Origin of the sequence: Phytohabitans houttuyneae (assembly GCF_011764425.1) — a bacterium.
Classification (GTDB): Bacteria; Actinomycetota; Actinomycetes; order Mycobacteriales; family Micromonosporaceae; genus Phytohabitans; species Phytohabitans houttuyneae.
This window is the reverse complement of the sequence record NZ_BLPF01000002.1, coordinates 575,469-633,139: the sequence shown is the minus strand read 5'-3', so window position 1 is coordinate 633,139 and position 57,671 is coordinate 575,469. Positions and strand designations below refer to the sequence as shown.

The 57,671-nt window shown below is 71.6% G+C and carries 47 protein-coding genes and 2 pseudogenes (2 of these 49 cut by a window edge); 24 read left to right on the top strand and 25 right to left on the bottom strand.

Annotated features, from left to right (window positions below; all coding sequences use genetic code 11):
* A protein-coding gene (locus Phou_RS26225) for an IlvD/Edd family dehydratase (RefSeq protein ID WP_173064528.1) crosses the window boundary here: on the bottom strand, positions 1–880 show its 5' portion. 887 nt of this gene lie to the left of the window's left edge; the window shows 880 of its 1,767 coding nt (coding positions 1–880); the start codon lies at positions 878–880; its stop codon lies beyond the left edge, outside the window.
* 5 nt (positions 881–885) lie between these two features.
* A complete protein-coding gene (locus Phou_RS26220; protein WP_173060153.1) occupies positions 886–2,751 on the bottom strand; it encodes a glycoside hydrolase family 15 protein in 1,866 nt (621 codons plus the stop codon).
* A gap of 222 nt (positions 2,752–2,973) precedes the next feature.
* Between Phou_RS26220 and Phou_RS26215 the strand changes: the two genes are divergently transcribed.
* From Phou_RS26215 to Phou_RS26205, 3 genes are all read left to right on the top strand, one after another.
* The gene (locus tag Phou_RS26215; protein WP_173060150.1) at positions 2,974–6,000 is read left to right on the top strand and encodes an AfsR/SARP family transcriptional regulator; all 3,027 of its coding nucleotides are present in this window, start codon (positions 2,974–2,976) and stop codon (positions 5,998–6,000) included.
* Between the two features lie 100 nt (positions 6,001–6,100).
* Positions 6,101–6,955: a hypothetical protein gene (locus Phou_RS26210; RefSeq protein ID WP_173060147.1), complete on the top strand. Its 855-nt coding sequence runs from the start codon at positions 6,101–6,103 to the stop codon at positions 6,953–6,955.
* Positions 6,956–7,032: 77 nt separating this feature from the next.
* The gene (locus Phou_RS26205; protein ID WP_173060144.1) at positions 7,033–7,632 is read left to right on the top strand and encodes a cadmium resistance transporter; all 600 of its coding nucleotides are present in this window, start codon (positions 7,033–7,035) and stop codon (positions 7,630–7,632) included.
* 19 nt (positions 7,633–7,651) lie between these two features.
* On the opposite strand, the gene rph is transcribed toward Phou_RS26205, so the two are convergent.
* The 9 genes and pseudogenes from rph to Phou_RS26160 form a co-directional block, all read right to left on the bottom strand.
* Positions 7,652–10,249, bottom strand: a complete 2,598-nt coding sequence (rph, locus tag Phou_RS26200; RefSeq protein ID WP_173060141.1) for a rifamycin-inactivating phosphotransferase — start codon at positions 10,247–10,249, stop codon at positions 7,652–7,654.
* Between the two features lie 159 nt (positions 10,250–10,408).
* The gene (locus Phou_RS26195) at positions 10,409–10,957 is read right to left on the bottom strand and encodes a hypothetical protein (protein ID WP_173060138.1); all 549 of its coding nucleotides are present in this window, start codon (positions 10,955–10,957) and stop codon (positions 10,409–10,411) included.
* 69 nt (positions 10,958–11,026) lie between these two features.
* Positions 11,027–12,280 (bottom strand): iron-containing alcohol dehydrogenase, encoded by a 1,254-nt coding sequence (locus Phou_RS26190; RefSeq protein ID WP_173060134.1) that lies wholly within the window; start codon positions 12,278–12,280, stop codon positions 11,027–11,029.
* 96 nt (positions 12,281–12,376) lie between these two features.
* A pseudogene (locus Phou_RS26185) lies at positions 12,377–13,836 on the bottom strand (NAD-dependent succinate-semialdehyde dehydrogenase).
* Positions 13,837–13,963: 127 nt separating this feature from the next.
* On the bottom strand, positions 13,964–15,040 hold the full coding sequence (locus Phou_RS26180; protein WP_173060132.1) for an ABC transporter ATP-binding protein: 1,077 nt from the start codon (positions 15,038–15,040) through the stop codon (positions 13,964–13,966).
* Positions 15,040–16,110 carry an ABC transporter ATP-binding protein gene (locus Phou_RS26175; protein ID WP_173060129.1) on the bottom strand — a complete coding sequence of 357 codons (1,071 nt, stop codon included), beginning with the start codon at positions 16,108–16,110 and terminating at the stop codon, positions 15,040–15,042. Before Phou_RS26175 ends, Phou_RS26180 begins: the two co-directional genes overlap by 1 nt.
* The gene (locus tag Phou_RS26170; protein WP_173060126.1) at positions 16,110–17,021 is read right to left on the bottom strand and encodes a carbohydrate ABC transporter permease; all 912 of its coding nucleotides are present in this window, start codon (positions 17,019–17,021) and stop codon (positions 16,110–16,112) included. Before Phou_RS26170 ends, Phou_RS26175 begins: the two co-directional genes overlap by 1 nt.
* 19 nt (positions 17,022–17,040) lie before the next feature.
* Entirely contained in the window at positions 17,041–17,928 is an 888-nt protein-coding gene (locus tag Phou_RS26165) for a carbohydrate ABC transporter permease (protein WP_246273871.1), read from the bottom strand.
* A gap of 38 nt (positions 17,929–17,966) precedes the next feature.
* Positions 17,967–19,394, bottom strand: coding sequence for an extracellular solute-binding protein (locus Phou_RS26160; RefSeq protein ID WP_173060123.1), 1,428 nt, complete (start codon positions 19,392–19,394; stop codon positions 17,967–17,969).
* A gap of 390 nt (positions 19,395–19,784) precedes the next feature.
* Here Phou_RS26160 and Phou_RS26155 point away from each other — a divergent pair, with 390 nt between their 5' ends.
* The 8 genes from Phou_RS26155 to Phou_RS26120 all read left to right on the top strand — a co-directional run bounded on the left by Phou_RS26155 (position 19,785) and on the right by Phou_RS26120 (position 27,699).
* Positions 19,785–20,528, top strand: a complete 744-nt coding sequence (locus tag Phou_RS26155) for a GntR family transcriptional regulator (RefSeq protein WP_173060120.1) — start codon at positions 19,785–19,787, stop codon at positions 20,526–20,528.
* 84 nt (positions 20,529–20,612) lie between these two features.
* Positions 20,613–21,182, top strand: a complete 570-nt coding sequence (locus Phou_RS26150; RefSeq protein WP_155340583.1) for a DJ-1/PfpI family protein — start codon at positions 20,613–20,615, stop codon at positions 21,180–21,182.
* A gap of 19 nt (positions 21,183–21,201) precedes the next feature.
* Positions 21,202–22,011, top strand: a complete 810-nt coding sequence (locus tag Phou_RS26145; RefSeq protein WP_173060117.1) for an alpha/beta fold hydrolase — start codon at positions 21,202–21,204, stop codon at positions 22,009–22,011.
* A 308-nt stretch (positions 22,012–22,319) separates the two neighbouring features.
* Complete coding sequence (locus tag Phou_RS26140; RefSeq protein ID WP_173060114.1) at positions 22,320–23,156, top strand: DUF4097 family beta strand repeat-containing protein; 837 nt, start codon at positions 22,320–22,322, stop codon at positions 23,154–23,156.
* Positions 23,157–23,368: 212 nt separating this feature from the next.
* The gene (locus Phou_RS26135; protein WP_173060111.1) at positions 23,369–23,989 is read left to right on the top strand and encodes a dihydrofolate reductase family protein; all 621 of its coding nucleotides are present in this window, start codon (positions 23,369–23,371) and stop codon (positions 23,987–23,989) included.
* A 161-nt stretch (positions 23,990–24,150) separates the two neighbouring features.
* Positions 24,151–25,167, top strand: coding sequence for a DUF2330 domain-containing protein (locus Phou_RS26130; protein ID WP_173060108.1), 1,017 nt, complete (start codon positions 24,151–24,153; stop codon positions 25,165–25,167).
* A gap of 148 nt (positions 25,168–25,315) precedes the next feature.
* Positions 25,316–27,028 (top strand): glycoside hydrolase family 3 protein, encoded by a 1,713-nt coding sequence (locus Phou_RS26125; protein WP_218579202.1) that lies wholly within the window; start codon positions 25,316–25,318, stop codon positions 27,026–27,028.
* A 41-nt stretch (positions 27,029–27,069) separates the two neighbouring features.
* The gene (locus Phou_RS26120; protein WP_173060101.1) at positions 27,070–27,699 is read left to right on the top strand and encodes a hypothetical protein; all 630 of its coding nucleotides are present in this window, start codon (positions 27,070–27,072) and stop codon (positions 27,697–27,699) included.
* On the opposite strand, the gene Phou_RS26115 is transcribed toward Phou_RS26120, so the two are convergent.
* Both Phou_RS26115 and Phou_RS26110 read right to left on the bottom strand, forming a co-directional pair.
* Complete coding sequence (locus Phou_RS26115; protein WP_173060098.1) at positions 27,693–28,694, bottom strand: TrmH family RNA methyltransferase; 1,002 nt, start codon at positions 28,692–28,694, stop codon at positions 27,693–27,695. The genes Phou_RS26120 and Phou_RS26115 overlap by 7 nt on opposite strands.
* Complete coding sequence (locus Phou_RS26110) at positions 28,694–29,251, bottom strand: hypothetical protein (protein WP_173060095.1); 558 nt, start codon at positions 29,249–29,251, stop codon at positions 28,694–28,696. Before Phou_RS26110 ends, Phou_RS26115 begins: the two co-directional genes overlap by 1 nt.
* A gap of 136 nt (positions 29,252–29,387) precedes the next feature.
* Between Phou_RS26110 and Phou_RS26105 the strand changes: the two genes are divergently transcribed.
* Genes Phou_RS26105 through Phou_RS26095 form a run of 4 tightly spaced genes read left to right on the top strand, consistent with a single transcriptional unit; the run spans position 29,388 to position 31,901 of the window.
* On the top strand, positions 29,388–29,729 hold the full coding sequence (locus Phou_RS26105) for an avidin-fold protein (RefSeq protein WP_173060092.1): 342 nt from the start codon (positions 29,388–29,390) through the stop codon (positions 29,727–29,729).
* A gap of 18 nt (positions 29,730–29,747) precedes the next feature.
* The gene (locus tag Phou_RS55650; RefSeq protein WP_371872200.1) at positions 29,748–30,305 is read left to right on the top strand and encodes an MGH1-like glycoside hydrolase domain-containing protein; all 558 of its coding nucleotides are present in this window, start codon (positions 29,748–29,750) and stop codon (positions 30,303–30,305) included.
* Positions 30,230–31,231, top strand: coding sequence for an MGH1-like glycoside hydrolase domain-containing protein (locus tag Phou_RS26100; protein WP_371872231.1), 1,002 nt, complete (start codon positions 30,230–30,232; stop codon positions 31,229–31,231). Before Phou_RS55650 ends, Phou_RS26100 begins: the two co-directional genes overlap by 76 nt.
* Positions 31,232–31,274: 43 nt before the next feature.
* Positions 31,275–31,901: a GOLPH3/VPS74 family protein gene (locus Phou_RS26095; protein ID WP_173060086.1), complete on the top strand. Its 627-nt coding sequence runs from the start codon at positions 31,275–31,277 to the stop codon at positions 31,899–31,901.
* A 10-nt stretch (positions 31,902–31,911) separates the two neighbouring features.
* Here Phou_RS26095 and Phou_RS26090 read toward each other — a convergent pair whose 3' ends face one another.
* The 4 genes and pseudogenes from Phou_RS26090 to Phou_RS26075 all read right to left on the bottom strand — a co-directional run bounded on the left by Phou_RS26090 (position 31,912) and on the right by Phou_RS26075 (position 35,893).
* Positions 31,912–33,144, bottom strand: coding sequence for an RNA polymerase sigma factor (locus tag Phou_RS26090; RefSeq protein WP_173060083.1), 1,233 nt, complete (start codon positions 33,142–33,144; stop codon positions 31,912–31,914).
* Positions 33,141–33,464 carry a YciI family protein gene (locus tag Phou_RS26085; RefSeq protein ID WP_173060080.1) on the bottom strand — a complete coding sequence of 108 codons (324 nt, stop codon included), beginning with the start codon at positions 33,462–33,464 and terminating at the stop codon, positions 33,141–33,143. The genes Phou_RS26090 and Phou_RS26085 overlap by 4 nt, the downstream gene beginning before the upstream one ends.
* A 35-nt stretch (positions 33,465–33,499) precedes the next feature.
* Positions 33,500–35,034 (bottom strand): annotated as a pseudogene (locus tag Phou_RS26080) (MFS transporter).
* Positions 35,035–35,119: 85 nt separating this feature from the next.
* Positions 35,120–35,893 carry a phosphotransferase gene (locus Phou_RS26075; RefSeq protein WP_173060077.1) on the bottom strand — a complete coding sequence of 258 codons (774 nt, stop codon included), beginning with the start codon at positions 35,891–35,893 and terminating at the stop codon, positions 35,120–35,122.
* A gap of 178 nt (positions 35,894–36,071) precedes the next feature.
* Here Phou_RS26075 and Phou_RS26070 point away from each other — a divergent pair, with 178 nt between their 5' ends.
* The 5 genes from Phou_RS26070 to Phou_RS26050 are packed head-to-tail and all read left to right on the top strand — an operon-like array spanning position 36,072 to position 45,085.
* Positions 36,072–36,455 (top strand): hypothetical protein, encoded by a 384-nt coding sequence (locus tag Phou_RS26070; RefSeq protein WP_173060075.1) that lies wholly within the window; start codon positions 36,072–36,074, stop codon positions 36,453–36,455.
* Between the two features lie 48 nt (positions 36,456–36,503).
* A complete protein-coding gene (locus tag Phou_RS26065; protein WP_173060072.1) occupies positions 36,504–37,418 on the top strand; it encodes a hypothetical protein in 915 nt (304 codons plus the stop codon).
* Positions 37,415–39,406, top strand: a complete 1,992-nt coding sequence (locus tag Phou_RS26060; protein WP_173060069.1) for a tetratricopeptide repeat protein — start codon at positions 37,415–37,417, stop codon at positions 39,404–39,406. The genes Phou_RS26065 and Phou_RS26060 overlap by 4 nt, the downstream gene beginning before the upstream one ends.
* Positions 39,399–41,042 carry a HEAT repeat domain-containing protein gene (locus tag Phou_RS26055; RefSeq protein WP_173060066.1) on the top strand — a complete coding sequence of 548 codons (1,644 nt, stop codon included), beginning with the start codon at positions 39,399–39,401 and terminating at the stop codon, positions 41,040–41,042. The genes Phou_RS26060 and Phou_RS26055 overlap by 8 nt, the downstream gene beginning before the upstream one ends.
* Complete coding sequence (locus Phou_RS26050) at positions 41,018–45,085, top strand: CHAT domain-containing protein (protein WP_173060063.1); 4,068 nt, start codon at positions 41,018–41,020, stop codon at positions 45,083–45,085. The genes Phou_RS26055 and Phou_RS26050 overlap by 25 nt, the downstream gene beginning before the upstream one ends.
* A gap of 26 nt (positions 45,086–45,111) precedes the next feature.
* Here the strand turns inward: Phou_RS26050 and Phou_RS26045 are convergent, their stop codons facing one another.
* Positions 45,112–45,774: an MOSC domain-containing protein gene (locus Phou_RS26045; RefSeq protein WP_173060060.1), complete on the bottom strand. Its 663-nt coding sequence runs from the start codon at positions 45,772–45,774 to the stop codon at positions 45,112–45,114.
* A 113-nt stretch (positions 45,775–45,887) separates the two neighbouring features.
* Between Phou_RS26045 and Phou_RS26040 the strand changes: the two genes are divergently transcribed.
* Both Phou_RS26040 and Phou_RS26035 read left to right on the top strand, forming a co-directional pair.
* The gene (locus Phou_RS26040) at positions 45,888–46,463 is read left to right on the top strand and encodes a SigE family RNA polymerase sigma factor (RefSeq protein ID WP_173064525.1); all 576 of its coding nucleotides are present in this window, start codon (positions 45,888–45,890) and stop codon (positions 46,461–46,463) included.
* Positions 46,460–47,209, top strand: a complete 750-nt coding sequence (locus Phou_RS26035) for a hypothetical protein (RefSeq protein ID WP_173060059.1) — start codon at positions 46,460–46,462, stop codon at positions 47,207–47,209. The genes Phou_RS26040 and Phou_RS26035 overlap by 4 nt, the downstream gene beginning before the upstream one ends.
* Before the next feature lie 9 nt (positions 47,210–47,218).
* Here Phou_RS26035 and Phou_RS26030 read toward each other — a convergent pair whose 3' ends face one another.
* Positions 47,219–48,058 (bottom strand): patatin-like phospholipase family protein, encoded by an 840-nt coding sequence (locus tag Phou_RS26030; protein WP_173060056.1) that lies wholly within the window; start codon positions 48,056–48,058, stop codon positions 47,219–47,221.
* A 143-nt stretch (positions 48,059–48,201) separates the two neighbouring features.
* On the opposite strand from Phou_RS26030, the gene Phou_RS26025 reads away from it, so the two are divergent.
* A complete protein-coding gene (locus Phou_RS26025) occupies positions 48,202–48,765 on the top strand; it encodes a dihydrofolate reductase family protein (protein WP_173060053.1) in 564 nt (187 codons plus the stop codon).
* Between the two features lie 56 nt (positions 48,766–48,821).
* Here Phou_RS26025 and Phou_RS26020 read toward each other — a convergent pair whose 3' ends face one another.
* From Phou_RS26020 to Phou_RS26000, 5 genes are all read right to left on the bottom strand, one after another.
* On the bottom strand, positions 48,822–50,129 hold the full coding sequence (locus Phou_RS26020; RefSeq protein WP_173060050.1) for a glycoside hydrolase family 6 protein: 1,308 nt from the start codon (positions 50,127–50,129) through the stop codon (positions 48,822–48,824).
* Positions 50,130–50,194: 65 nt separating this feature from the next.
* Entirely contained in the window at positions 50,195–52,282 is a 2,088-nt protein-coding gene (locus Phou_RS26015) for a hypothetical protein (RefSeq protein WP_173060047.1), read from the bottom strand.
* A gap of 40 nt (positions 52,283–52,322) precedes the next feature.
* Positions 52,323–53,882 (bottom strand): LuxR family transcriptional regulator, encoded by a 1,560-nt coding sequence (locus Phou_RS26010; RefSeq protein WP_173060044.1) that lies wholly within the window; start codon positions 53,880–53,882, stop codon positions 52,323–52,325.
* Positions 53,870–54,142, bottom strand: a complete 273-nt coding sequence (locus Phou_RS26005; protein ID WP_173060040.1) for a hypothetical protein — start codon at positions 54,140–54,142, stop codon at positions 53,870–53,872. The genes Phou_RS26010 and Phou_RS26005 overlap by 13 nt, the downstream gene beginning before the upstream one ends.
* Positions 54,143–54,153: 11 nt before the next feature.
* On the bottom strand, positions 54,154–54,831 hold the full coding sequence (locus tag Phou_RS26000; protein WP_173060037.1) for a hypothetical protein: 678 nt from the start codon (positions 54,829–54,831) through the stop codon (positions 54,154–54,156).
* Positions 54,832–55,021: 190 nt separating this feature from the next.
* On the opposite strand from Phou_RS26000, the gene Phou_RS25995 reads away from it, so the two are divergent.
* Positions 55,022–56,587: a GMC family oxidoreductase gene (locus Phou_RS25995; protein WP_173060034.1), complete on the top strand. Its 1,566-nt coding sequence runs from the start codon at positions 55,022–55,024 to the stop codon at positions 56,585–56,587.
* 643 nt (positions 56,588–57,230) lie between these two features.
* On the opposite strand, the gene Phou_RS25990 is transcribed toward Phou_RS25995, so the two are convergent.
* On the bottom strand, positions 57,231–57,671 hold the 3' portion of the coding sequence (locus Phou_RS25990; RefSeq protein ID WP_173060031.1) for an endo-1,4-beta-xylanase. The gene runs 2,652 nt beyond the window's last position; only the last 441 of its 3,093 coding nucleotides appear in the window; the start codon falls outside the window, past its right edge; it ends in the stop codon at positions 57,231–57,233.

The following is a 57,671-nucleotide window of genomic DNA, read 5'->3' as shown; positions in this document are numbered from 1 at the left end:
GCAGGTCCACACCGACGTGGCGGGCGATCGCGTTGACGTGGATGGGGCAGTTGGTGGAGCCGGCGATCGCCGACGCGACCACGATCGCGTTCTCGAAAGCCTCCCGCGTCATGATCGCCTTCGGCGTGAGGTTTTCCCGTACCAGGCCGACCGCGCGGTACCCGGTGTCGTAGGCGATCTGGGCCCGTTCGCGGTACGGGGCGGGAATCGCGGCGCACCCGGGCAGGGTCATTCCCAGGGCCTCGGCGATGCTGTTCATCGACAGTGCGGTGCCCATGGTGTTGCAGTGCCCCGTGCTGGTGGCCGAACGCGACACCCGGTCCATGAACTCGGCGTAGTCGATCTTCCCGGCGGCGAGCAGCCGCCGGGACTGCCAGATGATCAGTCCGGAGCCGGCGCGGCGGCCGTCCACGTAGCCGTTGAGCATCGGTCCGCCGGACAGCACAATCGCGGGCAGGTTGACGGTCGCGGCCGCCATCAGGCACGCGGGGGTCGTCTTGTCGCAGCCGGTGGTGAGCACCACCCCGTCGAGCGGGTAGCCGTAGAGGATCTCGACCAGGCCCAGGTAGGCGAGGTTGCGGTCCAGCGCCGCGGTCGGGCGCTTTCCGGTCTCCTGCAACGGATGCACCGGAAACTCGAGCGGTATGCCGCCGGCGTCGCGGACCCCGGCCCGGACGCGGTCGGCCAGCGCCAGATGGTGGCGGTTGCACGGCACCAGGTCGCTGCCGGTCTGCGCGATCCCGATGATGGGCCGTCCGGACTGCAGCTCGGCACCGGTCAGGCCGAAGTTGAGGTACCGCTCCAGGTACAGCGCGGTCATGTCCGGGTGGGCAGGGTTGTCCCACCACTGCTGGCTGCGCAGCGGTCGAGGTCCGTCCACAGTGGTCAAGACCGGTTTCCCGCCTGCCCGGTGAGCACGCCGGCGTCCGGGGACAGCACGACCGGATCCCAGGCGCGGGTGCGTTTGGCGGTGCCGCGCGCCAGCAGGTCGGCGGTCTGGATCAGCGTCAGGTGCGAGAAGCCCTGCGGGAAGTTGCCGATGTGCCGTCGATCGACCGGATCGTACTCCTCCGCCAGCAGTCCCAGCTCGTTGCGCAGCCCCAGCAGCCGCTCGAACAGCGCCTCGGCGTCCTCCCGGCGGCCCTGCAGCGCGTAGACGTCGGCAAGCCAGAAGCTGCAGGCCAGGAACGGACTCTCGTCGCCAGGCAGCCCGTCATAGCCGTGACTTGTGTCGTAGCGCCTCACGAAACCGCCCCGCATCAGGCCCTTTTCGATCGCCTCCACAGTGGACACCATTCGCGGGTCGTCGGCGTCGATGAACCCGACCAGCGGCATGACGAGCACGCTCGCGTCCAGCGCCGCCGAACCGTACGCCTGGGTGAACGCACCCACTCCCGGATGCCACGCGCGCTCCATGACCTCGTCTCGGATGCGCTCGCGCAGGGTTCGGAGGTGCGGCAGCATTCCCGGCCCGTCGTCGCCGAACAGGCCGAACTCCTCGATCAGGCCGATCGCCCGATCCACGGCCACCCACGCCTCGACCTTCGAGTGGGTGAAGTGCCGGGTCTGCTCGCCCCGCACCTCCCAGATGCCCTCGTCGGGGCGCTGCCACACCCGCTCCAGGTACTCCAGCATTCCCCGCACCAGATCCCAGGACTCGGGCGCTCCGACCAGGCCCATCTTGCGCGCCGCGTACAGGCAGCTCAGCGTCTCGCCGTACACGTCGAGCTGGAACTGGTCCCACGCGCCGTTGCCGATGCGCACCGGCCGGGACTCCTCGTAGCCGGGCAGCCAGTCAAGCGACGCCTCGGTCAGCCGCCGTTCGCCGCTGATGCCGTACATGATCTGCAGCTTGGTCGGGTCGCCGGCGATCGTGCGGGCCAGCCAGTCGCGGTAGGCACCGGCCTCCTCGCTGTACCCGCCGGCCATGAACGCGTGCAGGGTGAGGCCGGAGTCACGCAGCCAGCAGTAGCGGTAGTCCCAGTTGCGCACCCCGCCGAGCTCCTCCGGCAGCGACGTCGTCGGTGCGGCCACGATCGCACCCGTCGGCGCGTACGTGAGCGCCTTCAGCGTCAGCAGCGACCGCACGACGGCGTCCCGCCAGCGCCCCTGGTACGCGCACCGGTCGGCCCACGACTGCCAGTACGCCTCCGTCTCGGCCAGCGCCCCCGCGACGTCCAGGGGCGGCGGTACCGGCCGGTCGGACGACGCCCAGCTCACCACGAACGCCACCGACGCGCCGGCGGCCACCGTGAACGTCGCCGTGACCATCCCCGGACCCGGCTGTACGGCGACCGTGGAACGCAGGTGCAGCGAGTCCGGACCCGCGATCAGCGAGACCACGCCCTCGCTGCCCTCCCGGACCCACGGGCGGGAGGCGCCGTACCCGAAGCGCGGCTCGAGCCGGCAGGTGAACTCGACCTCGCCCGAGACGCCCCGCACCAGCCGCACCACGTCGCTGCGCCCCTCGGCGACGGGCATGAAGTCGACCACCCGCGCGACCCCGCCGGCACAAGTGAACTCGGTCTCCAGCACCATCGTGTCGCCGCGGTAGCGCTGGGCCGACGACAGCACCGGCTCAGTGGGGCGCAGCCCCCAACGGCCGTGCTCGTCCCGGCCGAGCAGCGCGGCGAAACATGCCTCGGCGTCGAAGCGGGGAACGCACAGCCAGTCGATGTCACCGCTGCGCGACACCAGCGCCGAACCACGCGTGTCGCCGATCAGCCCGTAGTCCTCGATCCGTGCCGCCACCACGTCTCCCCCGCGCTGGAATGGGTCGGCCGCTTCCAGAACACCACGGGCAGCCGCCCGGCGCGGCCGAAACGGCCGATCAGCCGCCACGGCCCGCTCCGGCCGCCTCTCCCGTTCGGCCAGGTTCGGCGGCACTTTCGGTCCGTGGTGCGGCGACGGGCCGCGACCATGGGAACGCAGCGGCATACTTCGATGTGCGTCGTAGTCTCGCGGATGGGCGGCATGCGCTTTCAAGTGCTCGGACCGGTGCGGGCGTGGCGGGGCACCACCGAGCTCGACCTGGGAAGCCCCAAGCAGCGTCTGCTTTGTGCGGTGCTGCTACTGGAGATCAACCGCCTCGTCACCGTCGATGCGGTCACCGGGCTGCTGTGGCCGGAAGGCCCGCCACGGACCGCCCGGCGCACCGTACAGGCGTACGTGAGTCGCCTCCGAACAGCCCTCACCGCCGGAGGCGATGCCCAGCCGGAGGTGACACTGGTCCGACGCGGCGCGGGATACCAGCTGTGCGGCGAGCCGGACACGGTGGACGCGCACCGCTTCGCCGGCCTTGTCGAGCGGGCACGCCGCTCGGGTGACCCAGAGGTGACCGCGCGGACGCTGCGTGAGGCGCTCGACCTGTGGGCCGGGCCGCCGCTTGCCGACGTGCTCGACGAGGAGGCGCGCCAGCGCCTGTGCCACGCGCTGGCCGAGACGCGGCTGGCCGCGGTCGAGGAGCTGGCTGAGGTAGAGCTGTCGCTGGGCCGGGCCGGCCGGGTGCTCGCCGAGCTGTCCACGGAGGCCGCCGCCCACCCGCACCGGCAGAGGCTCACCGCCGCGCTCATGCTCGCGCTGCACCGCTCCGGCCGCACCGCGGAAGCCCTCCGGGCCTACGAGCAGGCCCGCCACCGCCTCGCCGACGAGCTGGGCGTCGACCCCTCGCGTGAGCTGCGCGCCACCCACCTCGCCGTGCTGCGCGACGGTGACGCGCCATCGGCGGTACCGGCGCGCACGGTACCGGCGCTCCTGCCGGCGGGCGTTGTCGACTTCACCGGCCGCGCGGAGGTGCTCGACCGGCTCGACGCGCTGGCCGCCGCGAGCCCGGCCGCGGCTCCGCTGGTCGTGGTCACCGGCACGGCCGGCGTCGGCAAGACCGCGCTCGTGGCGCATTGGGGCGGCCGGGTACGCGACAGGTTTCCGGACGGGCAGCTCTACCTCGACCTGAAGGGTTTCGCCACCGAGCCACCGGTACGCCCGCTCGACGCGCTGACCCAGCTCCTGCGCGCGCTCGGCGTGCCGCCCGACCAGGTACCGGCCGACGTCCGGGAGGCCATCGACGGCTACCGCGGCCGCCTGGCCGACCGCCGGATGCTCGTCGTGCTGGACAACGCCGCCAGCGCCGAGCAGGTACGCCCGCTGCTGCCCGCCGGCCCCGGTTGCCTGGTGCTGGTCACCAGCCGGCGTGGCCTGTCCGGCTTGACGGCGCGGGACGGCGCGTACCGGGTACACCTTGATGTGTTGACCGGCGCGGAGGCCCTGTCGCTGCTGGAACGCCATCTCGGTGGCGAGCGGATGGCGGCCGAACCGGCCGCCGCGGCCGAGCTGGCGCGGGTGTGCGCGGGCCTGCCGCTGGCCTTGCGGATCGTGGCCGCCAACCTCGCAGACCGCCCGTGGGAGTCGATCGCGGCCCACGTCGAAGAGCTGCGCACCGGAGACCGGCTGGGCAAGCTGGCGGTGGGCCGGGACGGGCCGGCCGCGGTACGCGCCGTGTTCGACCTGTCCTTCCGGCTGCTGGCGCCGCCGGCCCAGCGGATGTTCCGGCTGCTCGGGCTGGCGGTCGGCGCGGACCTCAGCGCCGCCGCGGCAGCGGCCCTGGCCGGCACCGACCTCGACCACGCCGGCGGGATGCTCGACGAGCTCACCGACGCCCACCTGGTGAGGCAGCACGCGGCCGGCCGGTACGCGGTGCACGACCTGCTCCGGCTCTACGCCACCGAACGGGTCGCCGACGACGAGACCCCCGGCGAGCGGGCGGCCGCCGTACACCGCCTGGTCTGGTGGTACGAGCGCAGCGCCGACGCCGCCGCGCGGCTGCTGTACCCGCTGCGGCTGCGCCTGCCGCCCGACTCCGGCGGCGTGCCACCGGTCGAGCCGGTGCGGCTCGCCGACCGCGCCGCGGCGGCCGCCTGGCTGCAGGTCGAGCTGGCCAATCTTGTACGGGTCGTCACGTACACGGCCGAGCACGGCCCGAAGGCGGTCGCCTGGCGGCTCGCCGACACGCTGCGCGGGTACTTCTGGCTCTGCCTGAACACCGTCGACTGGCTGGTGGTCGCCCGGGCGGCGCTCGCCGCGGCCGAAGCCGAGGGGTCCGCGCACGCCCGGGCCGCGGCCTGGTTCAACCTCGGCGACGTGCTGCGGCGGACCGGTCGCAGCCGCCAAGCGCCGGAGCACTACGAGCGGGCGCTGGAGCTGGCCGAGGAGCTGGACTGGACCGCAATGGCCGCGGCCGCGCTCGGCTGCCTCGGCGGCCTGTACCGCAGCGCCGGCCGGCCCAACGTCGCCGAGCGCTACCTGCTGCGGGCGCTGTCGCTGGCCCGGCGGACCGACGCGGTGCGCAGCGAGGCGGTCGTGCTCGGCGGGCTGGGCGCCGGGTACCGCGAGATGGGCCGCGTCGAGGAGAGCATCGAGTCGTTCAGCGCGGCGGTGCGGTTGTTCCGGCAGAGCGGCTCGCGCGAGGGCGAGCTGGCGACGCTGGCCGGCCTCGGCACCGCCTGGCACGCGGAGGGCGCCCTCGATGTGGCCACGGACCACCTGGTCCAGGCCGTGGCCGGCCTTCGCGAGATCGGCGACCGCAGCAGCGAGAGCGACGCGCTGCCGGCGCTGGCGGCGGTGCAGCGCGACCGCGGCCTGCTGGCCGGCGCCGACCTGCTCGCCACCGAGGCGATCAGCCTTGCCACGCGGCTCAACGACCGGCGGGCCGAGGCTGCCGCGCGGGTGGTCCGCGCCAGCATCCACCTGCACGCCCACCGCCACGACAGGGCGATCACCGAGTACCACCTCGCACTCGACCTCGCCGAAGATCTGGCCGAGCCGTACCTGGAGGTCGAGGCCGATGTCGGCCTGGCCGAGGTGCACGCCGCGCTCGCCGCGACGAGCCTGGCGTCGGTACACGCCCGGCGTGCCCTGGCCCGCAGCCGCGCCTGCGGATACCCGCTGCTGCGGCGGCGCGCGGAGGCGGTCCTGGCCGCACTTGCCGCCGGCGTGAGCCGCTGACCGTGCAGCTTTCTTGCAACTGTTCTGGCGCAACCCGTCGTTAGCGTTCCCCGACCTGGCGCCCGCACCGCGGGGGTCACAACGTGGGAGGGGACAGAACATGAGCGGATCGGCGAGACGGCGCCTCGCGGCGTTGGCGGCCGGCGTCCTGGCCGCCGGCGGCGCGCTGTGTGTCGCAAGCCCGGCGAGCGCGATCGCGTCACCCGTGCTGGTCGAGGCGTCCAGCGCGCTCAACGCCAACAACTTCAAGAACGCGACCGCGACCTGCGCCGTGGGCCAGCGGGTGTACGGCGCGGCGTTCGTCGTCGTGGACGGCCTCGGCCGGGTTGCCGTCAACACCGCGCAGCCGAGCAGCAACCTCAGCAGCGTGCTCGTCGAGGCGATGGAGGTGGCGCCGGTCAGTACGAGCTGGCGGGTCATCGCCCAGGCGATCTGCGGGCCGCCGGTGGCGGGGCTGCAGCGGGTCTCGGCGACCACCAGCGACGCCGCGATCCCGTCGAAGACGGTCAAGGCGAGCTGCCCGTCCAGCCAGAAGCCGTACGGGGCGGGCTTCGTGTTCACAAACGGGTACGCCGAGGCTTTCCTCAACCAGATGGTGGTGACGATGGGCAGCGGATCGGTGACCAGCGGCGTCACGGTGCGCGGCGACCTCGACGACACGCTTCTGAACTGGTCGGCGACCGCGTACGCGATCTGCGGCGCGCCCTCCCCGAACCAGGCGGTGATCACGTCGAGCAACTACGTGTTCGACTCGGCGACGCCCAAGGACGCATCGGCGTCCTGCCCGAGCGGGACGAGGCTGCACGGGGTCGGGCTGATCCGGACCGGCGCGGAGACCGACGTGCTGACCGAGGATGTCGGCGCCGGGCCGAGCAGCGCCTCCGGCAAGGCTTACGAGAACGACTCCACGAGCGCAAGCTGGGCGGTCATCCCGCAGGCGGTCTGCGCTTCCTGATCCGGTGACGGGGGGCGGCTCGACCCCGCAACGGGGTCGGGCCGCCGGGTGTGGTCGACGGGGTACCGTGACCCGCCGTGGATCAACTCATCGGCACGGTCGCCGCCGCGGTCGGGGTCTTCGCCGGAACCAACGTCGACGACCTCATCGTGCTGACCGTGCTGTTCCTGACGTTCCGCACCAGCGGCAAGCCCCGCCCGTGGCAGATCGTCCTCGGCCAGTACACCGGCATCGGCGTGCTCGTCGCCGCGTCGGCCGTCGCCGCGCTCGGCCTGAGCGTCGTTCCCGACCAGTGGGTCGGGCTGCTCGGCCTCGTCCCAATCGCGCTGGGCGTCCGGAGTCTTGTCCGCACGATCCGCGCCCGCAACGACGGCGAAGAGCCCTCGGCCGTCGTCGCGTCCGGGCTCTTCTCCGTCGCCGCGGTCACCGTCGCCAACGGTGCCGACAACATCTCCGTCTACACGCCGATGTTCCGGACTCTCGGCGTTGGCGACAGCCTCGTCACGCTGGCCGTGTTCATGGTCCTTGTCGGACTCTGGTGCGCGGCGGGAGCCTGGCTGGGCGGCCACCGGCGCATCATCGCCGTGGTGGAGCGCTTCGGCCATTGGATCGTCCCGGCCGTGTTCATCGCGATCGGGACGATCATCCTGGTCGAGTCCGGTGTCCTGACGCGATAGACCGGTGCGCCCGGACCGATCAGGGCAGGATCTCGACGTACCCCTCCGCGCCGTGCACGCGAATCCGCTGCCCGTCGCGGATCAGCCGCGTCGCGTCCATCACCCCCACGACGGCCGGCAATCCGTACTCGCGGGCGATCACCGCGCCGTGGGTCATCAGGCCACCCACCTCGGTCACCAGCCCCGTGATCGCGACGAACAGGGGTGACCAGCTCGGGTCCGTGTGCGCTGTGACCAGGATGTCGCCCGCTTCGAGGTCGGCCTGTGCGATGTCGAGGATGACGCGGGCGCGGCCCTCGACCGTCCCGGCGGACACGGGCAGGCCGACAAGCGCACCGTCCGGCACGCCGTCGCGCCGGTACGCGCCGGTGAGGACCTCGCCGTCCGAAGTGAGCACCCGGGGCGGGGTGAGCGCCTGGTACGAGCGGAACTCGTCCTTGCGCTGCCGGATGAGGTCGGCGTCCACCTGGTTGGTGCGCGCGACCTCGTGAAGCTCCTGAAACGTCAGGTAGAAGGCATCCTCCGGGTCAGCGAGCACGTTGGCCCGCGCCAGGCGCTCGGCCTCTTCAAGCAGAGCCTGCTTGTACACGAAGTAGCGGCTGATGATGTTGTATTTCGGGTACTCCCGGTACCCGATGAACGTCCGGACCCGGTCGATCATCCGCTCGGTCTCGTCGGCTTTCTGCTCGCCGTCCGGCAGGGCCCGCAGGCGTTCAAGCAGCTCCTCCTGCTTGTGCTGCGCCTCCTGCCGCCCCTGCGCGAAGCGCCGCTCGGCGGCGCCCGGCTCGAAGAGCTTGATGTTGTCGAGGATCAGGGGCACGAGCGTGGTGGGACGTTCGCTCCAGCGCGGCCGCGTGATGTCGATCTCACCGACGCAGCGCATGCCGTACCGGTCGAGGTAGGCGGCGATGGCCTCGCGCGCTTCGGTCCCGCCCGCCAGCTTCGGCAGCTCGTCCAGAAAGCCCTCGTCCTCCACGCCCCGCAGGAACGCCACGACCTCCGGATGCGGCCGGATCGCGTCCGCGACGTCGAGCAGCGCCAGTCCCATCTCCGAGGTGATGTTGTTGGGCGCGGAGAGCGTGAGCGTGTCGGCGGCGTTCGTCTCGCCCAGCCATTCCTGCAGCTTGTCGTTCAGCCACCAGGTGGCTTCCATCCCCGCCATGATCGCCTGCATGCTCAGCGGGTCGCTGAGGATCCGCTTGTGCTCCTGGAAGGCCTCCAGCAGGAAGTCGAACAGCGCCGGTCCGGTCCTGGTCCGGATGTCCCGCCGCAGGTCGGCGACGGACGCCTCGCTGCGCGCGATCAGCTCGGTGACGATCGCCGGATCGGTCTCGATCGTGGCGGGCGCGCCGCCGACCGGTGGCCGGCCGGGAGTCCCCTCCGGGAGCGTCGGGATGAAGTCGCCCCGGTCGAGGAGGGTCTCCAGCGCGTCGGTGGTCAGCGGATCCGACCGGCCGATGACGCTCAGCAGGCCGGCGCGGCTCGCCGGCGCGGCCAGGCCCCTCGTGGCGTCGACGAACAGCCGCCCGCCGGCCGCGTGCATCGGCGCCGCGGCGGTCAGCTGCCACATGGACAGGCCCAGCGGCTTCATCGCGTCGGTCATCATCTGCTGGTGCCCGACCGAGAGGAAGACGTGGTTTTCCTGGTCGCCAACCTCGGGGATGGGAAACAGCGTGGTGATCGACCGGCTCTGGACGATCTGGAAGTCGCCGTCGACGAGGCACCACTCGATGTCCTGCGGCCGGCCGAAGTGCGCCTCGATCCGCCGCCCGAGCCGCACCAGCCGCACGACCTGCTCATCCGTCAGCGCCGGCTGCTCCTGCCGCTGCGGGTCGACCGGCAGCACCTGCGTCCCACCCGCAGGCAGGGCGGTGATGGCCAGTTGCTTGGCGGCGACCGTCCGGCTGACCACCTCGCCGTCGCGCACCTCGAAGACGTCCGGGTTTACCAGCCCGGAGACCAAAGCCTCGCCGAGCCCGAAGCCGGCGTCCACCGTCGCGACCTTCCGGTTTCCCGTGACGGGGTCCGCAGTAAACAGGATGCCGGACGCCTGCGGGAAGACCATCCGCTGCACGACCACCGCCATGTGTACCTTGCGGTGGTCGAAGCCGTTGCGGATGCGGTAGGTCACCGCCCGCTCCGTGAACAGCGAGGCCCAGCACCGGCTGATGTGCTGGAGGATCGCCGCCGGGCCGACGACGTTCAAATACGTGTCCTGCTGGCCCGCGAACGACGCGGTCGGCAGATCCTCCGCCGTCGCGCTGGACCGCACCGCGTAGGCCGCCCGCTCGCCGAGCCGCACGAGCACTCCGGTGACCGCCGCCGCCACGCCGTCGGGGATGGCGACCCCTTCGAGCGTCTGGCGGAGCCGGGCGCTGAGCGTGCGAATCTCGTCCCGCTCGTCCGGGCCCACGCGCGCCAGGCGATCCAGCTGGTCGCCGAGCGACGGCGCGTCCGCCACGACCAGCCGGAAGGCGTCGGTCGTCACGCAGAAGCCGCCCGGCACGCGGATGCCGTCGATCCGCGACAGCTCCCCCAGGTGCGCGCCCTTACCGCCGGCGACAGCGACCTGTGTCTCGTCGAGCTCTTGAAGATCCAGCACGTACCGCTCGGTCATTCCGATACCTCCAGCCAGCACGCAGCGCCCCCGTATCCGCAGGTTATGACCACGGCCGCCGATTCTGCGGCACGACCCGGGTCTTGCCGCAAGCCCCCCGTTGGGCTATACCTTGAAAAGGGCAGGGAGAAGTCTCCCCGCCCTTTTCGCTGCGGTTGGCTAGCCCGCCGGACGGTCGGGCAGCTTCTTCCTCGCCCCGCGAAGCAACAGGTAGGACCCCACCGTTGCCACCAAGCCGAGGACCAGCGCCTCTATCAGGGCGGCCAGCGCCCAGCCCTCCACGCCGTATTTCTTCCGGTCAAGGACGGCTACCGCGGCGCAGCCACCGATCGCCAGAACACTTGCCCCGGGAAACGTCAGCAACAGTGGGATGAACCACGCCCACGCATAGTCTTTGCGCTTGGTGTCCCGCTGCCACCTTTCCCAGTTGAACCCGCCGCCCACTTTCCGATTGAGCACCTCCCGGATGTAGCGCGCGAGCGCCTCCACGGCGTGGACCTGCGTGACAAATCGCCCGCAGAGTAAATAAGAAGTGATCGGTATCAGGGCGAGGAGCGCAAACCGTTTGGGTTCGTCGATGACTAGGCCGAACAGGCCGCCTGCGGTGGTCAACTGCAAAGTCAAGATCTGGTGCTGATTGCGGCTACGAGAATCGATCTCTTGGCGAAGGGCGTTGAACTCTGCCAGCGGGCCCTCTGATTCGGACACCACGCCAGAATATCGGAGGAATGCGCGTAGCCGACCATTCCGATACCGCGTGTGGGCAGGAATTCGCCGTCATGTGAAAGGCGCGTCACTATCCCTGCTCGGGGTCAGGACGTGCCGGGTCCGGTCCCCGGTCCAGGCCGCTTCGAGGATCGCGGTCAGGCTGGCGGTGTCGGTCGGGCCTGGATGGTTCTGGATCAAGCGGGTGATGCCGCTGGCCATCTCTGCGAAGCGCGGGAGGTCGGCGCGCGCCACGCCGATGTCCGCCAAGGTGGCGGGGATGCCGATGTCGGCAAGGAGCCCGTCGAGCCAGGTGAGGAACGTATCCGCGCCCTCGGCGTCCGAGGCGTCGGTCACGTCGAGCCCGCACACCCGGGCGAGGGCGGTCAACCGGTCGCCGATGGCGTCCCTGACCGCGTCCAGCGCGTAGGGCAGCAGCAGCCCGACGCCCAGGCCGTGCGGCGTGTGGGTGGCTGCGCCGATGAGGTACTGGAAAGCGTGCGGGGCCGCGTTGCCCGCGTGGGAAAACGCGAGCCCGGCGAGCATGGACCCGTAGGACATGTCCGCGCGCGCGTCCGTGTCGCCTCCGTCCCTGACGGCACGGCGCAAGCTGCGGGCGATCCGCTCCGCGGCCAGGAGCGCGTAGTGATCGGTGATCGGGTTGCGGCCGAGGAAGACCTGCTCCACCGGGTCGCGCGGTCCGTGGGGCCGGGGTCGCGCGGTGTAGCTCTCCACCGCGTGGCAAAACGCGTCGATGCCGGAGTGGGCGGTGACGGTCGCAGGGCAGGTGTAGGTGAGCTCGGGGTCGACGATGGCGAAGTCGGGCACGATGTGGACGCTGGAGACCCCCACCTTCAGCTCGCGGTCCGGGTCGGTCAGCACGGAGACCGGCGTGAGCTCGGAGCCGGTGCCTGACGTCGTCGGGACCGCGACGAGAGGAATCGTCGGCCCCGGCACCTTCGACTCGCCGTAGAAGTCGCGCGGCGTCCCACCGTGGCGCCGGATGACGCCGACGATTTTGGCGAGGTCGATCACCGTGCCACCCCCGATGGCGAGGATCACGTCGGCGTCCACCTCCGCGGCGACCGAGACGGCCAGGTCGACATCGGCTAGTGGCACGTCCGGAGTCGCGTCGGCAAACACCTTGACGACCCTGACCTTCTCCCGCACGGCGGCCACGATCTCGGCCACGCCCGGCTGCCCCAGAAGTACCCGGTCGGTCACGATGAGGACCCGCGAGCCACACTCGGCCACCACTCGGGGGATGTTCTGCGCGACGCCCTCGCCCACTATCAGCTGGCGTGGTCCGCGGACGGTCTCAAGCATGTCAGTGCCTCTCTGAAACGTCGGCGGCGATGTGCTGGGCGGACGTCCAGGTCACCGGCGAGACCGGGACGGCGTCGGCAAGGTTGGCTGCCCGGGTCACGGCAGGTCGATCGCCGCGTAGGTGACGTCGAGGTACTCGAGGATGCCCTCGTGCGACCCCTCCTTGCCGATCCCTGACTGCTTCACGCCTCCGAACGGAGCTGACGGGTCCGAGATCAGGCCACGGTTGACGCCGACCATCCCCGTCTCCAGCCCCTCGGTGAACCGGAGTGCCCGCTGGAGGTCACGGGTGAAGACGTATCCGACCAGGCCGTGCTCGGTGTCGTTGGCCTTCGCCATCACCTCGTCGTCGGACGTGAACGAGATGATCGGCGCCACCGGGCCGAAGATCTCCGCCTCCAGCAGCCGCGCGTCTTCGGGCACGTCGACGAGGACCGTGGGCGGGTAGAAGTGGCCCGGCCCGTCCGGACGCTTGCCGCCCACCAGGACGCGGGCGCCGCGAGCGACCGCGTCGGCGACGAGCTCGTCGATTTTGGTGGCCGAGGCCTCGTCGATCAACGCCCCGACGTCCACGCCGTCGTCGAGACCATGGCCCACCGAAAGCGCACCCATCCGCTCGGCGAAGCGCGCCGTGAACTCCTCGCGCACCGGCTCCTCGACGTAGATCCGGTTGGCCGCGATGCAGGACTCCCCGATGTTGCGCATCTTGGCCACCATGGCGCCGTCGACCGCGACGTCCAGGTCCGCGTCGGCACACACGATCAAGGCCGCGTTGCCGCCCAGTTCCATGGAGGTGCGCAGCACGTTGTCCGCCGCCTGTCGTAGCAGCACGCGCCCGACCTCGGTCGACCCGGTGAACGAGAGCTTGCGGGTCCGACGGTCGGCCAGCAGGGCTGAGACAACCTCGCCGGAACGCTTTGTCGTCACCACGTTGACGACGCCCGGGGAACGCCGACCTCCTCCATGATGCGGGCCAGTAGCAGCATCGTCAGTGGCGTCTGAGCCGCCGGCTTGGTGATCGTCGTGCAGCCCGCCGCCAGCGCAGGAGCGATCTTGCGGGCACCCATGGCCAACGGAAAGTTCCAGGGCGTCACGAAGACGCACGGTCCGACCGGCTTCGGCACGGTGAGGATGCGATATCCACCAGCGGGAGCGGTGTTGTAGCGCCCCTCGACGCGCACCGCCTCTTCGGCGAACCAACGGAAGAACTCGGCGCCGTAGGCCACCTCTCCCCGAGCCTCGGCGAGCGGCTTGCCCATCTCGAGCGTTATCAGCCGGGCGACCTCCTCGGATCGCTCGGTCAGTGCCCGGTACGTCGCCGTCAACAACTCTGACCGTTTTCGCGGCGGCGTCGCCGCCCACTCCGCCATTGCCTTGCTCGCCACGTCAAGAGCGGCGAGCCCGTCGACGACGCCGGCGTCCGCCACCTCGGCGATGGTCTTGCCGGTGGCCGGGTCCTCGACGGCGAAGGTGGCTCCGCTGGCGGCGTCGCGCCAGGCGTCGCCAATCCGGAGCCGCCGGTGCTCGGGGGCCAGGACGGTCATCGGGTCACTCATTTGCGGCGCCTCCTGTGGTGCTCCTGGTGATGTGCAGCGTGAACTCAGCGATCGCGCCACGCGCGTTGGCGAAATACGCCCCGCGCCACCGATCGCTTTCTCGGGCCACGTCAGCCGCCCTGCGCGGTTACCTCCCGGCCTCGGACAGCGCCAGCCCGGTGTCCGCATCGAACAGGTGCGCACGGTCCAGGTCGACCGTGACTTGCAGCCGCTCGCCCGGCGTACCGGTGACGGTGGGTCGTGCCTTGACCTTGATGATCTCCGTCCCCACCCGGACGTCGACCACCGTTCGGTCACCGAGCGGCTCAAGCCCGTAGAGCTCACCCGACAACGACGCGTTCCCGCGCTGCTCGACGGACAGATCCTCCGAGCGCAGGCCCAGCAGCAGCGGACGACCGTCCTCAGCCGTGGTCCAGCGGGGCCGCGGCAGCGTCCAGCCATCCGCCCCGACCAGACGATCTCCCTCGGCGCGGCAGGCGAGCAGGCTGATCCGCGGGCTCCCGACGAAGCCCGCGACCCACTGGTTGGCGGGACGCTCGTACACCTCGGTCGGCGTTCCGACCTGTTGCACCTTCCCCTCCTTGAGGACCGCGACCTGGTCGGCCATGGACAGGGCCTCGACCTGGTCGTTGGTCACGTAGACGAAGGTGCCCCCGAGGGTCCGGTGGATGCGGGTGAGCTCGGTGCGCATCTCGACGCGGAGCTTGAGGTCGAGGTTCGTCAGCGGCTCGTCCATGAGAAACGCGCGCGGGCGACGGACCAGCGCCCGAGCCAGGGCGACACGCTGCATCTCGCCGCCCGACAGCTGCGCGGGACGGCGCTGCAGCAGGCGTTCGATGTGCAGCAGGCTCGACACCTGCTCGACAGCGGCGGCGATCTCGCTCGAAGAACGGCGGCGGGCCCGCAGCGGCGAAGCAATGTTCTCGTACGCCGTGTGTCGCGGGTAGAGGGCGTAGCTCTGGAAGACCATGGCCAGGTCGCGTGCGGCCGGGGTGTCAGCGGTCGCGTCCCTCCCGTCCAGATGCACCGACCCGGCGTCAAGCTTTTCGAGGCCGGCGATCGCTCGCAGGGTCGTCGTCTTGCCCGCCCCGGAGGGCCCGAGCACGACGAAGAACGAGCCGTCCGGCACGTCCAGCGTCACCCCGTCCAGGGCCTGGACGTCACCGAAGGATTTGCACAGCCCGTGCACTGCCACGGTTCCCATCAGGCCACCAGCTCTTCCGTGCTCACGTCGTAGACCGCCGGGGTACCGCCGGAGGAGTGCCGCAGCCCGACCGGCGTGTCAGCGGCGAAACGGACGGTCGGTGGCATCCGAACCCGTACGTCGCGCTCGCCGCCGTGGTCAACCACGTAGATGACCTCGTCGCCCAGCCACTCCACCGAGACCACGCGGGCCGGGACTGAACGTTCCGCCCCTGGTGCTGTGACTTCCAGCGCCTCCGGCCGTACGCCTGCGACCAGACGACGGTCGCGCGGCAGGCCTGGCGGTGGCGTGAGGACCAGCCCGCCCTGCCCGCGCAGCTTCCCGTCGGCCACCTCCACCTCAATCAGGTTCATCGGCGGGGAACCGATGAACGCGGCGCAGAAGAGGCTCGCCGGACGGTCGTAGACCTCCAGCGGCGTACCGATCTGCTCGACGCGCCCCTTGTTGAGGATGGCGATTCTGTGACCGAGCGACATCGCCTCGACCTGGTCGTGGGTGACGTAGACCATCGTCGTCCCCAGCTGCCCCTGCAGGTGCTTGATCTCCGTGCGCATGTCCGCCCGCAGCTCCGCGTCCAGATTGGTGAGAGGTTCGTCCATGAGGAATGCGCGCGGTCGCCGCACCAGGGCGCGAGCAAGCGCGACGCGCTGCTGCTCCCCGCCGGAAAGCCGCCGCGGTCGCCGGTTCAGGAGCGGACCGAGCCGCATCAGCTCGGCGGCCTCGTCGACCCGCTTGCGCACCTCCGGCTCGGGCAGTCCTTCGGCCCGCAGCGGGAACGCCAGGTTGTCGCGGGTCCTCAGATGCGGGTAGAGAGCGTAGAACTGGAACACCATCGCGATGTCGCGCTCGGCGGGCGGCAGGTCGTTGACCAGCGTGTTGCCGATGCGGATGTCGCCCGCCGTCTGCCTCTCCAGGCCGGCTATGGCCCGCAGCGTGGTCGTCTTGCCGCAGCCCGAAGGGCCGAGCATCACGAACAGCTCACCGTCGCCAATGGACAGATCTACATGGTCAACTGCGACCGTTCCGTCCGGGTACCGCTTGTGCAGGGCGGTCACCTCGATGCCCGCCATCAGCGTCGCACCGCCCCGAGCGTCACACCGGCGACGAGGTGCTTGCGCACCAGGTAGGCGAAGACGAGCACCGGTAGGGCGAACACGACGGAGGAGGCGGCCACGAGACCCCAGTCCACAGTGGTGCCACCGATGAGGCCGGCGATGGCGGGTGGGGCCGTCCGCACGTCGTCGCTGGAGGTAAGGAAGATGGCGAACACGAACTCGTTCCACGAGAAGATGAGTGCGAAGACCGCCGTCGCGGCGATGCCGGGCACGAGCAGGGGAAGGGTGAATCGCCGGAACGCCTGCAAGCGGGTGTAGCCGTCGAGCATGGCGGCGTCCTCGTACTCCGCGGGCACCTCGTCGACGAACCCCTTCATCATCCAGATCGTGAACGGGACGTTGAACGCGGTGTAGATGAGGATCAGGCCGAGCTTGGTGTCGATGAGCCCGACCTGGCGGTACATGAGGAAGATCGGGATCACGACCACCACGGGCGGCATGAAGCGGGTGGACAGGATGAAGAACAGTTGGTCCTTCTTGGCCTTCAGGGCAAAGCGTGAGTAGGCCCAGGCTGCCGGGACCCCCAGCACGGTGGCCAGCACCGTGGAGACCCCGGCGACCACGACGGAGTTGAGCAACGAGACGGACAAGGTCGAACGGCCGCCGCCGGAGGAGACGAACACGTCCTTGAAGTGGTCCATCGTGACCTTGAAGCCGAAGAACTTGGCCGGGATGGCGTAGACGTCCCGGTTCTCCTTTATGGACGTCGCGATGATCCACAGCACCGGAAAGAGCATGACGACGGCCAGCACGGTCAGCAGCGCCACCTCCAGCACGGCGCGGCCCCGGCCGCCAAAGCGGCGCGCGGGGGGCGTGTGATCCCGGACAGGACCTGGGGACACGGCCTCGTCGACAGAGATGGCCACTAGTCCTCCTTGAGCTTGTTCAAGTAGCGCAGGTAGAGCTGCGCGAGGACGATGACGACGAGGACCATGAGAATCCCGTACGCCGAGGCGGTTCCGGTGTTGAAGCCCAGGAACGCGACCTTGTAGACGTGGAACGACAACGTCTCGGTGGAAACCCCGGACCTCCGCTGGTGAGGATGTAGACGAGGTCGAACAGCCGGAAGGCCTCGATCGCCCTGAACAACACCGCGATGAGGAGCAGCGGCCACACCAGCGGAAGAGTGATGTTGCGGAACCGGAACCACTCGGACGCCCGGTCGATCGAGGCGGCCTCGTACAGGTACTTGGGTACCGCGGTAAGGCCCGCGAGTGCGATGAGCATGATGAACGGCGTCCATTGCCAGGTGTCGACCACGATCAGGGATAGCAATGCCGTTCGCTGCTGGGTGAGCCACTCCACCTGGCCCAGGCCGAGCGAGCCGAGCATGCTGTTGACCACGCCGAACTGCGCGTCGAGCATGAATCGCCAGAACAGCCCGACCACGACCGGCGACAGCATCATCGGTACCAGGAACAGGGTGGTCAGCAGTCCTCGCCCGTGCGTGCGCCGTGAGATCAGGTAGGCGATGGTGAAACCGAGCACGGTCTGCAGGGTGACCGCACCGACCACGTAGATCAACGTCGTCAAGGCCCTCTGGTGGACCTGCGCCGAAGTCAGGACGGCGGTGTAGTTCTCGAACCAGATGAAATGGGCAGGTCCCCCGCGGGTGGCCGAGTAGTCGGTGAAAGACAGGTACAACGCCCACAGCAACGGGAAGACCGACATCGCGAGCAACAGCAGCAGCGCCGGGGAGGTGAAGGCCACGGCGAGCCAGCGGTCGCTCAAGCGCCGGGACCGACCCGGTGCAGGCGGCGTCGCGGACGCCACCTGCCCGGGCTGGTCGGTCGTCAAAGGGACGGGGTCACTCACAGTCCGCCGCCGCCCTTGCGGTTGGAGTCGAGCACCTTCTGCTGCTCCTTGGCGATGTCGTCGAGCGCGTCCTTCGGGCTCTTCGCGCCGTTGAGAGCCGCGTTCACGTTGGTGTTCTCGATGTCGACGAGGCGCGCGTACTCGGGCACGTTCCACATGTCCCGCATCCGCGGAACCGAGTCGGTGTACACCTGGTTGAACGGCTGGGCGTTGAGGAACTCGGGTGACTGCAGGGCGTCCGTGCGCGATGGCACGCCACCAGCCGCGGCCCACTTTTTCTGGACGTCAGCCTGCTCGAACCACTTCATGAAGTTCAGGGCCTCCGCCTGGTTCGCCTCGGCGGCGTAGGCCGATATGTGCATCCCCATGCCGCCGAGAGGCACCAGGTTCGTCTTCTGGGTCGGCAGCGTGGCAAATCCCAGCTTGTCGAGAATCTGCTCCCGCGAGGTGCCGAGCGTCGACTGCTTCGGGTCAAGCAGGCCGCCGCTCGCGGCGATCCACTGGAACGCGATGCATGCCTTGCCCTGGGCGACCGCCGCGTTCACCTCGTCGATGAACCAGTTGCCGGAGCCCTTGGCGGTCAGCGGCTTCATCTTGTTGACCAGGACGTCCATCGCCTCCTGCCCCGCCTGGTCGTTGAGGACGCCCTCGATCTTGCGATCCTTGGAGTTCCAGAGGTTGCCGCCGTAGACGCCGTTGACCGTGTTGTAGGTGACGGCCGCGGCGTCGGAGCCGTTGGCCTGGTGGAAAGCCAGCCCGCTGACGCCAGGGTTGTCCGCCTGGCACTTCTCGGCGGCGGAAATCATCTCGTCCCAGGTCTGCGGTGCCTTGTCGCCGATCAGGTCCTTGCGGTAGATCATGGTCCAGGTGTCGCCGAGCAGCGGCAGGCCGTACAGGCTGGCGTTTTCGTCGCGCTGCCCGGTCTCCGCCTGGGGGAACTGGCCGTAGGCCGCCAGGAGGTACGGGTTGTAGGCCGTGACGTCGATGTTCGACTTGACGAAGTCGGTGATGTCGAGGATGTTGCCGTTCGTCACGGCCTCGCCGATGTGTTGCGAGTCCAGGATCGCGATGTCGAAGTCGGTCTTGCGCGCGGCGAACTGGGTGAACATCGCGTCGTGCCAGTTCGCGTTCGGCACGGTGTTGACCTTGACGGTCACGTTCGGCCGAAGCTTCTTGTACTCCGCGTTCGCGAAGGCTTCCAGCGCCTGGGCCGGGGGCCATTCGAACCAGATGAAGCTGAGGGTCAGCGGGTCCTGGGTGAGCGTCGGGATGGTCGCCGGCGCCTTGGGGGCGCTCGCCTCCGCGCCGTCGTCCTCGCCGCCGCCGCAACCCGCCACGAGCGTGGCCGCCAGAATGGCCGCCGTCGCCAGCCGCGCCTTTCGACCGGGAACGGACAGTCGTCCTATTCGCTTCGGATACCGCATCTTCTTGCCTGCTTTCTGCGTGGGGACTTCAGGGGCCTCGCGCGTGCTTCGCCGAGCGGTTGCTGGGGTGGTTCAGGCGTGTTGCCGGGCTGTCGCGGGAGCCGCCCCGCGGACCGGCGTCACGAGTACGCCGCGAAGTGCTGGGTTTAGTCAGTCGAGACGTCCTTCGGTCCTCGTGCGGCCCGGTGGCGAACCGAGCAGGACGTCGAGCATGCTCAGGGGGAGCTTTGGTTGATCGAAGTAGGGCGCTGGTGGGCGGTTCCGCGATGGTGCAGGATGGCTAGCATCCGTCACGTTTCCTATACGATTTCGACTGGGCGTCAGCATGCAGCAGCGTCGCGACCGATGTCAACAGGTTCGTGAAGACGCTAGAAGGGACCTCACGTCACGATGGACGACGAAGCGATGATCGCGCGAGGCCGTGGGGCCATGACGGGCGGGACGCCGCCGGGAAGATCTCGCGGCCGGCTTGCCGACGAGGTGTACGACACGCTGCTCGGACAGCTGATGTCGCTGCGGATCGAGCCTGGCTCCCGCGTCACGATCGACGTCCTGGCGCGAGAGCTGGGGGTCTCGCAGACACCGATCCGGGACGCCCTGAACCGCATGGAGGCCGAAGGGCTGGTCGTGCGTGTGCCCCATGCTGGCTACCGCATTCCCCCCCAAATCACCCGTCGCCGATTCGAGGACATGCTCGAGGTCCGCTTGCTTCTCGAGCCGGCAGCGGCGCGCAGATCCGCCGAACGCGCAACCTCGGAGCAGGTGGCCGGTCTGCAACGAATGCTGGAGGAGATGGCGGAGCTGGAGGGGGGCGAGGGGCTCATGGCCTATGGCGCCTTCGGGCTACGCGACGCCGCTTTTCACGATCTCATCGCCCTGAGCGCGGAAAACCAGGTCATCCGCGAGGCCCTCGCTCGCCTGCACGCGCACGTGCACCTGTTCCGCCTGCTCCACGACACCCAGGTCACCCACCTGGCCATGGCCGAGCACGAAGAGGTTCTGGCCGCGATCGCCGCGCGTGACCCCGACGCCGCCGCCTACGCCATGCGTCGGCACATCCTCCGGTCCGGCGAGCGGTTCCGGCGACTGTTCGACGAGGTCAAGGATGCGGACGGAATGGCGGTACAGGCTTGACGGGCGGGCTGGGCCGAGGAATGCTAACTCGAATCGGATCGGATTGGATCGCCTCACCCGGCCCCCAGATGCGAGGAGAAGCAGTTGCCCAGAGCGCTGCTCCTGACCGGCGACGCCGCCGAGGAGCTCGACACCATGTATCCCTACTACCGCGTGCAGGAGGGCGGCTGGGACGTTGACGTCTCGTCACGGACGATGCGCGACGTGCAGCTGGTCATCCACGAGTTCGACCCCAACTCCGATGCCTACGTGGAGAAGAACGGCCGGAAGCTGCCGGTCGACGTGCCGTGGGCCGAGGTCGACGTCGAGCGCTATGACGCCCTCATCATCCCCGGTGGCCGTGCCCCCGAGTGGATCCGGGTCGACGCCGACGTCAGGCGCATCACCGAGCACTTCTTCGCGCGCGACCTCCCGATCGCGCTGGTGTGCCACGGCGCGCAGGTGCCCGCGGTGTACGGGCTGCTGAAGGGTCGAAAGACCGCGTGCTTCCCACCCATCACCGGCGACATGGAAAACGCGGGCGCGACGGTCATCGACGCTCCCGACGTCGTGGACGGCAACCTCGTCTCCTGCCGGGGGTGGCCCGACATGCCGCAGTTCGGCAGGGCGATGATGGAGCTCTTTTCGAAGTCGGTCAACTCCGCATCGGCATGAGCACACCTGACCTGCACCGGTGACGGCACTTCGGACCGTCACGGTCGACGGCTCACCCGTACACGTCATGGAGAGCGGCACCGGACCCGCGGTGCTGATGCTGCACGGCTCCGGACCCGGCACGACCGGGTCCGGCGCCTGGGCGACGACGGCGGAGGCGCTGGGCACGTCCTGGCACCTGGTGGCTCCTGACCAGGCCGGGTTCGGCGGTACACCAGTCCCGGCGGGCTCCCGGGGTGGGCTCCGGCTGTGGACGGAGCAGGCCGCGGGCCTGATGGACACTCTCGGCTTCGAGCACTACGCCGTGATGGGTCACTCCATGGGCGGTGCCGTGGCGCTGGCGTTGGCGGCCGCGCGTCCCCAGCGGGTCACCCATGTCGTGGCGGTCTCGACGATGGGCGCTCCCGGGGCGCCGCTGTCCGCCGATCTCGACGCGATCTGGGCCGCCCCCGCCGGCCCGCTCGGGGCACGAGACATGTTGAGCCGCCTCGTTTACGACCAAGCGCTCGTGACCGAGCCGGCCGTCGACGCCCGTGCGGCTGCGATGCGAGCGGGGGCGGCCGCGTTCGCGTCGTTGTTCCCTCCGCCCAGGGCACGTTGGGCCGACGATCTCGCCCTCTCGGCGCAGACGCTGGCCGGGGTCCGCGCGCCCGTGCTGCTCGTCCACGGCGCCGAGGACCGGGTCACCCCGCTCGGGACGGCAGCCCTGCCCTTGCTGGAACACCTGGCCGATGTCCGTCTGCACGTGTTCGGGCGATGCGGGCACGTGCCGGCGATCGAGCACCCGGACGACTTCAGGCAACTGCTGTCGGGCTTCCTCCGCCGGTGACGAGGTCAGTAGTTGCGGCGACAGGTCCGCAGCCCGTGCCCATCCCGAGACCCGAACCGTTCGGCTGCAGACGTGCATCCCGCCCCTGACGCCGTTCGGCGTCTTCGGCCCGGCGGACGTTGAGCCCCCAGCGGGGAGAAGACCCTCCGTCATGGCGACCACCCTCGACGGGCCGGCTGTCACTGCCCTGACACGCCCCTGACACGCCAAACCACGGCCCGGCCGGCAGCGTGGCGGCCCCGTGACAGGACACCACGCGAACGTTGGCGCATCGAACACCCCGAACCACAACCCAGGAAGGCACCACAATGCCAACATTCGCCACGCCAGAGCCGATCACGGCCACGTTGACCACCGCCGGCGCCGAGGTGCGGATCGCCGCCAGCGACCGGTTGGACACCGTGGTGCGCGTCCAGCCCATCAACCGCGAGAGCGCGTCGGACGTGAAGGTGGCCGAGAAGACCAAGGTCGAGTTCGCCGACGGCGAGCTGACGATCAAGACAACGAAGTCGGGTGACAAGAACGGCTCGGTCGCCATCACGGTCGAGCTGCCGGCCGGGTCCCGGCTTGCCCTGTACACGGCGTGGTCCGACGTGCACGCCGACGGCGCGCTCGGCGACTGCGAGCTCAACATGTCATCCGGGCAGGTCCACCTCGACCGCATCGCGGCGGTGCGCGGAGACCTCTCCACCGGTGGCGTCACGATCGGGCACATCGCCGGGACCGCCACCTTCCAGGGCGGCGCGGCCGACGTGCGGATCGGCGAGGTCGGCGGCGTTCTGAAGTACCAGGGCTCGAACGGCAAGGTCTCGATCGGCCGCGCCCTGTCCGACATCGATCTCAACGGCGCCAACGGCAGCTTCACCATCGACCGCGCCGACGGCAGCGTCATCGCCAAGGCGGCCAAGTGCCCCATCCGCATCGGGCAGCTGAGCCGCGGCGAAGCGGACCTGGCGAACGCGTCCGGCGGCATCGAGATCGGCGTCAGCGAGGGCACCAGCGCCGCTGTGGACGCCCGGAGCACGAAGGGAGCGGTGCACAACTCCCTGCCCGCGCAGGACAGCCCCGCCCAGGCCGGCGAGCACGTCAAGATCTTCGCCCGCACGCGCCTGGACGATATCGTGATCCACCGCGCGACCGCCTGAGCTACGCGAAGGGCTCCTGGACGTCGCCGGCGTCCGGGAGCCCTCGGCCGTTCGACCCCAAGGCTCCTACCAGGAACTGGACGGGCGTCGCCGCCGGCACGCGACACGCCGCCGGGCGTGAAGCACAAATGAAGCCAGCCGATGGTTGGCTCGGCACGAGAGATCTTGGCCGGTCCGCGAAGGCGACCGGGTGCTACGAGGAGGACGGTGCGATGACCACGCCCCTGGGCACGGTGACCTGCGATATCACGATTTCGATCGACGGGTACTCGGCCGGGCACGACCAGACCGAGGAACGCCCGTTCGGCGATGACGGCAGCGACGGCACCGGCGAGAAGCTGCACGCCTGGATGTTCGAGACGCCCGAGGAGAACAAGGCGGAGGTCGAGGAGTTCCGCGCCGCGAAGGCGTACATCATGGGGCGCAACATGTTCGGGCCCGTGCGAGGCGCGTGGGACCGCCCCTGGAACGGATGGTGGGGCGACAACCCGCCGTTTCACGTCCCGGTCTTCGTGCTCACCCACCACGCGCGCGAGCCGCAGCCGATGGAGGGCGGCACCACGTACCACTTCGTCACCGACGGCATCGAGTCGGCTCTGGCACAGGCCCGCGCCGCGGCCGGGGACGGCGACGTCACCATCGCCGGCGGCGCGACCACCATCAACCAGTACCTCGCCGCCGGCCTCGTCGACGCGCTACGGCTGCACATCGTGCCGTTCACGATGGGCGCCGGCACGCGCTTGTTCGAAGGCGTCCCGCGGCTGGACCTGGAGCAGGTGAGGTCGCGGGCAGCGAGCCTGGTCACGCACGTGACGTACCGCGTGCTCCGCTGAACGCCCAGCAGCGGCCGTCATCAGCCGGCCGGCGGGCATCCGCGCAGGGTATCGCGGCGGATCCACCGGCCGCCGCGGACGGTCGGGAGCACGACGGGCGCGACGGGCGTTGGAACCTGATCACGGCCGCCAGCGTCCGACGCTCCATGACATTCGCCCGCATGACAGTTCGCATCGCCGCGGTGGTCGCCCTCGCCGTCGCGATGGTGGGGCTCAACCCCGCGATATCCGGCGCCTGCGCCTGCGGGGCATTCGTCGCCAACGACAAGCTGCGCGCGCAGCAGGAAACCGCGCTGGTCGAGCTGAGCGGCCGCACAGAGTCGATCACACTCTCGGTACAGGCGCGGTCCACGGCGACCCAGGCGGCGTTCCTGATGCCGGTCCCCGCCCGCGCCCGTTTCGAGGTGGCCGACGGTGCGCTCTTCGCCGAGCTCGACCGGATCAGCCGCCCGGAGGTCAAGGTACGCCGGGTGACGGCGGAAGGGGACGGCGCCGGCGGCGGCCCGCAGGCCGGTGGCGGTGCCACCGTCGTCGACCACATCGAGATCGGGCCGTACGAGGTCGCCCAGCTCGCCGGCACCGACACCACCGCCGTGACGAAGTGGCTCGCCGACAACGACTTCACGCTGCCCACCGCCCTCGGCGGCGCGCTGAAGCCGTACCTGGAGGAGGGTTGGCTCGTCGTCGCGGTGCGGCTGGCCCCCACCTCCGGCAGCCTCTCCGCCGGCCTGCCGCCGATGCGCCTGGCCTTCGAGACCGACGCGCCCGTCTACCCGATGCGGCTGTCGGCCACCGCCGAGGACCAGCAGCCGCTGCGCCTGTACGTGCTTGCCGACCACCGCGTGGACATCAGCAACCCGGCGCCCGAGGGCAGCACGCCCGACCTGACGTTCGCGGGCGAGGTGAAGCCGGATCCGCAGTACCCCACGCTGTCCGCGGCGTTGACCGGCACGCGTTTCCTGACCCGCTACGACGGCGACTTCGCGCCGGCGCAGATCACCGACGACATCCGCATCACCCGCTCCGCCACCGATGAGCCCCACCGCGCGGTCGTGACCGTCACGGAGTACGTCCGCTCGCCGTGGCCGACGCTGGCGGTACCGCTGTTTATCCTGGTCGTGGCGCTCGTCATGGCGGCCGTCGCGATCGTGCGCCGCCGGCAGACGTCCAGGAGCTGACCAGGCGGAGATCGATTGGCATTTACCTCCGGTATACACGTTGCGTATAGTCCCTCGCATGTGGAGTCGTCGGGTCGGTGTCGCCGTTGCCACGGTGGGCGTGCTCGTAGCATCGTCCGCAGCACCCGCAGCCGCCGGAGGAAAGCCGGTGGACCGCCTCATCCGGCACATGACGCTGGAGGAGAAGGTCGGGCAGCTTTTCGTCCTCGAGGTGTACGGGCAGGACGCCAACACCGTGACCCCGGCCGCGGCCGCCGGCAACCAGAGGTTGTACGGCGTGGACACGCCCGCGCAGGTCGTCGACAAGTACAAGCCGGGCGGGATCATCTACTACACCGCCGCCCGCGGTCCCGACAACGTGCAAAACCCGCGGCAGATCGCCACGCTCTCCAACGGCCTGCAGGCGGCCGCGCTCGGGCAGCGCAAGCCCGTCCCGCTGCTGATCTCCACCGACCAGGAGGGCGGCGCGCTGGTCTTCCGGCTGTCAGCGCCGGCCACCGCCATGCCCGGCAACATGGCGCTCGGTGCCGGGCGGTCGCCGGCCGACGCGCGCCGCTCGGCCGAGGTGATCGGCGCCGAGCTGGCCGCCGTCGGCATCAACCAGAACTACGCGCCGGTCGCTGACGTCAACGTCAACCCCGCAAACCCCGTGATCGGCGTACGGTCGATCGGCGAGAATCCGAAGCTCGTCGCCGACCTCGTCGCCGCGCAGGTCGACGGCTACCACGACGGTGGTGTGGCCGCGGTCGCCAAGCACTTCCCCGGGCATGGTGACACCACAGTGGACAGTCACTTCGGCCTTCCCGAGGTGACGCACACGCGCGCGCAGCTCAAGGCGATCGACCTGCCGCCGTTCCGGGCGGCCATCCGCGAGGGCGTTGACACGATCATGACGGCGCACGTGGTGCTCCGTTCGGTCGATCCCAGCGGCGCACCCGCGACGATGTCCAAGCCGATCCTCACCGGGCTGCTGCGCGGCGAGCTCGACTACGACGGGCTCATCGTCACCGACGCGCTCGACATGGGCGGCGCGACGAGCACGTACCCGCCGGATGTGGCACCGGTCGAGGCGTTCAAGGCCGGCGCCGACCAGCTCGTGCTGGCACCGCAGACCGACGTCGCGTTCCAGGCGGTGCTCGACGCCGTCCGCACCGGCGAGATCTCGAAACGGCGGCTGGACGATTCGGTACGCCGCATCCTGAGCCTGAAGTACAAGCGGGGCTTGTTCGCGCAGCCGTTCGTCGACGCCGACCGGGCGGAGACGGTCGTGGGCGCGGCGGACCACCTCGCGGACGCGCAGACCATCAGCGACCACACGACCACCCTCGTCAAGAACGACGCCGGCCTGTTGCCGCTCCCCCGCGACCCGCGCAACGTACTCGTGACCGGCTGGGGTGTGACCACGACCCGCACGCTCGGCGAGGCGATCGGCCGCCGCGGGCAGGCCGTCACGGTGGTGGAGACGGGCCTGACGCCGGCGCTTGCGCGGATCGACGCGGCGGTCGCGGCGGCCATGGCGAACGACTTGGTGGTGGTGTCGACGAACAACGCGGCCAGCGTCGACCTCACGACCGGCCTGCCCACCGCGTCGGCGGCCGCCCAGCAGGCACTTGTCACGGCGCTGCTCGCCACGGGCAAGCCGGTCGTCGTGGCGGGGATGCGCAACCCGTACGACATCTCGCGCCTCACCGCGGCGCCGACCTACCTGGCGACCTACGGCTACACGGCCGGATCCATCGAGGCGCTGACCCGCGCCATCTTCGGTGAGATCAGCCCGCGCGGCCGGCTGCCGGTCACGATCCCCCGGGCCGACGGCACGGGCGCCCTCTACCCGTTCGGGCACGGCCTGAGCTACAGCTGACCCGGGCGCCTTCCGTGCGGACATCCCACACCGTCATGTCCGTGACCATGGACCGGACGGACTTCTGGCGGTGGTACGCGTTCGACGACCCCCACCCGCGGCTCGCGGAGAAGCTCGCCGGGTACTGCGACTCGGGGTCGCTCGTCATGCCGCAGCAGACCGGCTGGTACCTGTGGCTGAGGTTTGACGTGCGGGCCGGCTGGAGCGAGCTGAGCTTGTGCCGCAGCCGCCCGGACGGCACGTTCGACGGCCTCGAGGTCGGGGAGCGGCACCGGCTCGGCCGGCGGCGGCCGACCCGGCGGTACCAGCCGTGCCTGACCTGGAGCGACCTGCGGGCCGTCGCCGAGCGGTCGACGGTGTTCGAGGTGCCCCGCGACGACCGCTCCTTCAAGCTCTTCACCGGCTTGGAGGGGTGGCAGGCCGTCCTGCTTCTGGCGCCGTGGGTCCACCACGGCGCCGGCGAAAGCGCCGCGCTGGCCACACATCGCCGGATGGTGGCGGAGATCCTCACCGGCCGCCGCCTGTTGGCCACCGCCGACGCGGAACGCATCGCGTCCCTCATGCTTCCCGCGCCCACCGGCAACGCACACCCCCGCCGCGGCGCCAGGACGGCCGCGTCCATGGCGGCCTTCCGCCGGCAGCTGGAGATCGAGGACCTCGCGGCTCAGTAGCGGAGGAGTTCCCAGGGCTGGACGAGATCGGTGTCCGGCGGGGCGGCCAGCTCCAGGCCGCTGCCGTACGAAAGGCCGCGCCGGGCAGGTCGGGACGCTTTCGCCGACCGGGCACCGAGCTGGCGGGCCGCCTCGGCGAGCACGATGCCGGTGAGCAGGCGGTAGCGGCCGGCGACGCCCGGCACGGCCACGCGGGCCCGCTCGGCGTCCGGCGGGGGTCTCCAGTCGCCATCCGGGATGACAAGCAGGGTGCCCGGGCCGGTCAGCTCCGCACGGTGCAGCGGTGGGCCGTCGAGGTCCGGCCCACAAACGACAGTCCGGCACCCGGGCATGGACGCCCAGCCATCGCCGGCCGGCAGGACGCGCAGCGGGTTGCGGTGGCTGCGCGCAGCCGCTCGGGCCTCGTTTCGGACCGGGCGCGGCGTGCCGAACCACACCTTCTCGCGGTCGTCGACCGTCACGGACTGCCAGCCGAACGCCGCCGCCGAACGCAGCGAACTGCCGGCCTCGACGTGGTCGCGCGGCGCGCCGAACAACACCGCTGGCCGGTGCGACTCCGGCCGCGGGGCGCGCACGTGGCGCCGGCCGTGCGCGTCGAGCAGGTAGTACAGCGCCACGGCGGCGGCGGTGGCGACGTTGAGGGTGTTTACTCCGCGGCCCGGCATCGGGATCTGCACGGTCCTCGTCGCGGCGCGCAGGACGTCCGGACGGATGCCGCGACGTTCGTTGCCGACCACGATGGACGCTCCACTGTGGAGTCGCTCAGTGCGGTACACCGGCTCCGCCCCTGGCGTGTTGTCCACGGCGACGAGCGGGCCGCCCGCGCCGAGCAACGCCGCGGTGTCCACAGTGGGCAGGCCGGGCAGGTGTCCAGCGAGGCCGCGGCTGTCACGGAAGCCACACGGCACCGCGAACATGCGTGCGGCCTCGGCGAGCGCCTTCGCGTTGGCGGGGTTTTCGATCCCGTCACCGATCAGCCGGGCCCGCGGGTTCATCACCGCGCCGCCCAGGCGTGGCGAGCCCGCGTCGCGTACACGTCCGCGCGCCGCTCGTGATCCGCGGTGCGCATCGCCCGGGTGCGGCGCTTGCGTGCGGCGTGCTGGACCGTGTGGTGGCCGATCTCGTGCATGAGACCGTCGAAGAGCATGAAGTCACGCAGCGTGTCGCTGGGCCAGTCGACCCGGGTGACGGCCTCGCCCACCGCGACGCGTGCGCCGGCGCGCGCCAGGCGTGCCGCGGTCACGTCGGCGAGCCGGCCGCTCAGCGACCACGGTGGTGCGGGCTGCTCGAACAGCAGCACGATCCCCGGCACCCGCAGCGCCGCCACGGCCACACCGCTGCCGCCGGCCGGGCGCTGCCGCAGCTCGACGCGGCGCAGGCCGTACGTCGCCGCCGGCCCGAAGAATGTCAGGACCCGCGCGACGTCCGCGGGACCGGCCGGATGCACGAACCCCCGCCGCGGCGCGCGCTCCCGAATAGGCACGGCCGCGCCGGCCCGGCGAGCGGCGCGGATCGGGTACGGATCGGTGCGCAGGCTACGACTCAACGGCATTCACAGGGACTTGGTAGCAGCCGGGAAGCGCGGCACACCACCGATATTTGCCTGGGTAGGCTGCTTTCCGCGGCCGCCGATCGCCGGTCGCGCCGGGGCCGCCGGCATCCGCCGGCGCTGAGGATGGGACGACGACATGACCGCAGCCTCGCTGGACGGACGACGGTTTGCCGCCGTCGCGAACGTCGGCGGTGAGGTCACCGCCGACACCATCTTCGAGTACCACGAGCGGGCCGGCGAGGTCTGGGCGACGTACGGCGGCGGGGCGGTGGTCCGCGGCTTCATCGTCGGCACCCGCGCCGGTGACACGCTCGACATCCGGTACGTGCAGCTCAACAACGAGGGCGAGACGTCCGGCGGGCACTGCGTGACAGCCATCCACGAGCTGCCGGACGGCCGTCTTCGCCTCGACGAGAAGTGGGAGTGGGAGTCGCGGCCGGGCAGCGGCACCAGCGTGGTCGAAGAGCTCGCCCCCTGACACGGTTAGGGTCTTACGGTGAGTACCGCTGATCAACAGAGCGCCCACCCGCACTACCGGGAGGTGCTCGACGCGGTACCCGAGTTCCGCTGCGGCGACGAGCTCCTGACGCGGGTGTTCCGCCATCGCTGGGAGTCGTTCGCCCACCACGCGTTGCGCGGGCCGAGCGGCTGGGTGGTGACCGAGTTTCGGCAGCCCGGACCGGGCCGCGCGCACGGGTCGGTCAACGCGGCCGCCGGGCACCACATCCTCGAAGGGCGCTGGCTGCGCCGCACCGACGTCGTCGACGACTACCTGCGTTTCTGGTACACCGCTGGCGAAGCCGAACCGCACCGCTACACCGAGTGGATCGCCTGGGCCGCACGGGAGCACGCGCGGCTGCACCGCGGATGGGCCGGCGTCGCCGACCTTCTTCCCGGCATGGTGGACAACTTCGCGGCGTGGGAGGGGACAGCCTCCACCCTTCCGGGCTGTACTGGGCGCACGACCTGGCCGACGCGATGGAGTTTTCGATCAGCGGCGACGGCTTCCGCCCGTCGGTCAACTCGTACCAGTTCGGCAACGCGGACGCGATAGCGGAGATCGCCCGGCGGGCCGGTGACGAGGCCACGGCGTCACGCTTCGCGGGCATCCGCGACCGGCTGCGCCGCCTGGTGATCGACGAGCTGTACGACCCGCGGCGGCAGTTCTTCACCACGATCCCGATGTCGCCCGACGGCGAGGAGGCGTACCTCGCGACGGTCGGCGCCGAACGGCGGATGCCGCCGGAGTATCGCGACCTGCCCGTCCCGGCGCGGTCCGAGGTCTCCCCCGACCGCGACGCCCGCGAGCTGATCGGCTTCATACCCTGGGGCTTCGGCCTGCCCGGCGGCGAGGTGGACCCCGCCGCCGCGGTCGCGCAGCTCACCGACCCGGACGGCTTCGCCGGACCGTTCGGCCTGAGGACGGCCGAACGCCGCCACAAGCGCTACGGGTTCACGGTCGCCTCGACGTCGCCGCGCTTCCTGTGCCGGTGGAACGGCCCCACCTGGCCGTTCGCCACAAGCCAGGCCCTCACCGCGCTCGCACGGATCGCCCGCGACCACGCCGGCTACGACGCGGTCTTCGTCGAGCTGCTGCGCCAGTACGCGGCCTGCCACATCCAGCCGGACGGTGGGTACTGGCTCGACGAGGACCTCGACCCCGACACCGGAACCTGGCGGGTCCGTGACTGGCGCCGCCGCCACGACCCGGCCAAGGCGGAGATCGGCCGCGACTACAACCACTCCACCTTCGCCGACCTGATCCTGTCCGGACTGCTCGGCCTGGACGTGGACGACACCGGCATCCTGGCGAACCCGCTACCCGCCGCGGCCGAGCTGGGATGGCTCGAGGCCCGCGGCCTGGTGCTCGCCGGCGTCGAGGTCACGGTGAGCTGGAGTCCCGAGGTAGGCATGCGCCTCACCGTGGCGGGCGCCGAGGCCCACCGCCCCGACCTCGGACCACTCCGCGTGGTGGTGTGAGCGCGCAAATCCGAAAGTGATATCACGGTGATAGCATCGGCGCATGGAACTGCCTGAGCGGATGTTCCTCCTCGCCTATGACTCACGGCGCCAGCGGCTGGCCCGGTGGATCGACGTGGGGCTGCTCGTGCGCGCGGCCGCGCTGGCCGAGCTGGAGCTGCGCGGCGTGCTGGTCGACGAGCGTGGCCGGGCCACCCTCGCCTCGTCGCGGCGGCCGGAGGTCACCGAGTCGCTGCTGCGCGAGGTGCTGGCCGAGGTCGGGGCGTCGGCCAAGCCGCGCCGGTGGCAGTACTGGACCGAGCGGGGCCGCGGCAAGGCGCGGGCCGCGGTGGAGCGGCGGCTGGTGGCGGCCCGGATCATCAGCGTCGAGCGGCGGCGGGTGTTCGGCATCTTCCCCGCGCGCCGGATCGTCGTGCGCGACCGGCGGCTGATCGATCAGCTGCACGCCCGGGTGGCCGAGGCGCTGCGGGCCCGCACTGTCGACTCGCGCGACGCGGCGACGGTCGCGCTGGCGGCCGCCGGTCAGCTGCGCACCGTCTTCGGCTGGCGGCAGCGCCGGGCAAATCGTAAGCGGATCGCCGAGCTGACCAAGGCCAGCGTGCCGGCGGCGGCCAAAGGGCTGCAGAAGGCGATCGCGGCGAAATACGCGTCGTCCGAGGGCGGCGGCTGATCAGCGTCGCCTATCCGAGCTGGTCGCGGCGGCGGGTCAGGTAGGCGGTCTCGGCGGTGTTGCCGGCCAGCTCGATGGCCTTGTCGTAGGCCGCGCGCGACTCCGCACCTCGGCCCAGCCGGCGCAGCAGGTCGGCGCGGGCCACGTGGTAGGCGTGGTAGCCGGCCAACGTGTCCGCGAGCCGGTCGACGGCGGCCAGCGCCACATCGGGGCCGTCCATCTCGGCGACCGCGACGGCCCGGTTCAGGACGATGATCGGCGACCCGTCCAGCCTGACGAGCTGGTCGTAGAGGGCGACGATCTGCGACCAGTCGGTGTCGCGTACATCGCGGGCCGAGGTGTGCACGGCGTTGATCGCGGCGAGGATCTGGTAGCGCCCCGGCGCCATCCCGGTGGCCAGGCGCTCGCGCACCAGCCGGTGCCCCTCGGCGATCAGCGCCGCGTCCCAGGCCCCGCGGTCCTGTTCGTTGAGCGGGACGAGTTCGCCGCTGGCCGAGACGCGGGCGGTGCGGCGGGCCTCGGTCAGCAGCATCAGCGCCAGCAGCCCAGCCACCTCGCCGTCCTGCGGCAGGAGGGCACGGATCAGGCGGGTGAGCCGGATGGCCTCGGCGGTGAGGTCGTGACGTACCGGATCGGTGTCGGGGCCGGTCGCCAGGTAGCCCTCGTTGAAGATGAGGAACAGGACGGCGAGCACGCCGGTGACGCGTCCCGGAAGGTCCTCTGTGGACGGCACCCGGTACGGGATGCGCGCCACCTTGATCTTGGCCTTGGCGCGGGTGATCCGCTGACCCATCGCGGTCTCCTGCACCAGGAAGGCGCGGGCGATCTCGGGCACGGTCAGGCCGCCGAGCATGCGCAGCGTCAGCGCCACGCGGCTCTCCACCGCCAGCGCCGGGTGGCAGCAGGTGAAGATCAGCCGGAGCCGCTCGTCGTCGATCGCGCCGGGAGGCTCGGGCGGGTCGTCGTCGTACACCATCTGAGCCTCCCTGTGCTTGTCCTCGCGCTTGTTCTCGCGCCGGATGCGGTCGATGGCCTTGCGGTTGGCGGTGGTGGTCAGCCAGGCACCCGGGTTGGGCGGCACGCCGTCGGCCGGCCACCGCTCGACGGCGGTCGCGAACGCCTCCGCCGCCGCCTCCTCGGCGATGTCGAGATCACCGAACCGCCTGGTCAGGGCGGCGACCACCCGTCCCCACTCCTCGTGATGCGCTCGGGTGATCGCCTCCCGCACGTCGACAGCGTTCACAGGAACGGCCGCACCTCGACCCTCCGGTTGCAGGCCTTCGACCCCTCGGCGGCGAGCTTGAGCGCCACGTCGAGGTCGGGGGCCTCCATGACCCAGAAGCCGGCGAGGAACTCCTTCGTCTCCACGAAGGGTCCGTCGGTGAACAGCGCCTCCCCGCCCCGGTTGTCGATGACGGTGGCCGTGCTGGGCGCGCCGAGGCCGCCGGCGAAGACCCAGTGGCCCTCGGCCTGGATCCGGTCGTTGAACGCGTCGATGGCCGCCATTTCCTCGGGCGTGGCGGAGTTGCTCTTGTCGTCGATCACGGAAACGAAGTACTGCATTTGAAGATCATCTCCTGTTGGTGTGGGGCGAGCCCTTATCGGATCTTTTCAGACGTTCCGGTACCGCGGTCGGCCCGGTAGATGATGACGGCGAGGACCACGAAGACGGCGGCGCCGATCGCGCCCACCGCGTTCACGCCGGTGGTGAACGCCGCCTGCGCCGCGTGCAGCAGCTCGGCCGCCGGGGCCGGGGCAGTCCCGCCGCCGCGCCGCCCGCCGCCGTGATGCTCTCCCGTGCCGCCTCCGCCGCCTGCGCCGGTATGGCCGCCGGGGCCTCGAAGCTGCCGCGGTACATCACCGTGCCGACGGTGCCCAGCGTCGCCACGCCCATCGCGATGCCGAACTCGGCGCTCGTCTCCATCAGCGAGGCCGCCGAGCCCGCCTTCTCCGGCGGCGCCGCGCCCATGATGATGTTGGCGGACAGGGCCATCGGCAGGGAGATGCCGGCGTGCGCGAGCACCAGCCCGGCCACCAGCGGCGTGGTGCCGTCGCTCGGGTCGACCAGCAGGTGCAGCGCCAGCCCGGCGGCGGCGACCACCATGCCGGCCGCCATCACGTACACCGGCCGGAAGCGGGCGGCCAGCCGCGGCGCGGCCAGGAAGCCGGCGGCGAGCGCCACGTTGTGCGGCAGCAGCCAGAGCCCGGCGCGCAGGGTGGACAGCTCGAGCACCGACTGCAGGTACACGGTGGACATCAGCGACACGCCCGCCATCACCACGCCGGTGAGCAGGTAGACGCTCAGCGCCGAGCGGAACGCGCGGTACCCGAAAAGGCGCAGGTCGAGCAGGGGGTCGGCGAGGGAGCGCTGGCGGCGTACGAAGATCAGGCCGAAGGCGAGCCCGACCACGACGGCGCCGGCGGCTGCCGGGTCCCACCCGGCTCGGGCCAGTTCCTTGAGGCCGTAGATCGCGGGCAGGATCGCGGCCAGCGACAGGCCGACGCTGGCCAGGTCGAGGCGGCCGGCGCCGGGCGCGCGGTACTCCGGCAGCAGCGCCGGGCCGACGACCAGCAGCAACGCCATGAACGGCACGCCGAGCAGGAACGCCGAGCCCCACCAGAACCGCTCCAGCAGCGCCCCGCCGACCAGCGGGCCGATCGCCATCCCGCCCATGAAGCAGGTGAACCAGATGCCGATCGCGGTGCCCATCTGCTTCGGGTCGGGAAACATGTTGCGGATCAGCGCCATCGTCGAGGGCATCAGCGTCGCGCCGGCCAGGCCGAGCAGGGCGCGGGTGGCGATGAGCATCTCGGCGCTTGTCGAGTACGCGGCGAGGACCGACGCCCCGCCGAACGCGGCCGCCCCGATCAGCAGCAGCCGCCGGCGCCCGATCCGGTCGCCGAGCGTCCCCATGGTGACCAGGAAGCCGGCCAGCACGAACGAGTAGATGTCCAGGATCCACAGCGTCTGGTTGCCGTCCGCGCCGAGGTCGGCGCTGACCTGCGGAAGGGCGAGGTAGAGGACGCTCACATCGAGCGCGAGCAGCAGCGTGGGGAGGGCCAGCACGGCCAGCCCCGTCCACTCGCGGCGGCCGGCCCGGGCCGGGGCGGCGGTGGCTGTCGTCGGTTTCATGGTGGCGCTCCGTCCGTCGAGAAGTGCTCCTACGCACTCCCACGAACGGGTCACCGCGGATTCGACAGCTCCCGGGAAAAAAATCTCAGCGGGCCCAGAACGTGTCCGGGAGCATCTCCACGTCGGACGCGGCCGCCTCGAAGTAGCGCGCGACGAACATCACCCTGGCCGCGGCCGGGTCCCCGCCTTCGGCCATCCGGCGGATCGCCGCGGCCTGCCGCCGGGCCCGCTGCACAATCACCGCCCCGAACGCGGCGCGGTCCCCCTCGTACCCGTACGCGTCGAGCAGCAGATGCAGCCGGCGGGACCGGCCCTCGAAGTCGTGGAAGCCCAGCGGCTCGACCGCGTCGCGCGGGCACAGCGGCACCCACCACAGCGCCGAGAGCGCCAGGTCGAACTCGCGCGTCGACGGCCCGGCCGCACCCCAGTCGCAGAAGCCGACCAGGCGGTCGCCGTCGACCACGGCGTTGTACGGCGCGGCATCCTGGTGACCCACGATCAGGCCCGGCCGCACCGCCTCGCCGATGAACCACCGCTCCCCGGCCGGCGGCACGAAGCCCACCGTCGCGTCGTGCAGCCGCCGCAGCCACCGTCCGACCTGGATCAGCATCGACTCCGCGGACACCCACGGCGGCCACGGCCAGTCTTCACCGACCGTGTCGCCGGGCAGGTACGTGATCATCTCCCTGCCCTGCTCGTCGAAGCCGAGCGCCCGCGGCGCCCCGTCGAAGCCGGCGTGCTCCAGATGCCGCAACAGCGCGTGCACCGTCGCCGTCCACGGCGCCGCCGGCTTGTGCACGACATCGCCGACCAGCACGGCGCCCGTGGTCTGGCCGCCGGGCAGCCGCACCTCACTCATCCGTCCTGTGTACGCCCGGCCCGGCAACGATCGGTACCGAATTACCGCCGCCTCGGTGAGCGCACGTTGGCCACTGATGCCAGAACCGTTCAGTTGATCGGCCTGTGTCTGAAAGCGATCGGCCCGCGATGGTCCGCAGCCCCTGGACCGGTCGCCTCACCGCCCTACGCTGATGCGGATGGTTGAGGCGGTTGGGACCAAGGACCGGGTGGCCCGCCTGTGTCGCCGGTATGGCAGTGGCGAGCTTGACGGCTACATCGCGGCGGCGGGCGGCACCGAGATCCTGAGCCGGATCCGCGCGGCGGTGGCGGCCGGCGAGGGCGAGACGCTCGCGGCCGACCTCGACGCCCTCGACGACGCTGTCGCGGCGGTCGGTCTCGACGGGCTGAGCACACCGGTGCGGGTGCTTCCCAAGGTGCCCGGCACGACCGGCTACCCGGTGCTTGACACCGAGGTCTGCCCGCACGGCGTGTGTAGCCGGGTCGAGCCGCCGGACGGCTCGCCCGCGCGACGGTGCGCCATCAGCGGCGAGCCGCTGCGCCGGCTGCGACTTCGCACGTGAGATGTCCCGAAGCGCGACGCGCGGACGTATCGCCGGTCTGGAGTCGATGTGATTGAGCTGCTGACCACGCTGGGCGGCCGGCTCAGCCAGCGGTGGCTCACCACGCTGCTCGCGCCGGGCCTGCTCTTCGTGGCCGCGGTCGCCGTAGCGGCTCGCCTCGGCCACGCGCACGCCCTTGCCATACAACGCCTCCGCGACGACATCGTCGCGGTGGCCGACCACCCGGCCGGCCGCAGTTCAGCGGTGGTCCTGCTGGTGACGGCCGCCGTGCTGGTCGCCGCCGCGACCGCCGGCCTGGTCGCCGCGTCACTTGGCGGTGCGGTGGAACGGATGTGGCTGCTGCCGGGACGGCGGCAGCCGCTGAGGTCGGTCCGTGCGTGGCGGCTGCGTCGGTGGCGGGCCGCGGACGCCGGTGTGGTCGCCCTGGTCGCCGGCGTGCGGCTCGACGAGCACGCCGACACGGTGGTGATACCCGGACTGGCCGAGGCACTGGCCCGCCGCGACGCGATCTGCCTTGTCGAGCCGGAGCGTCCAACGTGGATCGCGGACCGGCTGCGGGCGTTGGGCGAGCGGATCCACCTGACCTACGGGCTGGACCTCACCGCGGCGTGGCCACGCGTCTGGAGCCTGGCCCCGGCGGACCTGCGCACCGACGTGATCGCGGCGCACGAGGCGTACTCCGCGGCCGCTCGCCTGGCCGGCTGGAGCCTGCTGTACGCGGTGCTCGCCGCCTGGTGGTGGCCGTCGTCGGTGGTGGCGGCCGTGCTGTTCGGCGCGGCGTGGATGCGGGCCCGGTCCGCGACCGGCGGCCTGGCCGAACTGGTCGAATCCACAGTAGACCTGCATGGGCGGGAGCTGGCCGCCAGGCTGGGCGTCGAGTGCGGCGGGCCGCTGACCGTGGAGGTCGGTGAGGAGGTCACCGTCCGGCTCCGCAAGGACCAGGGCATTGGGGGGCGGGGATGACCACGCCGGCTGCCGATGTGCTCGGCATGGTGATTCGGGCCGAAGGGCACCGCACCGCCAGGCGGTACGACGAGGCACTCGCCGACTTCGACCGGGCGGTGGCCGCCGCGCCAGCCGACCCATTCGTGCTCGGTGGCCGGGGATACGCCCGCCGGGAGGCAGGCGACCTGGCCGCGGCGCTCGCCGACTTCGACGCGGTGCTCGCGCTCGACCCGGACGACGGCTGGATCCGCACCTGCCGGGCTCGGGTGTTGCAGGCGCTCGGCCGGCACAGCGAGGCGCTGGCCGAGTTCGATCAGGCGGTGGCGCTGCACCCGGCGGACCACGCGCTGCTGGCCAGCCGCGGCGAGAGCTACCGGCTCACCAGCCAGCCCAAGGCCGCGCTCGCGGACTTCGACGCGGCCGTCGAGCTTGAGCCGACCAACGCGTACGCGTGGGGAAGCCGAGCTCAGGTGCACCGCGCGCTCGGGCAGCTCCCGCGGGCGCTGGCTGACCTCGACCGCGCCATCCAGCTTCGGCCCGGCGTCGCGTGGCTGTACGTGGAGCGCGGCTTCGTCGCCGACGGGCTGGGTCGCACCGCCGAGGCGATCGAAGACTTCGGCAAGGCGGTAACGCTGGATCCGCGGTCCGCCGCCGCGTTCGCCGGTCGGGCAGATGTCCACCGGGTGGCCGGCCGCCAAAGCGAGGCGGTCGACGACTTCGACAAGGCGCTCGCGCTCCGGCCGCAGTACCCGTGGGCACTGTGCCGGCGTGGACTGTCCTATCAGGCTCTCGGCCGGCACGACCTGGCCATCAGCGACTTCGACACCGCAACCGCGCTCGACCCGGCATTCGTGCTGGCGATTGCCGGCCGCGCGGAGTCCCTACGGCTGACCGGTCGCTACGCCGAGGCGCTGGCGGGCTTCGACGCGGCGGTCGCGCTGGACCCGGCGCACGGCTACGCGCTGACCGGTCGCGGCTACGTACACTATCTGCTCGGCCGCATCGCGGACGCGGTCGCCGACTTCGACCGGGCGCTCGCGGTCAACCCGACCCACGGGTGGGCCTTGCTCGGCCGGGCGTTCGCCCGCCAGTTCCAGGGTGCGCACGGGGCGGCGGTGGAAGACCTCAGCGCGGTCCTTGACCGGACGCCGACGTTGTTGGCGGCACGCACCGCCCGCGCTGAGTCCTACCTGGAGATCCGCAGGTACGCCGCCGCGGCAGCGGACCTGGATCTCGTCCTGGCCGCCACCCCGGACGACTCGGCCGCACTCACCAAGCGCGGCAACGCACTCCAGCTCGACGGGCGCGTGGCCGAGGCGCTCGCCGACCTGGACCGGGCGGTACAGCTCAACCTCACCGATCCGGCGGCGTTCTTCGTCCGCGGCGAGACGTACCGCCGGGCCGGCCGCTACCGCGAGGCGGTGCTGGACTTCGACCGGGTGGCTGCGCTGGCCCCTCAGCACGCGGCCGCTATCGCCAGCCGGGGCCAGTGCTGGCACGCGCTTGGAGACCCAGCGGCGGCACTGCCCGACCACACCCGCGCGCTCGAGATCGCCGGGGACGTCACCTGGATCCTTGAGGCGCGGGCCGATGCCCTGGCAGCGCTCGGCCGGCATGACGAGGCGGTCGCCGACCTGGAGCGTTCGGTACGGGCCGACCCGACCGACAGCACTCTGTGGCTGGCCCTGGCACTGGTACTGACGCGCAGCGGCCGCGCCGCGGAGGCCAGGGACGCGCTCGCCACCGCGGCGACGCTCGACGCGGTCGACCCGGACGAGGATCGGTCCGCCTACCGCTTGCTTCGAACGATGGTGCGCCACGCCGCTCAGGGCGACGCCGGCCAGGCCTACGGCTGCCTGCCCGCCGCGCTGTCCCGGGGGCCGTGCGCAGACGACCTGCGGCTGACCGCCGCCGACCTGCGCGGCCTGGCCGCGACGCCAGGCTCGGCCGGCATCGCCGCGGAGTTGCTCGCCGCCATACCGGAAGGGGTCCGCGACAGTGGATGAACAGACCCTGCTGGGACGGCCGGCGCAAAGCGGCATCGCGGCGGCCGACGTCGACCGGCTCCTGGATACGGTGGCACGGGTCGCGGCCGGCGCGGCGGACGAATCGACGCAGGACAGTCTCGGTGACCTGGTCGAACGGCTGACCAGCCGGTACCTGGCGGGACTGCCACGGTCGGAGTGGCTCGCGGCAATCGACGCCCACCTGTGGTTCGATCCGCCCTGGCAGCCGATCATCAACCAGCTCGGTGCGGCCTTCGTGCACCAGGGCCGGCCGGACGAGGCGGTCGCCCTCCTGCACCACCTGCTTGCCCAGAAGCAGGATCCGCTTCACCTGACCATATTTTGCGCGGTGCGGGTGGTGGCCGGCCTGCCCGATCACACGCTCGTCGCCGGGGAACTGCCCGACCTCCTTACCAGGGTCTGTGCCCTGCTTGACCTGCCGGAAGAAAAAGCGGACGCCGTCGAGCTTCTCGCCGGGCAGATCGACCACCTGCCGGCGGCTCTTGTCGACGCGCTGCTCGACCGTCTCGGCAACGGCGATGACGCGGTCGCCGCGATCCTGGCACGGTGCACCGACCCGCGTGCGGTGGCAGCGCTCGCCGAACGCCTCGACCGGGAGCCGGCCGAGACGGTATTCGAGGCCTTGGCGGGCACGGAGGCGCCGTCGCTGGTCGCCGTCCTGCTGGATCACTTCGACCACCCGCGCCGGCGCCGGCACGCGGCCGCGGCACTGCGCGGGTGCCCGGCGCCGCAGGTCGTCGAGCGGATGCTCGCCCGCGTAAAGGATCCCGATCCACATGCAAGGCTGTACGCGGTCCAGCTCCTCGCGGAACGGGCGCGTACCGCGGGTGCGGCACCTGAGCTGCTCGAAGCGATAAGCGCGCTCGTTGACGACCCCCACGACGAGGTGCGGTATGTCGTCGTCGGTGCGCTGGCCGGCCACGCCGACGATCCGCGGGCGGTGGCGGCGCTGCGGACCCGCACCGGCGACCCTGACCCACTGGTGCGCGGCCTGGCCATCGAGGCGATCCGGAGCCCCGAGCCGCAGGCCACCGCCGATTTGCTGCAGCGGGCCGTTCACGGCGCCCCGGCCGAACGCCGCGACGCGGCCGCCGAGTTGGGCCAGCACGCGGGCGAGGAAGTCGTCGCCGTGCTCGTCGGGCTGCTGGACGACCCGGAATGCGCGGGGACGGCGGCGCGCTCGCTGACCGGGCGCCCGGACGCACATGGCGTGACAGCGGTGACCGACGCGCTGCTGCGGCACACCGACCACTCCGACGACCAGACCCGTACCGCAGTGGTCAACGCCCTCGCCCAGCAGCCAGGCGCCGCGGTCGCACCGGCGCTGCTCGACCGGCTGAGCGACCCGTCCGACCCGGTCCGCCAAGCGGCCGCCTGGGGGCTGCGACACGCCGCGGGTGCGCCCGCGGTCGCGGCCGGGCTGGTGGCCGCCCTGGCGGACCCTGCGCCCGAGGTGCGGGAGGCGGCCGCCCGCGCCCTCGATCCCCCGACGAGTCGGCCTGCGCCGCGCTGCTCGGCCTGCTCGACGACCCCGACCTCGCGGTGCGCAACGCCGTCCAGCGACAGATCGCAGGCGCCGAATCCATCGAGATGCTCCGCGCGGTGTGCCGGCTGAGCCGCCTGTCGGTGGGCGCCGCGCGCATTGTCTTCGTGGCCGCCTGGCCGCTGGCCAGCCGGCTGCTCCGCAAGCTGCCTGCGCGGGAGCAGCCCGATGCCGTGCGGTTCTTCGCCGACCTCACCGCGGTTGTGGACCGGGCCGCCGATCAGGCGAGGTCAGGCGCGGCCGAGGACGGCCTGGAGGGGCCTGACGACGAGCACGTGATCTTGTTACAGGGTTCCAACCTGGATGGAGTGCCTGTCTACAGCTACATCCGGCTCACCCCGGCCCGGCTCCATCGCCTGTTCTATTCGATCTCGCTCGGGCGCTCTTTCCGCCCGGGCGAGATGGGCACTGTCGTGGCCTCCGGCTTTGGCCGGCCAGCGCCGGACGTCGTGGCCGAGATGCGCCGGCGGTACCGGCTGATCGACGTCCCGACGTCCAGCTACCTGCCGTCCGCCGGGCCGTCGACCTCGCCGTACTGGGTCGACGTCGACATCACGGACGAGCTACCGACCGCTCCGCCCGAGCCCGCGCAGGACCGGGCGACGCGCCGCGACCACGCCGACGCGCTCGCACAACAGGCCGCCACCGGCGACCTCGGCCCACTAACCGAGGCGATCGAGATCCTGCGGGCGGTGGCAGCGGAAACTCCGCGGGGACCGGAGTTGGCCGCGTGCCAGGCACGTCTCGGGGTTCACTTGACGACCCGCTACAAACGCACAGGCGACCTCGCCGACGTGCGTGAGGCAGCCGAGCTGGACCGGTCGGCCGTCGCACTCACCCCGTACGACGACCCGCTCCTGCCGGGGTATCTGAGAAACCTCGATGTTGATCTCACCATGCTCGCCGAACGAACTGGCGATCCGGAAGTGCTCGCCGAACTTGTCGCCGTGAACCGGGCGCTCCTCGCGGTGTCACCGGACGGTGAGGACCGCTCGGCCGCGTCCCTCACACTCGCGATGGCGCTGGCGCAGCTGGCCGACACGACGGGAGACGCCGCGGCCGGCGGCGAGGCGGTCCAGATCTACCGGGACTACCTCGCCAGCGAAGGGCCTGACGCGCCGGATCGGGCCGCCGTCCAGATGCTGCTCGCCGCGGCGCTGGCAGCGACGGCCAGGCATACGCAGGACGCCGAGTTGTTGCGGGAGGCGATAGCCAGCGGCCACGCGGCGGTGGCGATCCTCGAACCCGCGATGGGGCACGCCGCAATCATCGACATCTGTGCCCAGCTCTGCTTCCTCTTCCAGCTCACCGGCGACCCGCAGGCACTGGACGAGGCGATCGAGCTGGGCCGCGCCACCATCGCGACCGGCCAACTGGACGACGGCTACCGCGGGGCCGCGCTTAACAACATCGCGCTGGCCCAGCGGATGCGGTTCGCCTACAGCCAGACCTCCGAGGACGAACGCGCCGCGCTGGCCACGGCCCGGGACGCGGTGGCCAGCCACGCCGAGGGGCACCCGATGTGGCTGTTCGCCCTGCACAACCTGGGTACCCTTCAGCTGCTGTCGTACGAATGGTCGGGCGACGCCGCCATGCTCGACGACGCGATCACGGTGGCACGCACAGTCGCGGCCAAGGCGCCAACCGGTCACAGCCAGCGGGCCCTGTGCCTGGTTCTGCTCAGTACCGCGATGGCCTGCCAGACCATACGGACCCTTGCGTCGGCCGACCTGGCCGAGTCATTGGAGGCGGCCCGGGCGGCGGTCGCCGCCGCCCCCGAGGGCCATCCAGACCGCGGGATCTGCCTCTCCAATCTCAGCGCCCGGCTGTTAGAGCAGTACCGCCGCTCGGGCGACCTGGCGCAGCTGCGGGAGGCAACGGCGGTCAGCCAGGCGGCGGTGGCGGCCTGCCCATCCGGCCACGCGATGACCGGGATCTTCCTGGGCAACCTCAGCGAGACGGTGCGCCAGCTCGCGCTCGAATCAGCCGAGCCGGCTCGGCTGGGCGAGGCGGTCGAACTGGCCCGGCGCGCGGTCGACTGCTACCCGGAGCGGCACAAAGGTCGCGGCGCCGCCCTGTACGCGCTCGCCAACGCCCTCCACGATCAGTTTCTCGCGACCGGCGACCCGCACCTCGGGCGCGAGGCGATCGCGGTACGTCGGGCGGTGATCGCGGCCAGCGGCACAGATCGGTTCGGACAGGCCGCCGCCGCCAGCGGTCTCGGCATCAGCCTGCGTGTGTACGGGCGGCGCACCGGCAGCCTCGCCCACCTGCGCGAGGCCGTGGCGGTCGGCCGGACTGGCGTGGCGTCCGACCGGCAGGACGGCGTACCGGTAGCCAACCTCGGATACGCGCTGCTGGAGCTCGCCGAGCGGGGCGTGGCCGACCTGCTGCCCGAGTGCCGGCAGGCCTTCGCGGACGCGATAAAGGCGGGGACGAGTTCGATCGGCCACCGGATCGCCGCCGGCCGTGCGAAGGCGCAGGCCGACCTGCGGGCCGGGGACGCCTTCGCCGCCCTGGCCAGCATCGACGCCGTGGTGTCCGGGCTCTCGCTCGTCGCCCCTCGCCACCTCGCCCGGGCCGACCGGGAGCGGCGCCTTGAACTGTTCGGCGGCACCGCCGGGCACGCGATCGCGGTGGCGGTAGCCGCCGGCCGGCCCGAGCGGGCGGTGCAGCTGGCCGAAGGCGCGCGAGGTCTGCTGCTGGCCGAAACGATGGACACCCACGCGACGCCGCCGTCGCTGGCCGACGCCCCGGACCTCGCCGCGGCGCTGGAGGCGATCCGCGCCCGCTTCGCCGCCCTGGAAAGCCCCGATGTCACGGAACCGGACAGGCTCTCCACGATCACTTTGATCGACCCGGTGACGTCGGCGGTGGACAGCGAAGCCGAGCGCGTGCGCCAGCGCGCACAGGCATCCACGGACTGGGACGCACTGCTGGAACGCATCCGGGCCCGCCCAGGGTTGGCCGACTTTCCGGTACCGGGCATGGACGAGCTGCACGCCCACGCGGCCGGCCGGCAGATCGTCATCGTGTCCAGCTACCGCGACGCGGGGCACGCGTTGCTGCTCACCACCGACCCGGACCGCCCGGTGCGGCACCTGTCCCTACCCGGGCTGGGTATCGCGGCCGTGACGGCACAGGTGAACCGGCTTCGCGCGGCCCGCACCGACACCACCGACGAGACCCGAGCCCCGAGTGCACACATACGCGCGCAGGCCACGATCCTGGACGTCCTGGCGTGGCTGTGGGACCACGCCGCCGGCCCGATCCTCGCCGAGCTGGGACACGACCGGACCCCGGCCGGCGGCGCGGAGACCTGGCCGCGGGTGTGGTGGTGTCCCGTCGGGGTGCTGGCGTTCCTGCCGCTGCACGCTGCCGGCCACCACGCCGACCTGGCCAGCCAGGGCAGGGAACCGCGGGCGGTGCTGGACCGGGTCGTGTCGTCGTACACCGCGACGGTCCGCGCGCTCGGCCACTCCACACGGCCCTCCCCCGACACCGCCGAGTCCGGCCCGATGCTGGTGGTCGCCGCGCCGGCACCGGAAGGGGCGGTTCCACTGTGGGGGGTCACAGACGAGGTCGCCGCACTGAGTCGCCTGGTGCCCGGCATCGAGGTGCTCGACGGCCCTCAGGCCACCAGCGCCACCGTTCTGGACGCGCTGTCACGGCACACGGTCGTCCACTTCGCCTGCCACGGCATCAGCGACTGGACCGAACCGGCCAACAGCCGGTTGGTGCTGCACGACGATGCCGCGCAACCGCTGACCATCACCACGATCGCACGGCAGTGGCTGCCGCGGGCCGGCCTGGCGTTCCTGTCCGCCTGCGCCACCACCGATGTCCGGCCAGGACTTGTCGACGAGGCGGTACACATCACCGCGGCGTTCCAGCTCGCCGGCTACCGGCACGTCATCGGCACCTTGTGGCAGGTCACCGACCACACTGCGGCGAAGCTGACCCACGATGTGTACAAGGGACTTCTTGGCGACGCCCAGGCACCGGACCCGGAGCGGGCCGCGGTCGCCCTGCACAACGCGGTCAACCGGATCCGACGCAGGATCGGCGGTGCCACACCGACGCGGTGGGCCGCCCACATCCACACCGGACCCTGAGGCGGTGGCCCGGGCCTGATCACGAGCTACCGCCGCTGGGGGAGGCGCTCGGCGAGGGTCGCGCGCAGGTCGTCGGGGAGACCGTCGGTCTCGACGAGGGCGGGCAGCAGCTCGGGCTCGGTCATGTACGCCCGGAAGGCCTGGGCGATCGTCACACCGTGCGCCGGCCGGTCCTCCACTGTCACCGGGTCGCCGGCCCACAGGTCGCCCTCCTGGAGCACCCGCAGGTAGGCACCGGGACGGTTTGCCCGGGTGAAGGTCTTGACCCAGCGCGGCTCGCCCATCTTGTGCTGGAACGTGACGTGCGGGATACGGCCGAACGTCGGCTGCAGGACCAGCCGCGGGCCGATGCGCCACCGCTCGCCGATGACCGCGCCGTTGACGTCGATCCCCTCGGTCGTCAGGTTTTCACCGAAGAGCCCGTTGGCAAGCCGGCGGCTCAGCCGCGCCTGCCACCAGTCGTAGTCCTCCCGCGCGTACGCGTACACAGCCTGGTCGTCGCCGCCGTGATGCTCGATGTCGAAGATCTGGTCGCCGACCAGGCCGCTGTGCAGCCCGGTCGTCTTGGGCCCCGGTGCGCGCACGCTGACCAGGTGGTCGACCGGCCGCTTGTTGATGCCCGTGATGCCAACGCCCTTGGCCGGGTTGGGCTCCGGCACCGCCAGGTTGACCGAAAGTATCCTGCCCACGCCCGGCAATCTAGCCGCCGGCGCCGCCGCACGCCGCGCATTTTCCCGCCCCTGACGCCGTCTCCGGTCGTGACAACGTTCAGCAATGCCGCTGCGTGGTGGTAAATGTGAGCATGCACAGCGAACCACCAGCCGCGGGCCCCGCCCCCGCGGTGGTTGACGAGCTGGACCTTGCCCGCGGCCGCGACGGCGCGCCGGGCGAGCGTGACAAGGAGTTCCTCCAGTTCGTACGCGTGTCCGGCCGCTACCTGCTGCGCACCGCCCTCCTGCTGTGCGGCGACCCGGTCCGGGCGGAGGAGCTGGTCCAGGCCACGTACGAGCGCACGTACCGCTCCTGGCGCGCCGCGCGGGACGGCGACCCGCAGGCGTACGCGCGCCGGGTGCTGGTCAACCTGCGCGTCGACGGGTGGCGACGCACGCGCCGCGAGGTCGTCGTCGACCCGCTCGACCTTCCGGATCGAGCCGGGCCCGACCACACGGGCGCCGTCGTGGCCCGCAACGCCGTGGTACAGGCCCTGGCCCGGCTGCCGCTCGCGCAGCGGCGGGTCGTGGTGCTGCGACACCTGCTCGACCTCACCGAGACCGAGGTGGCCCGCGAGCTGGGGATCTCGGTCGGCACCGTCAAGTCCCACCACTCCCGGGGCATCGCCCGGCTGCGCGAGATCTTCGCGGAAGGGGACCTGCGATGAGCCACCAGCTACGCGATGACGACGTCGTCGCCCGCCTGCAGGCCGGCGCCCCGGGCTACCCGGCCGCCGGTCCCGACGCCGAGAGGACGCTCGCCACCGCCCGGCGGGCGCTGCGCCGCCGCCGGGTCCGGCAGGCGTTCGGCAGTGTCGCCGCGGTCGCGGCGATGGTGGTCGGGCTCACGGCGATCGACCCGATCGAGCTGCCCGGCCTGGACACGACCGTGATGCCCGGCGGGTCCGATTCGCTGCCGGATCAGGGCGACCCTCCCGTATACCCGCGCGAGCGGATGCTCCAGGACATCGCGGACCTTGAGGCCGAGGTGCGGCCGGTGGCCGAAGACCTGGCGCTCACCATGTACATCGACGAGAAGTCGGGTTGGGGACGGCCTGCCTGCCGCGTCTTCACGTGGTCGCGGGGGGCTTTCCGGGACCGCCACTCGGAGTGCGCGAATCCCGACGACCCCGAGCTGCCGTTCGACACCGCGAGCGCGGCCGCGTTCACCCAGGTGTCCGGCGCGATCGAGCGCTCCGGCGTCGACGTGTACCGCATCGAGAACGGCGGCTGGGGACCCGGAATGTCGTTCCACCTGCGCGACAGCTCCTGGCACTGGAACTGGTACTACTCCTACATTCCCGGTACCGCGGCCGACGCCCCGCCGGAGGAGCGGACGCAGACGGCGCTCGGCGTCAGGCGGCAGGTACACGTCAGCGGCAACTGGTGGTTCACCGTCGAGCCTGACGACTGACAGCGAGCGCTATCCGCCGTCCCACACCTGGGCGACCGAGGCGGCGACCGAGGCCGCCTGGGCCCGTCCGGCCCGGGCGGCCGGCGCGCGGCGGGCCGGGTCCAGCACGTTTCGCCCGATCGCCCGGCGAGCGGCCCGGTCCGGTTGGACGACCGCCACGGCGGCGGTGCGGCGCAGGGCGGCCACCTGGGCGGCGAGGCGGGCGATCGGACCTCCTCCGGCGCTCACCGGTGCGACGACGACGATCCGGTCCGCCTCCGCCGCGAGGTCGGCGTTGGTGGCCGAGCGCACCCCGCCGTCGATGTAGCGGCTGCCGCCGATCGTGACCGGCGGCCAGACGCCCGGCACGGCGCAGCTCGCCCCGATGGCGTCGACCAGCGGGACGCCGGCGTCGCGGTCGAAGACAGCGAACTCGCCGGTCGTCGCGTCGACGGCGGTCACCCGCAGCCTCGCCTGCGGCCAGGTGTCGGTCGGCAGGCGGCTGGCCAGGACCGCCCGCCGGTCGGCCTCGCTCATCGTGGGCGCGGCCAGCGCCATCCGGCCCACGCGGCGCCGGAAGGCCCGCTCATCCCGGGTGCGCAGCATCGCCAGCCCGATCGCGACCAGCGTGCGCGCGCCGATCCTGGCGCTGACCTCGGCACCCGGTCCGGCCAGCTGCCTCTGGTACAGCTCCGCCAGCGGTACCCCGGAAGTGATCTGCGCGGCGACCACCGACCCGGCGGAGGTGCCCACGAACAGGTCGGCGGTCAGCAGGTCGATCCCGGCCTCGGCGAGGCCGGCCAGCAGGCCCAGCTCCCACGCCACACCGGTGACCCCGCCGCCGCCGAGCACCAACGCCTTCGTCGCCATGGCACCTCACGCCTCCGTCGCCCCCGGTACATCGTCGCGCATGAGGGTGCCACGAAAAAACCTGCGGAAGGGATGTCGAGAAGCCCGCGCCGGCTCCGACCTCGTGGTGTCAGCACAGAGGGAACGGACGCCAGGAGGCGGACATGCGCAAGATCATCTACTGGGTGCACACGTCGGTTGACGGCTTCATCGACGGGCCGAACGGGGAGTTCGACTGGCCGGTGATGGGGCCGGAGCTTTCCGCGTACTCGGAAGGGTTGGACGAGGGGGTCGACACGCTGCTGTTCGGCCGGCCGGTGTGGGAGATGATGGTCGGCTTCTGGCCGAACGCGGAGTCCATCGCGGACGACCCGCACACGGCCAGCTTCGCCCCGTTCTGGCGCGCGACCCCGAAGATCGTCTTCTCCCGCACCTACAAGGGCGACGACTGGACGAGCCGCGTCATCGGCGACGACCTGGCCGGCCAGGTGGCGGAGCTCAAGGCACAGGATGGCGGCACCATGCTGCTCACCGGCGGCGCCAGCCTGGCCGCGGCGCTGACCGAGCACGGCCTCATCGACGAGTACCACGTCGCGGTCCACCCGGTCGTGCTCGGCGGCGGCCGGCGCCTGTTCGCGGAGCCGGCCGACCGCAAGCGCCTGCGGCTGGTCAACTCGCGTGCGGTCGACGGCCAGGTCGTGGTCAACCACTACACGCTGGCGGAGTGACCGGCCGCAACAGGCCGCACCCTCGACGGCGCTGCCGCGCACCGGCATCCTCCGCCTCAGTAGAGGGGCGGGTACGCGTTGGCCAGCAGCCCACGGAAGTACGCGGGGAACCACTCGCCGGTGTCGGGGGCGCCGGGCGCCGCGTTTGTCGGGGTGAAGCCGTTGGCGACGCCGCCGAGGTACGTGGGGTCGCACATCCGGTTGAAGCCGCGGATGGGGGAAGGCGTCGCGCTGCCGTCCGACTCGCCGGGCGGCTTGACCCAGACGTACGCGTCGACGCCCGGCGCCGGGACGGCCCGCGGCCGCTCGCCGAGTCCCGCACCGACCTGGTTGCACCAGTTGCCCTTGTGCGTCCGCCGATCGACCCGGGAATCGTCGACGCGGACGTTCAGGTCGGGGTCGTTGCTCGGCCCGGTCGGCCGGTCCGGCCCGCCCCAGCCGTTGCGGGACGTGTCGATCAGCATGCCGATCCGGGGCGAGAAGCCCAACGCGATCAACCTGTACCGCAGCGCCTGCGCGAAGGGCAGCTCCGCGTTGAACCGGTTTCCGTCGCCCCACCCGCTGGGCACGTTGTCGTTGGGGTTGACGTACGGCTCGGTGAGTGGGGAGTAGTCGGCGGTGTTGGTGATGAACCCGTCCACTCTGGACTGTCCCGCGGCGGTGCCGCGGACCGTTTCGGCCAGCAGCTGGGTCACCGGCCCGACCACGTCGTCCCGCCCGGTCCACGCGTGGTTGGCGACGTCCAGATAGGTGTAGACGTTCGGCATCGCGTGCAGGCGGTTCAGCGCGTACCGGATGCCGGCGACATAGTTGCCGTTGGCGCGCATGGTGTCGCAGCCGAACGTCGCGGTCGGCCGGGGGCTTGTGTTGAAGACGAGGTTCGGCAGCGCGCGGACCTCGATGACGGTGACGATGCGCAGGCGCGCGTACCTCGGGTCGGCCAGGATCGCGGCGATCGGGTCGATGTAGTCGGCCTGGTACCGGGTCAGCTCGGTTGGGCCGAGCTCGCCTTCGGCGATGAGCCGGTTGCAGTCGCGGCCGGGCAGGTTGTTGATGACGAACTGGATGTACCCCGCACCCTGGGCGAGCGCCCCGTCAAGGTGGGCGCGCAGGCCCAGGTCGCCGGCGGCGCCGTCGATGCTGGCGATGCTGTCCAGCCACACCGCGGTCGGGCTCGCGGAGACCCGCTCCCCGCCGAGCTCGGTCCTCGCCAGGTCGGACCACTGCGGGTTTACGTAGCCCGAGACGCCGAGGTAGGGGTTGTCGACGTGCACCGACGTCCGGGCCGCGACAGCGGGCGTCGCGGGAGCCACAACAGCCGCCGCGACAACGAGTCCCGCGGCCAGAAACGCTAGGCGAGCCATATGCCGCCCCTCCTCACACGTCGACAGACATCGATATTAATCGAAGTTGTCGCACCCGTCACCGCTCAGGGCGAGCCGGCGGCGTCGACCGCGGCCCGCCAGCGCTCGACCACCCGGGTGTACTCGTCGAGTGCCTGGAGCGCCGCGGTGGCCTTCTCGTCCACCTCGGTCTTGCGGCCCGCGAACGCGGTGGCGTACGCGGCGTACGCCTCGCTGACCTTGGCGACCGCGGCGTCGGCGGCCGCGTACGAGGGTGAGCCGGCCCCGAAAAGCTCGGCCAGCTTCGGCAGGTCGACGGTCGCCTGGACGAGTCGCTGCTCCGCGGCGGCCATGCGGTGTCCGGCGACAATGCGGTCGCTGCCCAACACCGTGCGGGTGCGGATCACCCAGCGGTCGTGGCCGTGGTCGCGCGAGGCGGAGGTCACGAACGCGACCACGCGGCGGAGGTTGGCCTCCACCGCGGCCGGCGTGGCCACGAGCCCGTCGCCGGCCGGTCGCTGCGCGCCCGGGTGCTGGACGGCAAGCCGCGCCCACACGAGGACCGTGCGGATCAGCGGGAAGCCGGCGAAGACGACCACGGCCGCGACGGCGAGGATCACCACGAGCCCCGCCCACGGCCCGCGGAAGTCGGTGGTCAGCCGCCAGTCCAGGATGCCGGGCACGTCCGGTCCCGGCAACGAGTCGACGGTGTGCCACGCGGCGGCCGACAGCGCCTGCGTGGCCCCGGACCAGCGGTCGCCCGGGCTCGTGGTGACGGTCAGCGCGCCGGCGGCGCGGAGCAGGGTCAGCGCGGCCGCCGCGGCGATCACGATGTGCACCGCCACCAGCGTGTACCCGCGCAGGTCCTCGCGCAGATCGCTGGCCGTGTCGCGGTAGCCGTACTGGCCCAGCTTCGGGACCCGGCGCGCCGACTGCCACAGCACGCGGAGCAGGTAGGCGACGGTGAACCACGCGGCAGCGGCAATGATCATCCGGTCGACCGCGAAACCCCACGGCCGCCAGGTCAGCTGCTCACGGACCCAGACCGCCGCCGGCGCGTCGGCGCCGAGAAAACCCAGCACGAGCCCGAGGCCGACGACCGCGCCGGCAAGCTCAGGATCGGCCCACAGAAAGATCCCCACGACCACCAGCACCACGATGAACACCACGAGCGTCGCGCCGATCCGCCCCGCGACTCCCCAATGTGCGGCGGCCGGCAGCAGCGCCCGCCGGAACGGGCTGTCGAACCACACCAGGCCGATCGCCGGCAGCAGCGCGAACGGCAGTGGCTGGTCGTCGAGCCCGAACACGACAAGGCCGGCGACGAGCGCGGCGGCCACCAGCACCGCCGCGACGGTGAGCAGCGCCGCGAGCCCCGCCAGCGACCACAGCGCGGCCGGCCGGTGACCTCCCGGGCCGAGGACGCTCCACACGGCGCCGGCGCCGGCGGCCGCCACCATCGCGACCGGCACCGCGGGTTCGGCGTAACCGGAGTGCGAGCGGCGCACCTGGCTGGCCACCGCCGCCGTGAACCGGCGCTGCAGGGCGCGCCCCTCGACGTACTGGTAGACGGCGACACCGACGCGCAGCAGCGGCGGGATGACCAGCAGCGTGAACGCCAGCGCCAGCACGCGGCCGGCCATACCGGGCAGCACCGGCGGCTCACTCCACTCAAGACGCGCCGGGATGTCCAGCAGCGGCACCGCCTGCACCAGGTGCCGCAGGTAGAACCGCTCCACCGGCCACATCGGCACGTCGTGGCCGGCCAGCGCGACGGTGAGCGCGGCGAACGCCTCCACACCGACGAACATCGCCGCCGCCGAGGTCATCAACGCGATCAGGAAGTGGCGGCGCTGCTCCGGCGCGACGAGCGAGACCAGCACGTTGCGGAACACGACGACCAGCAGCACCAGGGCCAGCGACCCGGCCAACGCCACCCCGGTCCACCGGCCGCCCGGCCCGGCGCCGAGCAGCCCGGCCAGCAGCAGGCGCAGAAGCGCCACGACAGCGCCCGTCGCGGCCAGCGCCAGCAGGACCGGCCCAACCCACGCCCGCGCCGTGCGCTCCGCGGTCGTGTCGATCCACCGCTGTCCGCGGTCCCAGACGGCGTCTATCCGCGCGAACAAGGCCTCGGACCGCGCGAACCAGCGGTCCAGCCGGGACTCCAGCGCCATGCGAGAACGAATACCACAGCGTGGCGAACGGCGTTTTTCGCTAAAGATCGCCTTCGAGGTCGCCGCGGTCGACCTCGGCCAGCAGCTGACGGTCCGAGGGCGCGGCGCGGACGAACGCGGCCGTGATGCTCGCCCGGCTCGTCGCTCCGAGGTTGGCCTTGATGGTCGCGATGTGCTTCTCGACGGTCTTCTCACCCAGTCGCAAGGTCCGGGCGATCTGCGCGTTGGTGCACCCCGCGGCGATGAGCGCGGCCACCTGCCCCTGCCGGTTGGTGAGGTCGGCGACCGAGCCGAGCTGGGTGGGCTCGTCCGCGTGCTGTTCGACGTCGGGCAGGCGCAGGGCGCCCAGCTCGCTTCGGCGGCGCAGCCCCAGGGCACGCAGCGCCGCGGCGACGTAGGTTTCGACCGTCCGTACGCCGAGAAACAGGTGCGCGGCGATCTGGCGGTTCGTCATCCCGGCGGCGGCCAGCGCCGCGACCTCGAGCTGACGGGGTGTCAGCGGCACGGACAGGCGTTCCGTCGCGGACCGCAGCATCGCCACCGCACGAGCCCTGATCGCGGTCGTACGCAACTGCGCGGCGACGGCGTCGAGGGCCGCGAGCTCGCTGAGCGCGTCCTCCCGGTCGCCGCGCACGAGAGCGCCGGCGAGCGTGGACCACCGCGCGCGGACGAGCTCGATCGCCGTCCCGGAAGCCCGCGCGGTGCCGATCGGATCCGCCGGCATGCCGAGCAGGCTCCGCATCCTGGCGAAAGCCGCCTGTTGCGCGTTGGACGTCATGAGCGCGCCGACGTCGTCGACGAACCTCGCCGCACCCGCCCGGTCGCCGTCCGCGAGCGCCGCCTGGAACGCGATCTCGTAGGCGCGGACCCGGTCCTCGTTGACCAGCTGGAGGTCTCGAAGGTCGCCCGCCGCGGTGAGCACGCGCCGCGCGCCGATCGGGTCGCCGAGCTCGGCCAGGCTCGCCGCCATGAGGTGGATCCCGGTGTGCGCGGCGATCGGCCGGCGTGCGCGCCACGTGCTGGTGAGCAGCTCCCGCTCGATCGAGCGCAGGTCGACGGGCTGGGCGCTGATCTCCGACACGAAGCACTCGGTCGCGAGCGCGAACGGCAGCCACGGCGAGTTCGGATCGCGCCGCAGCCCGGGCAGCGCCGCGACGACCAGCTCGCGCGCACGCTCGAACTCGCCGAGGTGCTGCAGCGCGAACGCCTCGAAGAACTCGACGACAGGCACCCACGCCATCAGGCCGTACCGCCGCGCACCCGCGCCGAGGCGCCCGAGATAGTCGGACGACCACGCGCTGTGCTCGCTGAGCGATCCGATGCCGGCGGCGTGAACAGCGAACGGGAGGGCGGCGGCGAACCGGTCACGGTGACGCGCGGCCGCCGACAGCATCGACTCCGCACCCTTGGCGAAGCGCTCCGTCAGCGCCGACTGCTCGGCCCAGGTGTGGCCGGTGCCGGCGCCGTCGACGCAGAGCCGGCCGAAGGCCACCGCGGTCAGCTCCAGGAGCCCGGCCGGGGTGTCGTCGTCGCCAGGTGCGGGGATCGAGAGGTCCAGGCCGGCGAGGCGCCCCTGCCAGACCGACGTCAGCAGCCGCACCGCGCGCACTCCACGGGCACCGCCCCCGCCGCCTCCACGGTGGACATCCGGCGCCGCGCGTCGTCGTCGCGGCCGACGAGCATCTCGTACGTGGCCATCCGCAGCTGGGCGTCGACGTCCTCAGTGCCCGCGCGGAGGATGTCGACCACGCGTGCGAGTGGATGGCGCGTGAGCGCGAGCCGCTCACCGGCCAGCAGCTCGGCGAAGCCACGGCTCCTGGCGGGCCCGGGGGCCGGCGGCTCATCCGCGAAAGGCGTCACGCCCGCAGAAACTAGCGGACCGCCCTGACCAGCGCTGTCAGATGATCGTCACGACGTCCGGCTGCCGGCCGAGCGCGTTGCGGGTTGATGCAAACTCGGCGCACCCCGCCCACAAGACGATCGCCGGGAGGTTCTATCGACCCTCGTAAGCGGCGAACGATCAGGGCGGGAAGGGGACGGCGTCGATGCGGTTTCAGGTTCTGGGACCGCTGGAGGCGTACGCGGACGGCGGGCCCGTCGAGCTGGGCCCGGCCCGGCAACGCACGGTCATGGCCGCGCTGCTGGTGGAGCCGGGCCGATCGGTGAGCCTCGACCAGTCGATGGAGCGCGTCTGGAGAGACCGGCCGCCGCAACGTGCCCGGCTGACACTGCACGGCCACCTTCTGGTCTATCCACGCGCCCAGGTCCTGTACCCGCACCGCGGTGGCGCCACTTCGCGTCTCGGCCTCGGTGAGGCAGCCGGCCTGGTAGGAGGTGCTGACGAGTCCATACAGGACCGGCGTGGCTCCGCCGAACATCGGCGCTCCCGCGTCTCCCTTGCAGAGGCCGCTTTCGGCGATCCGGTAGCTGGCCTGGTCGGCGGTCTGCACGGTGAACGTGTCGTACGCGGGTGTCCCGCTCAACAGCAGGGCCGCCGTCAGGGCGGTGCCGGCAGCGGCACCACGACGCCGCTTCACCACGAAACGCATAGCTGTCCCCCAAGTCGCACACTGGCCTGGTCACTATGCGGCCGGCTGTTTGCCTCTTCCTTGCACGCGAATTGAATCCGCAGCTCAGAGCCGGCTTGTGATCACTGTGAATCTTCGGGCGCCCCAAACATCGACGAACGCCAACACTCCGCTATCGTTCCGTGAGTAATCGATCACGGAGGGCTGCCGGGTGCGGAGGTTCGACTACATCGTCGTCGGCGCGGGGTCCGCGGGCTGTGTACTTGCCAACCGGCTGTCCAAGGATCCCAGCGTCCAGGTGCTGCTGATCGAGGCAGGCGGGCGGGACACCCATCCCCTGATCAAGGTCCCCAAGGGCTTCGCGCAGCTCATGGACAGCAAGCGGACGGCGTGGCAGTTTCCCGTCCGCCCGTTCCACCCGACCGCCCGCCCGGAGGTCTGGCCGCGTGGCCGGACGCTCGGCGGATCCAGCTCGATCAACGGCCTGGTGTACAACCGCGGCCAGCGGGCCGACTACGACGAGCTCGAACGCTTGGGCAACCCGGGCTGGGGCTGGGACACCATCGGTCCAATCTTCACGAAGATGGAGCAGACCGGGCTGTCCGTCTCGGCGGTCACCGGCACCGACTCCGACGGGCTGTGCGAGGAGATGATCGCCGCAGGGGTCAACCTGGGCTGGAGCCACGAGCGGGACCTCAACGCCCACGACGGCGAGCGCATCGGGTACACGATGGCCACGATCCGGAACGGCCGCCGCGTCAGCGCGGCGGCGGCCTTCCTGCACCCGGTGCGGCGCCGGCCCAACCTGACGGTGGCGACGGACACCCTCGCGCTGCGCGTCCTGATCGACAAGGGCAAAGCCACGGGGGTACGCATCGGGCGGCGTGGTCGCACCGCCGACGTCACCGTCTCGCGCGAGGTCATCCTCGCGTGTGGCAGCATCGCCACACCGAGGCTCCTGCAGGTGTCCGGCGTCGGCCCCGCCGACGTGCTCCGGGCTGCCGGTGTCGACGTGGTGCTGGACCGCCCGAACGTCGGTGCCCGGATGCGCGAGCACCGCGTCTTCAAGCTCCAGTTCCGGCTCGCGGAGGACCTCGGCTACAACCGGCGGCTCAACACCCCGTTGCGCCAGGCGACGGCCGGCCTGAAGTACCTGGTCACCCGCGAGGGCCCGATCGCCGCACCGGTGTACGACGTGCTCGCGTTCGTCAAGACCCGCCCCGACCTCGACCGTCCAGACGCCCAACTGTTGATGGCGCCCTTCTCCGCGGGACCGCAGCTGCCCGGAAAGCAGCTGCCCCTGGAACGCGAGCCGGGCGTCAACTGCCTGGGCCACGTGCTGCGACCGGACAGCGAAGGCAGCGTGCGCATCACGTCGTCGGACCCCGAGGCACCGCCCGAGATCGTGCCCAACTACCTGGCGACCGCGCACGACCGGGGCGTCGGCGCGGCGGTCTTCCGCCGCATGCGCGAGCTGTTCGCGACGGAGCCCATCGCCGGGCGGATCACGGCCGAGACACTGCCCGGCAAGGCCGTGCAGGGCGACGACGACATCATCGACGCCGCCCTGGAACGCGGCTACTGCGGGTACCACGCGATCGGCACCTGCGCGATGGGACCGAACGACGACGACGTGGTCGACGGGCAACTTCGGGTGCGCGGTGTGGCCAACCTACGGGTCGTCGACGCCTCTGTGCTGCCCATCATGGTCTCGGGCAACCTCAACGGTCCGGTCATGGCCATCGCCTGGCACGCCTCGGACCTGATCTTGCACTGACGGACCGCTCAGAGGATGCGCGGCACGTTGCCGACCGTCCATCCTGTACCGATCCGCACTCCGCTGGGTGGGCGAGGAGCTGGCTGTCGGCCAGGGTGCCGGTCGACCGCCACGCCCGCAGCTCGCCGCTGGGGTACTGGGCCGCGCCGTCGCTGCGCGCGTCACCGGTGAAGTCACCAGTCGGGCGGCAGGATTACCACCGCAGCCAGTCTTCGCACTCCCATGCGTTCGCGGGGGGCCAGCTCGTCGGTTGCTGACGCGAGCCCCACGTCGCCGGTGTTCGAGACCCGCAGACCCTGGCACGGGGTGCTTGAGGCCGGATTGCACCGCATTGAAATCCGCTGCTCGGGACCGCTGGTACGCGGGAGCGCGGGCTGAGGGGGAAACCCGGCCCGCCTCGACGGGCGGGCCGGGAACCCCACCGGCTACCTGTGCCGGTTTCTGATGCGGATCGGCTCGGAGGCCGCCGACCCCGGGGCGTACCCCGTGGCGCGGGCGGTGACCACGACCCGGATCTGCTGTCCCGCGTCGGCCGGCCGCACGACGTAGATCGGCAGGGTCGCCCCCGGGATGTTGACGCCGTTGCGCTGCCACTGGTAGCTGAACTTCGCGCCCTCGACGGACCACTTGCCGGGAAGCGCGATCAGGCCGAGGTCCAGCAGCGAGATGATGCGCGGCGGCTCGATGTTCCTGATCGGCGCGGGGCCGACGAGCTGGCCGACCCCCAGCGCGCCGTGGTCTGGTACCCCAGGCTGGTCGGGTCGGCCCAGGTCTGGATCGCGGTGCGCACTCCCGCGGCCGCGTCGTTGACCTGGAAGTCGAGCCCGTGGAACGTGGCCGGCCCGCCGTACGTGAGCAGGCTGATCGCCGCCTCGACGACGTAGCCGCCGTCGACCCGGGTGGTCGCGGACCGCAGGCGCGCGGCCTGGGATGCCTCGTCTCCCGTGCCGAACGACACCACGTTGTTGGCGTTGATGCGGATCTGGGTGTCGTCGCCGCGGTACGCGCCGTTCTTGGCGTTGCCGGCGTCCACGAAGAACTCCACCGAGTCCTGCGCCCACGGGTCGGAAGCCGACACGTCGAT

Excerpts from the sequence above, each read along its gene's own strand:
- Phou_RS26110 (WP_173060095.1), bottom strand. The coding sequence starts at position 29,251 with ATGCCGTTGAGTCGTAGCCTGCGCACCGATCCGTACCCGATCCGCGCC.
- Phou_RS26060 (WP_173060069.1), top strand. The coding sequence starts at position 37,415 with ATGACCACGCCGGCTGCCGATGTGCTCGGCATGGTGATTCGGGCCGAA.
- Phou_RS26020 (WP_173060050.1), bottom strand. The coding sequence starts at position 50,129 with ATGGCTCGCCTAGCGTTTCTGGCCGCGGGACTCGTTGTCGCGGCGGCT.
- Phou_RS26115 (WP_173060098.1), bottom strand. The coding sequence starts at position 28,694 with ATGAACCCGCGGGCCCGGCTGATCGGTGACGGGATCGAAAACCCCGCC.
- Phou_RS26015 (WP_173060047.1), bottom strand. The coding sequence starts at position 52,282 with ATGGCGCTGGAGTCCCGGCTGGACCGCTGGTTCGCGCGGTCCGAGGCC.
- Phou_RS26075 (WP_173060077.1), bottom strand. The coding sequence starts at position 35,893 with ATGAGTGAGGTGCGGCTGCCCGGCGGCCAGACCACGGGCGCCGTGCTG.
- Phou_RS26135 (WP_173060111.1), top strand. The coding sequence starts at position 23,369 with ATGACCACGCCCCTGGGCACGGTGACCTGCGATATCACGATTTCGATC.
- Phou_RS26030 (WP_173060056.1), bottom strand. The coding sequence starts at position 48,058 with ATGGCGACGAAGGCGTTGGTGCTCGGCGGCGGCGGGGTCACCGGTGTG.
- Phou_RS26050 (WP_173060063.1), top strand. The coding sequence starts at position 41,018 with ATGCTCCGCGCGGTGTGCCGGCTGAGCCGCCTGTCGGTGGGCGCCGCG.
- Phou_RS26095 (WP_173060086.1), top strand. The coding sequence starts at position 31,275 with ATGGAACTGCCTGAGCGGATGTTCCTCCTCGCCTATGACTCACGGCGC.
- Phou_RS26100 (WP_371872231.1), top strand. The coding sequence starts at position 30,230 with ATGGAGTTTTCGATCAGCGGCGACGGCTTCCGCCCGTCGGTCAACTCG.
- rph (WP_173060141.1), bottom strand. The coding sequence starts at position 10,249 with ATGACCGAGCGGTACGTGCTGGATCTTCAAGAGCTCGACGAGACACAG.
- Phou_RS26025 (WP_173060053.1), top strand. The coding sequence starts at position 48,202 with ATGCGCAAGATCATCTACTGGGTGCACACGTCGGTTGACGGCTTCATC.
- Phou_RS26140 (WP_173060114.1), top strand. The coding sequence starts at position 22,320 with ATGCCAACATTCGCCACGCCAGAGCCGATCACGGCCACGTTGACCACC.
- Phou_RS26130 (WP_173060108.1), top strand. The coding sequence starts at position 24,151 with ATGACAGTTCGCATCGCCGCGGTGGTCGCCCTCGCCGTCGCGATGGTG.
- Phou_RS26035 (WP_173060059.1), top strand. The coding sequence starts at position 46,460 with ATGAGCCACCAGCTACGCGATGACGACGTCGTCGCCCGCCTGCAGGCC.
- Phou_RS26180 (WP_173060132.1), bottom strand. The coding sequence starts at position 15,040 with ATGGGAACCGTGGCAGTGCACGGGCTGTGCAAATCCTTCGGTGACGTC.
- Phou_RS26085 (WP_173060080.1), bottom strand. The coding sequence starts at position 33,464 with ATGCAGTACTTCGTTTCCGTGATCGACGACAAGAGCAACTCCGCCACG.
- Phou_RS26070 (WP_173060075.1), top strand. The coding sequence starts at position 36,072 with ATGGTTGAGGCGGTTGGGACCAAGGACCGGGTGGCCCGCCTGTGTCGC.
- Phou_RS26190 (WP_173060134.1), bottom strand. The coding sequence starts at position 12,280 with ATGCTTGAGACCGTCCGCGGACCACGCCAGCTGATAGTGGGCGAGGGC.
- Phou_RS26210 (WP_173060147.1), top strand. The coding sequence starts at position 6,101 with ATGAGCGGATCGGCGAGACGGCGCCTCGCGGCGTTGGCGGCCGGCGTC.
- Phou_RS26040 (WP_173064525.1), top strand. The coding sequence starts at position 45,888 with ATGCACAGCGAACCACCAGCCGCGGGCCCCGCCCCCGCGGTGGTTGAC.
- Phou_RS26105 (WP_173060092.1), top strand. The coding sequence starts at position 29,388 with ATGACCGCAGCCTCGCTGGACGGACGACGGTTTGCCGCCGTCGCGAAC.
- Phou_RS26000 (WP_173060037.1), bottom strand. The coding sequence starts at position 54,831 with ATGCGTTTCGTGGTGAAGCGGCGTCGTGGTGCCGCTGCCGGCACCGCC.
- Phou_RS26175 (WP_173060129.1), bottom strand. The coding sequence starts at position 16,110 with ATGGCGGGCATCGAGGTGACCGCCCTGCACAAGCGGTACCCGGACGGA.
- Phou_RS26155 (WP_173060120.1), top strand. The coding sequence starts at position 19,785 with ATGGACGACGAAGCGATGATCGCGCGAGGCCGTGGGGCCATGACGGGC.
- Phou_RS26160 (WP_173060123.1), bottom strand. The coding sequence starts at position 19,394 with ATGCGGTATCCGAAGCGAATAGGACGACTGTCCGTTCCCGGTCGAAAG.
- Phou_RS26215 (WP_173060150.1), top strand. The coding sequence starts at position 2,974 with ATGCGCTTTCAAGTGCTCGGACCGGTGCGGGCGTGGCGGGGCACCACC.